Source organism: Deinococcus aestuarii (assembly GCF_018863415.1).
Classification (GTDB): Bacteria; Deinococcota; Deinococci; order Deinococcales; family Deinococcaceae; genus Deinococcus; species Deinococcus aestuarii.
Map to the genome: position 1 here is coordinate 112,563 of NZ_JAHKSN010000009.1, position 51,555 is coordinate 164,117.

Below are 51,555 nucleotides of genomic sequence, written 5' to 3' on the forward strand. Positions count from 1 at the left end.
GGGAGCTCGGCGGTGGCGGTCAGCCTGGCACCCGGCGGGACCCCAGGGCGGCGAGCACCTCCGCTGCGGCACGCTCGCCGCTCGCGCAGGCACCCTCCATGAAGCCCTGGAAGGCGCCGCCGGTGTGTTCCCCCGCGAAGTGGAGCCCGTCCACGGGCTCGGCCTCGGCGCCGCCGATGGTGGTCCACTGCCCCACCCGGTAGGCGGAGTACGAGCCCCGGCTCAGGGGATGGCTCGGCCAGTGCGCGCGGAGGGCCGGGGCGCGGTCCCGCGCGGCCCCGATGCCGGGGTAGATCGCCTCCATCTCGGTGAGCCAGGCGGCGGTGTGGGCCTCGGCGCTTCCGGTGCCGACCTCGAGCCCACGCCGCCCGCCCACGAAGTTCGTCAGGGCGCCCGTGGGGCCGCTGGCGGCCAGCGTGCGGCTGCTCTCCCAGGTCGTCTGGAAGGTCCGGTCGGAGTAGGTGTACCCGTTCGAGCGGTGACGGGTGCGCCACACGCGCTCGGAGAAGCCCGCGATGAGCTTGGCATTCGTGCCGTAGCCGATGGTCTCGATGGCGCGGCGCTTGACCTCGGGCAGCGGCAGGCGCAGGGCCACCCCCCGCAGGACGCTGAAGGGCAGCGCCAGGATGACGCGGGAGGCGCGCACCTCCTGCGAGCTGGCCCCGCGCGCGAAGGTCAGGGTGTAGCGCCCGTCGCTGCCCCGGCTCAGGGCTTCGAGGCGGGCGCCGAGGTCGAGGTCTTGCGCCAGGGCCTGTCCCAACCGCTGCGGGATGGCCCCGTTGCCCTCCTCGGCGGTGTAACGCATGTCGCTGGCCCCGAAGATCTCGAACCGCTCGGGGGACGTGCCGATGAGGTAGCTCAGGTTGAGACTCGACTGCTCGGTCGCCTCCAGGCCGTACTCGGTGACGTAGGCCACCTCGATCAGGTCGCGCAGGAAGGGAGGCACGTCGGGCCGGTCGAGGTAGTCGTGCAGGGAGGTCCGGTCGAGGCCCGCCGCGTTGCCGGGGGTGAGGTGACTCACGGACTCCACGTCCAGCGCGGCGAGGTCCGCGCCGATCCGCCGCGCCAGGGGGCGGAAGGCCTCCAGCACCTCGGCGTCGGTGTACACCCTCCCGCCGAAGTCGAAGACCTCGGGGATCAGGCGGTCGCGGGCGTCGTCCGCGAGGAGGTCACGGAGCGGCACTCCAAGTTCGCCCGCGAGGCGCCGGATGGACGTGTGGCCCGAGTCGATGAACTCGCCGCCCAGCTCCACGTGCCGCCCCCCGAAGACGCCGTGCCGGGTGGAAACGCGCCCGCCCACGCGCGGCCCCGCCTCGTACACGCGCACGGGCACCCCCGCTTGCCGCAGCCGGTACGCCGCCGTGAGGCCCGCGAGCCCCGCCCCCACGACGACCACGGGGTCGTCCCCGGTCACGCTGGCCCGCGCCGCCGGGGGAAGCGTCTGCGCCGAGACCCCGCGAGGCGCCAGGGTCAGCCCCGCCGCCCCGAGGGCCCCGGCCCGCAGCAGCGCCCGCCGCCGGGCGTCGTGGGTCCGTTCGAGCACCTCCTCGTCTCGCTGCCCACGCACCTCGGCGTGGTGGGCCAGCGCGAAGAACACCCGCAACCGGGCGAGCAGGGCGGACCGGCTCAAGCTGTTCCCCTCAGGTTGTTCATGGTCCCCCGACTCTAGCAACCTCTCCCGGCCCTGCTTGCCCAGAAGTTCACAAAGCTTCGCGCAGGGCGCCCCGGCGTCCTCCTGTCCTCTCCCCTGATTGAAAGCCGGAGCCCTGTGACTCAGCAGAACATGCAGGGGCGATTGTCCTTCCGCGGAGGGGGCCCTGCGCGTAGAACCCCGGCGGGAACGTCCTGCCGTCTATCCCACACATGGACAACCCCGCCCGAGTATTTATGCATTGTTCGTATCCTCTTGAGTCATAAGGATCAGGCCGCACGAGGCCGAGAGAGGAGTGCCTCATGAACCACGACGAACTGCACCCGCCCTCCCACCACGAGATCGAGGCACTCGGCGAGCACGGCCTGTACCGCGAGGGGCAGGAACACGACGCCTGCGGCGTTGGCTTCATCGCCCACATGCGGGGCGAGAAGGCCCACAGCATCGTCACGCAGGGGCTCAGGATTCTGGAAAACCTCGACCACCGGGGGGCCGTCGGCGCCGACGAGCTGATGGGCGACGGGGCCGGAATTCTTATTCAGATTCCCGACGAGTTCTACCGCGCCGAGATGGGCCAGCAGGGCGTCACCCTGCCCAGGCCCGGCGAGTACGGCGTGGGCATGATCTTCCTGCCCAAGGAGCACGCCTCGCGCCTCGCCTGCGAGCAGGAATTGGAGCGGGCGATCAAGGCGGAGGGGCAGGTGCTGCTGGGCTGGCGCGACGTGCCCGTGGACCGCGAGATGCCGATGTCGCCGACGGTGCGGACGAAGGAGCCCGTCATCCGGCAGGTCTTTATCGGTCACGGGACGGACACCCTCGTTCCTGACGCCCTGGAGCGCAAGCTGTACGTCATCCGCAAGCGGGCCTCGCTCGCCATCCTGCGGCTCAAGCTCACCCACGGGCGCGAGTATTACGTCCCCTCCATGTCCTGCCGCACGGTGATCTACAAGGGCCTGCTGCTCGCCGGGCAGGTCGGGCAGTATTACCTCGACCTGCAAGACGAGCGGGTGGTCTCGGCCCTCGCGCTCGTTCACCAGCGATTCTCCACGAATACCTTCCCGGAGTGGTATCTCGCGCACCCCTACCGGATGGTCGCGCACAACGGCGAGATCAATACGGTCAAGGGCAACTTCAACTGGATGCGGGCGCGGGAGGGCGTGATGAAGTCGCCGGTTCTCAACGGCGACCTCCCCAAGCTCTACCCCATCAGCCTGCGCGGGCAGTCGGACACGGCGACCTTCGACAACGCGCTCGAACTGCTGACGATGGCGGGCTATCCCCTCGCGCACGCGATGATGATGCTGATTCCGGAGGCGTGGGAGCAGCACACCGGCATGGACGAACGCCGCCGCGCCTTTTACGAGTACCACGCGGCGATGATGGAGCCCTGGGACGGCCCCGCCGCCATTGCGTTCACCGACGGGCGGCAGATCGGCGCGACCCTCGACCGCAACGGGTTGCGTCCGGCGCGCTATATCGTCACCAAGGACGACCTCGTGGTCCTGGCCTCCGAGGCGGGCGTGCTGCCCATCCCCGAGCACCGCATCGTGAAGAAGTGGCGCCTCCAGCCGGGGCGGATGTTCCTCCTCGACCTGGACGAGGGGCGGATCATCGAGGACGAGGAGCTCAAGTCCCGGTACGCCTCCGCCAAGCCCTACCGGCAGTGGATCGAGAACGTGCGGGTCAAGCTCGACGACATGGCGAGCCGGGTGGAGGCCCCGGTCCCCCGCGAGGCCCTGCTCGACCGGCAGCAGGCGTTCGGGTACACGCAAGAAGACCTGAAGTTCCTGCTCAACCCCCTCGCCGCCGCGGGTGAGGAGGGCGTCGGCTCGATGGGCAACGACTCGCCGCTCGCGGTGCTGTCCAGCCGGAACAAGCCGCTCTACAACTACTTCCGGCAGCTCTTCGCACAGGTGACGAACCCGCCCATCGACCCGATCCGCGAGGCCATCGTCATGTCGCTGGTGTCCTTCATCGGGCCTAAGCCCAACCTGCTCGACATCAACGCGGTGAACCCGCCGCTACGGCTGGAGGTCTCGCAGCCCGTCCTCGAAGTCGAGGACATGGCGCGGCTGCGGGGGATCGGGGAGCAGACGAACGGGAAGTTCAAACCGTACGAGCTGAACATCTGCTACCCGGCGCTGTGGGGCAACGAGGGTATCGAGGCCAAGCTCGCCTCCCTGCGGGCGGAGGCCGTGGACGCCCTGGAGAGCGGGCACAACATCCTGATCCTGACGGATAGAGGCATGGACCGCGACCACGTGGCGATTCCCGCCGCGCTCGCCCTCTCCGCCATCCACCAGCACCTCGTCAAGGAGGGCCTGCGGACGACCACCGGCCTCGTCGTGGAGACGGGCTCGGCGCGGGAGGTGCACCACTTCGCCGTTCTGGCCGGGTACGGGGCGGAGGCGATTCACCCCTACCTCGCGCTGGAAACGATCTCGGACCTGCATCCGGAGGCGCCGGAGAAGGCCGTCTCCAACTACGTCAAGGGCGTGGGCAAGGGGCTGTCCAAGGTCATGTCGAAGATGGGCATCAGCACCTACATGTCGTACTGCGGCGCCCAGATTTTCGAGGCGGTCGGGCTGAGCGAGGACCTCGTGCAGAAGTACTTCCGGGGCACCGCGACCCAGGTGGGCGGCATCGGCGTGTTCGAGGTGGCGGAGGAGGCGTTGCGGGTCCACCGCGCGGCGTTCGGCGAGGACCCCTTCCTGGCGAACATGCTCGACGTGGGCGGTGAGTACGCCTGGCGGGCGAAGGGCGAGGAGCACATGTGGACGCCCGACGCCATCGCCAAGCTCCAGCACGCGACGCGCTCGGGAAGATTTGAGACGTACCGCGAGTACGCCCGCATCATCAACGACCAGTCGCGGCGGCACATGACGTTGCGCGGCCTCTTCGAGCTGAAGGCGGACCCGGAGAAGGCGATTCCGCTCGACGAAGTAGAACCCGCCGCCGAGATCGTCAAGCGGTTCGCCACGGGGGCCATGTCGCTCGGCTCGATCAGCACCGAGGCGCACACCACCCTCGCCGTCGCCATGAACCGCATCGGCGGGAAGTCGAACACGGGCGAGGGCGGCGAGGACCCGGCACGCTACCGGGGCGAAATGGGGGGCGAGACGATCACGGCGGGCACCCGGCTCGCGGACATTCTCGGTGAGGGCCGCATCGAGGCTCAGGCCGACTACGAGCTTCAGGACGGCGACTCGCTGCGGTCGAAGATCAAGCAGGTCGCGTCGGGCCGCTTCGGGGTGACGACGGAATACCTCGTCTCCGCCGACCAGATTCAGATCAAGATGGCGCAGGGGGCCAAGCCGGGCGAGGGCGGACAGCTCCCCGGCGGCAAGGTCAGCGAGTACATCGGAATGCTGCGGCACTCCGTCCCCGGCGTGGGATTGATCTCCCCTCCCCCGCACCACGACATCTACTCCATCGAGGACCTCGCGCAGCTCATCCACGACCTCAAGAACGCGAACCCGCGCGCCGACGTGTCGGTGAAGCTGGTCTCCGAGGTCGGCGTCGGCACCATCGCGGCGGGCGTGGCGAAGGCGAAGGCCGACCACGTGGTGATCGCCGGGCACGACGGCGGGACGGGCGCTTCCCCCTGGTCCTCCATCAAGCACGCGGGCTCGCCGTGGGAACTGGGGCTGGCGGAGACGCAGCAGACGCTGGTGCTCAACCGCCTGCGGAGCCGCATCCGGGTTCAGGCCGACGGGCAGATGAAGACCGGGCGCGACGTGGTGATCGGCGCCTTGCTGGGCGCGGACGAGTTCGGCTTCGCCACCGCGCCGCTCGTCGCCGAGGGCTGCATCATGATGCGGAAGTGTCACCTCAACACCTGTCCGGTGGGGGTGGCGACGCAGGACCCGGTGCTGCGGCAGAAGTTCACAGGCAAGCCCGAGCACGTCATCAACTACTTCTTCTTCGTGGCAGAGGAGGTGCGCGAGCTGATGGCCTCCCTGGGTATTCGCAAGTTCGACGACCTGATCGGCCGCGCTGACCTGCTCGACACCCGCCAGGGCATCGCACACTGGAAGGCGCAGGGGCTCGACTTCAGCCGCCTCTTCCACGTGCCCGCCGTGCCCGGTGAGGTCGCCCGCCGCCATGTGGAGACGCAGGACCACGGCCTGGAGCGGGCGCTCGACGTGACGCTGATCGAGAAGTGCCGTCCGGCCCTCGAACGCGGCGAGAAGGTGCAGCTCCTCGAAGACGCGCGGAACGTGAACCGCACGGTCGGCGCGATGCTGTCGGGTGAGGTGATCCATCATCACCCGGACGGCCTGCCCGACATGACCATCTTCATCCAGATGGAGGGGCACGGCGGGCAGAGCTTCGGGGCGTTCCTGGCGCCCGGGGTGACGCTGTACCTGATCGGCGACGCGAACGACTACACCGGCAAGGGGCTGTCGGGCGGGCGGGTCGCGGTGCGTCCGAGCATCGACTTCCGGGGCGACGCGACGAAGAACATCATTGTCGGCAATACCGTCCTGTACGGCGCCACCTCGGGTGAGGCGTTCTTCCGGGGCGTGGCGGGCGAGCGGTTCGCGGTGCGGCTCTCGGGGGCGACGGCGGTCGTCGAGGGCACGGGCGACCACGGCTGCGAGTACATGACGGGCGGCACGGTGGTCGTGCTGGGCCGCACCGGGCGCAACTTCGCGGCGGGCATGTCGGGCGGCATCGCCTACGTGTACGACGAGGACGGCACCTTCGCCTCGCGCTGCAACACGGCGATGGTGAGCCTGGACCGGGTAGTTCCCGCAGGCGAGCAGGAGACGACCATCGAGCGCCGCTTCTGGCACCGGGGGCAGACGGACGAGGCGCAGCTCCGGCAGCTCCTCGAAGACCACCACTCGTGGACGGGCTCGCTGCGGGCGCGCGACCTGCTCGACAACTGGGAACGGGAGATGCCGAGGTTCGTCAAGGTCTTCCCGCGCGAGTACGAACGGGCGCTGGGCGAGTTGCACTCTGACGCGGGGCGCGGACCGGCGGAGGTCGGCCAGTCCACCGGCCAGGGCGTCCTGACGAAGTAAGCCATGCACCGGAGCGGCGAGGGCCAGTCTCCCGCCGCCTTCGCCTCAAGATCAAGGAGCAACGATGGGAAAAGTCACCGGCTTTCTGGAGTACCGGCGCGTCAAAGAGGCGTACGAGCCCATCGACGAGCGCCTGAAGAACTACAACGAGTTCGTCCACGAACTCAACGTCGAGCAGTCGCAGGTGCAGGCGGCCCGCTGTATGGACTGCGGCGTGCCCTTTTGCAACAACGGCTGCCCGGTCAACAACCTGATCCCCGATTGGAACGACCTCGTGTACGGGAACGACTGGCGCGCGGCCATCGACACGCTGCACGCGACGAACAACTTTCCCGAGTTCACGGGCCGCATCTGCCCCGCCCCCTGCGAGGCGGCCTGCACCCTCAACCTCACGTCGGACGAGCCGGTGGGCATCAAGTCCATCGAGCGCGCGATCATCGACCACGCGTGGCAGGAGGGGTGGGTTTCTCCCCAGCCGCCGCCCTACAAGACGGGCAAGCGGGTGGCGGTCGTCGGCTCGGGTCCGGCGGGGCTCGCGGCGGCACAACAACTGGCGCGCGCCGGGCACGACGTGACGGTCTTCGAGAAGAACGACCGCATCGGCGGTCTGCTCAGATACGGCATCCCCGACTTCAAGCTCGACAAGGGGCTGATCGACCGCCGGGTGGAGCAGATGGAGGCGGAGGGCGTGACCTTCCGCACGGGGGTCCTCGTCGGGACGATGCCGGAGGGCTCGACGGTCCCCAACCTCGCGCGGGAGACGGTCTCGCCCGAGGAGCTGACCCGCACCTTCGACGCCGTGCTGCTGGCGGGCGGGGCCGAGCAGCCGCGCGACCTGCCGGTGCCGGGGCGGGAGTTGCAGGGCGTCCACTTCGCCATGGAGTTCCTGCCCCAGCAGAACCGGGTGAACGCGGGCGACACCCTTCCCGGCCAGCTTCGCGCCGAGGGCAAGCACGTCGTCGTGATCGGCGGCGGCGACACGGGCTCCGACTGCATGGGCACCTCGCACCGGCAGGGGGCGGCGAGGGTCACCCAGTTCGAGCTGCTGCCCATGCCGCCCGAGCACGAGAACAAGCCGCTGACGTGGCCCTACTGGCCGCAGAAACTCCGCACCTCCTCCAGCCACGAGGAGGGCGGCGAGCGCGAGTTCGCCATCGCCACCAAGGAGTTCATCGGCGAGGGCGGGCGCGTCACGGCCCTCAAGACGGTGCGGCTGGAGTGGCAGGGCGGCAGGATGAGCGAGGTGCCCGGCAGCGAGGAGGTCATGCCCGCCGACCTCGTGCTGCTGGCGATGGGCTTCGTGAGCCCGGTGGGGAGCATCCTCGACGTGTTCGGGGTGAGGAAGGACCAGCGCGGCAACGCCCAGGCCACGACGGACGAGGTGGGCGGCTACGTCACGAACGTCCCCAGGGTCTTCGCGGCGGGCGACATGCGCCGGGGCCAGTCCCTCGTCGTATGGGCCATCCGCGAGGGGCGGCAGGCGGCGCGGTCGGTGGACGAGTTCCTGATGGGGACGAGCGAACTGCCACGCTGAGGGGGTCAGGAGGAACGGCGCCGCTCGGGGATGGGGGGCGCCGTTTTCTTTGGGTCGCAGGGAGAGGGGAGGGTCTTTCGGGTGAGCCCGGATGGGCCGCTTCCTTCCCCCCTCCCAGCCTCCCCACAGGGGGAGAGGCGTTTGAGAGACGCTGGCGTCAAGCTCCTTGCGGCCTCCCTCCAGCCCACTTCCTTCAACCTCATGAACTGGCCGCAACGAGACACCACCCGCAAGGGCCAGGCCCGGCTGGCCGTCGACCTCGCAGGGTGGTGAGGGCGGGCCACGAAAAGCCCCCGGCCCTCGCTCCCTCGCGCCAGGGGCGACCCTCCGACTTCACCCGGCCGGTCGTGATGGGTACGGGGTCAGGGTAAGGCGGGTTGAGGTGGCGCATACACCACCCGGAAAAAAGGCGATGAAGGGGAGTGTACAGTCGCCTCCCGTTTTGATGAAGGCGCCTACAGACCGGCCATATGCAGGACCTGTCCCCGGCGCCACCCGGCCCCGACGCTAGAATCCGCCCATGGACCTTCCCCAGGGGCGCGTGGAGAGCCGCCCGGCGCCCGCCTCCGCCCCCCACCCCTACGACGCGCTGCCGACCCCGGTGTGGACCTGCACGGCGGGGGGCGAGCTGACCTTCGTCAATTCGGCCTGGCAGGCGGTGACGGGCCAGAGCGCGGCCCAGGCGCTGGGCTCGTCCTTCGCGGAGGTCCTTCACCCCGAAGAGCGCGGCCGGGCCCTGGAGGGCTGGCGCGCGGCGCGGGCGCGGGGAGAGGTGTTCGGGGGCGAATACCGCCTGCGCGGGCCGGGCGGGGACCGTCCTTTTCTCCTGCGGGCTCAGCCTGCCGGGGACGACCCGGACGGACCGTGGGTGGGGGTGGCGAGCGGGCCGGACGGCGGCGAAGAGGCGCCCCGGAGGAGGGCACCGTCGCGCCGGGACGACGAACTCATCGCGGCGCTGGCGGAGACGCTGCAACGGGCGGCGACCCCCGAGGAGGTGTCGCGGTTCGCGCTCGACCTGATCGGCCCGGCGCTGGAGGCGCAGAGTCTGCTGGTCGTGCGGCTGGGCGGCGACCAGATTCGCCTGCCGACGATCTGGGGCGACCCGCCCGAACCTGTCGCCGGGTACATGACCCGCCCGGAGCTGAGGCTGGACGATACCCCGCTGCTGCGGCAGGTCGCGCGGGAGGGGCGCGGCGTGTACGTGGACGACTACCGGGCGGCGCCGGGGGCCATCCCCTCCTTCCCGGCGCTGGCCTGCGCAGTCGAGCCCGTCCGCACACCGGACGGCACGCTGGAGGGCTTTCTGGTGGTGTGGCGGCCGGTGGGCCCGGGGGCGTGGCAAGACGGGCAGCGGCGGCTCCTGAGACGGGCGGCGCAGACCCTGGGGCTCGCGCTGGAGCGGGCGGCGGCGGCCCAGCGGCTGGCGGAGTCGGTGGCGGCGCTCGACGCCTTCGTGGCGTTCACCGAGGCGGTGGGGAGCGAGACGGACGTGTTCGCCCTCGCGCGGCGGGCGGGCGAGGTGCTGCGCGCCAACCTCGGGGACGTGAGCGTGGCGTACTACAAGCCGGGCGGCGGGCTGTGGCGGGCGCGGGTGTGGACCGAGGACCTCGCCCCCGAGGTGGCCGCCACCATCGCGGCGGGCGTGAGCATGGAGTCGCCGAGCTTCAAACGGGCGGTCGAGGAGCACCGGCCGCTGTTCGTGTCGGGCTGGAACCCCGAGCGCGAGGAGGTGGCGCACACCGAGGCGTACGGGGCGGTCGCCTTTTACCCGTATTTCAAAGGTGGACAGCCGCGCAGCGTGCTCGTGGCGGGCACCCAGGACGCCCGCACGTGGTCCGAGCGCGAGCGGGCGGTGTTCCAGGCGGTCGGGCGCAGCCTGGGCCTCGCGCTGGAGCGCGCCGACGCGGCGGCGTGGCAGGCGGTCCAGAACCGTGAGCTCGAAGCCCGCACGGCGGCGCTGGAGGGTTTTGCCGACCTCACCCGCGACCTGAGCCTGCGCGCCGATCCCCACGCGCTCGTGCGGCGGGCGCAGGAGGTCGTGCTCTCGCTCCTCACGTCCGGCTACGCGCTGTACTACGAGCGGGAGGGGGAGCGCTGGCGCAACCGGGTCCAGACCGGGGAGGTCGGACACCCGGACCTCCAGGCCTTTATCGACGCGGGGCCGCCCGTGGGCGAGACGCCCAGCGTGGACGTGCCCTGGACCACCCGGCGGCCCCTGTACCAGGACAGCTACGCCCGGGGCAGCGACACCCCGGCGGAGCTGGTCCAGCACGTGAGCACGGCGGCCTCGCTGCCCGTCTTGCGGCACGGGGAGGTCGTCGGGGTCTTGATCGCGGTGCTGTTCGAGGGGCGGGCCTGGACCGGGACCGACCGGGTGGTGCTGGAGACGGTGGTGCGCAGCCTCGGGATCGCCCTGGAGCGCGCCCAGGAGGTGGCCGACCTCGCGCGGCGCACCCAGGAAGTGACCGAGTGGCGCGAACGCTACGAGGTCGCCGTGCAGGGCTCGGGGCACGTCCTGTACGACTGGAACGCCGCGACCGGCCGGATCGTGTACGGCGGCCCGGTCGAGGCGGTGACCGGCTACACCCCGGGGGAGCTGAGCGGGGGGCCGGTCCCCTGGACCGAGCGCCTGATCCACCCCGACGACCGCCCCGCCTTCCGCGCGGAGGTCGCGCAGGTCGTCCGGGAGGGCGGCACCCTCCACGTGGGTTTCCGGGTGATCCGCAAGGACGGCAGCGTGCGCGAGGTCGAGACCGACGGGCACTTCATGTGGGGTCCGGGGGGAGTTACCCGGCTCGTCGGCCTGATCAAGGACGTGACCGAGCGCCGCGAGGCGGAGGAGCGGCTGCGCAGATCGAACGAGGAACTGCGCAGGTCGAACGCCGAGCTCGAACAGTTCGCCTACGTCGCCTCTCACGACCTCCAGGCCCCGCTGCGCGCGGTCACGAGCTTTTCCGAACTCATCTTGCGCCGCTACGGGGAGGCGCTCGACGAGCGTGGGCGCCTCTACCTGGGGCAGATCGTGGAGAACGGCCAGCATATGAAGCGGCTGGTAGACGACCTCCTCGGCTTCTCGCGCCTGAACACCCGCCCCCGCCGCGAGGAGGTCTCGGACGCCGCCGCCATCTTCGACGCGGTGGCCGGGCGCTTCGCCGGGGAGGTCGCGGCGCTGGGCGGGGCGCTCACCCGTGACCCCCTGCCCCAGGTGCGCGCCGACGCGGGGCAACTCGACCAACTGCTGCAAAACCTGATCTCGAACGCCCTCAAGTACCGCCGCGACGGCGAGCCGCCCCGGGTCCACGTCTCGGCCGGGCGGGACGGGGAGATGTGGCGCTTCACGGTCGCCGACAACGGCATCGGCATCGAGGGGCAGTATTTCGAGCGCATCTTCGTGATCTTCCAGAGATTGCACGGCCGCGAGCAGTTCGAGGGCACCGGCATCGGCCTCGCCGTGTGCAAGAAGATCGTCGAGGCCCACGGCGGGCGGCTGTGGTTGGAGTCGCGCCCCGGCCAGGGCACGATCTTCTTCTTCACTCTCCCGGCGGCGTGAATTCTGCCGGACCGGCCCCCGGCGTCTCCTGAAATGAGGCGGCGATGAACGCCTCTTCACCGCCCTCTGGCAAGACGGTCAGATTTGGGGAAGCGCGGCTTTAGCAACCTCAGCAGGGCGGCACGTTCCCACCTCCGAGAATCGGGCAGCGGTCGGGGCGACGAGTCCCTTTCAAGGAGGCACGAGGATGACGAGAACGGGTGGAACGAGCAGCACGGCAAGACGCGGCTTCGCGGCGATGGAGCCGGGGCGTCAGCGTGAGATCGCCAGCCTGGGCGGGCGGGCGGCGCACCAGAGCGGCAACGCGCACCGCTTCACCTCGGAGGAGGCGCGCGAGGCCGGGCGCAAGGGCGGTCAGGCCTCCCGGGGAAGCAAGGCCCCCGGGCGGAAGATGTCCGGCGACTGACGCGCGGGCACGTGCCCCCTTCACCGACACACCGGATTCATCTCTGGGCGGCTCCTCAACGGGCCGCTTTTTTCGTGGCGACCGCCGACAGGCCCGCGTCAGCGAACGGGCGCAGGGTCCTCTGCCCGGCGGAGAAGACCTGTCACCCTGACCTGTAAAGAGGCAAAGGGGAGCGGAGCGAAGGGCCCGGCACGACACTGTTCTTTCGTCAACGGCTCTAGGCTTCCTCACGGTCCTTGGGCGGGTCGGGTTGGGTGAGCTGGAGGCCGGGTTTCAGGCGTCCGGCCTCGCGCACACTCTGGGTGAGGAGGTACTCGATCTGGGCGTTCACGCTGCGGAGTTCGTCGGCGGCCCAGCGTTCCAGGGCGGCGTAGAGTTCCGGGCTGATGCGCAGGGGGTAGTTTTTGCGGGGCATGGCACACTCACCTGCCCGGTTGCGGGGCGCTCAATACAGGCTCCCGGCGTTGACGACGGGCTGGGTGCCGCGCTCGCTCGTGAGGACCACGAGGAGGTTGCTCACCATCTGCGCCTTGCGTTCCTCGTCGAGGTGGACGATGCCCTGCCCTTCGAGTTCGCGCAGGGCCATCTCGACCATGCCGACCGCCCCCTGCACGATCTGCTGCCGGGCGGCGATGATGGCACTCGCCTGCTGGCGCTGGAGCATCGCCCCGGCGATCTCGGGCGAGTAGGCGAGGTGGGAAAGCCGGGCTTCGAGCACCTCCACCCCCGCGTGGCGCAGCCGGGTCGCCAGCTCGCGGCCCAGGGCCTCGGCCACCTCGTCGGGGTTGCCGCGCAGGGAGAAGGCCAGCCCGTCGTGGTCGTCGTAGGGGTACTGGGCGGCGAGGTGACGCAGCGCCGTTTCCGACTGGATCGCCACGAAGGCGGTGTAGTCCTCCACGTCGAACACGGCCCGCGCGGTGTCCACCACCCGCCACACGATCACCGCCGCGATCTCGATGGGGTTGCCGATCTGGTCGTTGACCTTGAGCCGCTCGGAGTTGAAGTTGCGGATGCGCAGCGACACCCGCTTGCGTGCCGTGAAGGGGTTCGTCCAGTAAAAGCCGTTGCGCCGCTCGCTGCCGACGTACCGCCCGAAGAGGGTCAGCACGCTCGCCTGGTTGGGTTGCACGATGAAAAACCCGAAGAGTGCGACCACCGCCAGCAGCGCGACGACGGCGGCGGCGACCGTCAGGCCCCACCAGAAGAGCGCGGCGGCCACCCCCGCCAGGCCCAGCCACAGAAGAACGGCGGGCACGCCCGGCAGCCCAAACGCGCGCCGCTCCACGCTCGCCACCCCCGGCTCGGGCGAGACGCCCCCCTGCGGACCCGTGGTGACCGGAAGCTGTTGCAATTTATCCATGTCTTCCTCCTATCAAAGTGATATCACATTGAGGGCAGGACTTCCAGGGGCGGCGCGCAGGCTCTTCTCTTGACCGAGTGCCGTTCGTCCGTTGCCCCTAGGTGAGCGGTTTCGTAGGTCACACGCCCCCTCACCCGTTGCTTCGCAACGCCCTCTCCCGCAGGGGGAGAGGGTCAAAAGCCTCAGCCAGCGGCAACCTCTACCTTCCTTTGCTGACCCGATATGTTGAATCTGGTCAGCATAAAAGCCAGGGGTTAAGAGGCCGGAGGCGTATCCTGCGGGACACCCAAGGAGGCAGGCATGACGACTTCCCCCCCGTATTCCACGCATCCGCCCGTGGCCTCGGCTCCCTGGCGCGCGACGCCCGCGCAAAACCTCGTCACGCTGGTCACGGGCTTCTGGCTGATGACGGGCATCTTCGTGGACGGCTGGGCGCACAACCACCTCGGGGAGGCGCTGGAGACCTTCTTCACCCCCTGGCACGGGGTCTTCTACAGCGGCTTCCTGGCGACCGCGCTGTGGATCGGGTGGCTGGGGCGGCGCGGGCTCGCGCAGGGGCGGCGGGGGCTGGCGGCCTTTCCGGTCGGGTACGGGCTCGGCGCACTCGGCATCCTGACCTTCGCGCTCGGCGGGCTGGGGGACATGACGTGGCACACCCTCTTCGGGATCGAGGTCGGGCTCGACGCCCTGCTCTCGCCCACCCACCTCCTGCTCTTTCTGGGGGCCGAATTGATCGTCCTCTCGCCCCTCGTGGCGACGTGGAGGGAACCGACCGGGCGGCGGTCTCCGGCGGGGGTGGTGTGGCCGGGCGTGCTGGCAATGACGGCGGCGCTATGTTTCGCCTCCTTCATGCACATGTACGCCTGGGTGCTCGCGGCGGACGGTCTGGGGGACGGGCTGAGCTACTCCGGCGCGCGCACCCTCTTGACCTCGACCCTGCTCACGGCGCTGATGCTCGTCGCGCCCGTCTTGCTGTTGCTGCGGCGCTGGCACCTGCCCTTCGGCGCGGTGACGGTGATGTACCTCCTCAACACCCTGCTGATGCGGGCGATGACGGGTGGGCTGGACCAGTTCCCGGTGGTCCTCGCGCTCGGGGGGGTGGCGGGGCTCGCTGCGGACGGGCTGATCCAGTGGTTGCGGCCTTCCCCCGCCCGGCCCTGGGCCTACCGCGCCTTCGCCGTGGCGCTGCCCCTGCTCGTCTGGGTGCCCTTCTTCGCGGGGGCGGCGGGGCTCGGGCAATTGAATGCCAGCCTCGAACTGTGGACGGGCGTGTGCGTGATGGCGGCGCTGGGCGGGCTGGCGCTGAGTGCGCTGATCGTGCCACCCGCCGTGCCGCCGGAGGCGGAGGCATCCTAGCCCGACCTCACCACAGCGCCTGGACCTGGGGGCGGATCAGCTCGTCGTAGACGGCCCGGACGCCCTGCATCTGTTCGGGGGTCAGGGGCGGGAGGTCCGCCGCCGCCGCATTGCCCTCCACCTGGGCGGGGTTGCGGGCGCCGGGAATCGCGCAGCTCACCTCGGGGAACATCAGAATCCAGCGCAGGGCAAATTGGGCGAGCGTCATGCCTTCCGGCACGAGGGGGCGCAGGCGCTCCACCGCCGCCAGCCCGGTCTCGTAGTCCACGCCGGAGAAGGTCTCGCCCCGGTCGAACGCCTCGCCGTGGCGGTTGAAGTTACGGTGGTCGTCCTCGGCAAATTGACTGTCGCGGCGCAGCTTGCCCGTCAGCAGGCCGCTCGCCAGGGGCACGCGGGCCAGAATGCCCACGTCCCGCTCCCGCGCCGCCGCGAAGAACTCCTCGGCGGGCTTGAGGCGAAAGGCGTTGAAGATGATCTGGATGGTGGCGACGCCCTCGTGCTCGGTCGCCTTCAGCGCCTCCCCCACCGTCTCGACGCTGACGCCGTAGGCCCGCAGCAACCCTTCCCGTTTGAATTCGTCGAGGATGCCGAATACCTCGCCCCGCTCGATCACCTCGGGCGGCGGGCAGTGGAGTTGGAGGAGATCGAGGGCGTCCTGTTCCAGATTCCGCAGGCTGCGTTCGACGAAGCCCCGCAGGTTCTCGCGGGTGTACCCGCTTGCCACGTGGGGATTCAGCCGCCGCCCCGCCTTGGTGGCGACGTAGAAGGGCTCGTTCCGCTCGCGGCGCAATCGGGCGATCAGCCGCTCGCTGTGGCCGTCGCCGTACACGTCGGCGGTGTCGAAGAAATTGATGCCGAGATCGAGGGCGCGGTGCAGGGCGGCGAGGCTCTCCTCGTCGTCCACCGCCCCCCAGGTGCCGCCGATGGCCCAGGCGCCGAAACTGATGGCGGATACGTCGTATCCGGTCTTGCCGAGTCTGCGGTCGTGCATGGGGTGTTCCTCCGGGCCCCACTGTACGGGGCGGGAGGCGAGCGCCGGGGAGAGGGAACCTTTACCCCCCCGCCCCGATCCGCTCCCGCGTCCGCCGCAGCACCTCGTCCGCCCGCGCCCCGCCCTCCGCTTCGAGGTCATCCCGCTCGGCCTGAAGCCCCGGCCTTTCCCCCTCCGGCCAGCCCGGCACGTTGATGTCCACGGTGAGGAGGCTGGCCTGGAGGGCGCCCCGCAGCAGGGCGGCTCCCGCGCCCACGTCGCTCACGACCTCCTTGTGGACGAGTTCGGCGGCGCGGGTGGCGAGGTCAAGGGCGACCATGACGACCCGGGCGATTTCGAGAGGAGCGGCGGTGGCCGCACGGGTGGCCTCCCGCAGGGCGTCTTTCCGCTGACGGCGTTCCTCCTCAGTGCCTTTCGGTAGGGCGAGCGCGGCCATGTACCCGCCGAACGCCGCCATGTCCTCGTCGGCGAGGGCTTGCAGGCGCTCGCGGTGGCGGGTGAGGCTGGCGAGAAGGTCACGTATGGCCCGCTCCTCAGCCTCATCGGGCTGCTTGCCGAGGCTGATTTCGAGCGCCATAGCGACGAGGGCGGCGCCGAACGCTCCGCTCAACGCGGCGACGGAACCGCCTCCGGGGGTGGGGGCGGGGCTGGCGGTCTCTTGCAGAACCTGACGGGCCGGAAGGTCCCAGAGAGAAGACATGGCGCCTACTCTGCCACGCCCACCTCTCCCCCGTTCAGTCCCAGGAGCGACCGGGCCTGACCTCGATCTGCCCCTCCCGCACCCGCGTGACGAAGCAGGGCTGCGCGTGGGCCGAGGGGCTCTCCAACACGTACCCGTCCGAGAGGCGGAAGAGGCTGCCGTGCCACGGGCAGCGGATCGCGTCCCCCTCGATCCGGCCCTCGCTGAGCGGGCCGCCCAGGTGCGAGCACGTCTCGGCGAGGGCGTAGATGTTCCCCCCCTGCCGCACGAGGACGACGGCCACCTCGCCCGCCTTGGCGCGGGTGGGCGTGTTCTCGGGGAGGTCGGCGTCGGCCAGCACGGGCACGAAGCCGTCCGGGGGCCGCAGGTCGGCCGTATGGGAGACGCCCAGGCCCTCCTTGTAGACGAGGGTGCCGCCGAGGTGTGCGCTCAGGCCGGAGATCATGTAGGCGAGCCAGCCGATCCCGCGCGCCGTGGCCCGCGCCTTCCCGCCCCGCAACAGGTACGAGCCCGCGTACAGCAGGAAGGCAGTCTCGTTGAGGCCGCCGTGGACGAAGCCCACCCGCCGCTTGACGGGCGAGTCGCCGCTGCGTGCCCAGTCGGTCCAGCCGGTGGCGATGGCGGCCACCCCGCCCACCAGGCCGACGGCCACGGCGAGGTCCGACCCGGCCCGCACGTCCTTCCGGCCCCGCAACTCCAGGAAGTCCAGCACGGCGGCCACCGACCACGCGCCGATGGGAATGGTGACGAGGATGGGGTGCAGCGGCGTGCCGACATACTTGCCGTGCAGGAAGTCCTCGATGCGGCGGGTGACCTTGCCGCCGCCCTCGTAGAAGCGGACGATGGCCTCCTGCATGGGCACGGCGGCTCGGTCGAGCCACGCCTGCGAGGCGATGGCCTGTTCGCTGGGGTCCACGGTGCGGTCGTAGCGTGGAGTCTGTTCTGGCGCTCGCGTCATGCGGCCCTCCCTGGGTGGTGCGTGTCCCCCAAGGTACGTGCGGGGGACGTGAGGACGGGTAGGCGGGGCTTCACTCTTGGTTGGGGAGGGGCGCCGTCACGTCCCCGCCTCGGCGGGCAGCGTCTCCCCGCAGCGCCGACAGTAGCGGGCGTCGGCCTCGTGGCGCTCCAGCCCGCAGCGGGGGCAGGGCCGCGTGGAGCGCCGTCCCGCCTGGGCCTGGGCGATGCCGACGGTCACGATGCCGGTGGGCACGGCGATGATGCCGTACCCCAGGATCATGGCGAGCGACGCGAGGCCCTTGCCCCAGGGCGTCTTCGGGGCGATGTCCCCGTACCCCACGGTCGTGAGGGTGACGATGGCCCAGTAGATGCTCGTCGGGATGCTCGTGAAGCCGTAGCGCGGTCCCTCGATCACGTACATCAGGGTGCCGATGATCGTGACGAGGGTGAGGACCACCGCGATGAAGACGATGATCTTGGCGACGCTGGCCCGCAGCGCCTGGGTGAGGACGCTCGCCTCCGAGAGGTAGCGCACGAGCTTGAGGATGCGGAAAATCCTCAGCAGCCGCAGCACCCGCACGATCAGGAGGTACTGCGCCCCCGGAATGAGCAGCGCCAGATACGCCGGGAGGATGGAGAGCAGGTCCACGGTCCCGAAAAAGGAGCGCACGTAGTTCCAGGGGTGCCGCGCGGCGATCAGCCGCAGCACGTACTCCAGGGTAAAGAGCAGGGTCAGCGCCCACTCCACCACGTCGAGCTGCGCCTCGAAGCGGGCGTGGAACCCCGACACGCTGTCAAACATCACCACGAGCACGCTGACGACGATCAGGAAGATCAGCAGCAGGTCGAAGGTCCGGCCCGCCCGGGTGTCGTTGTTGTAGATGACGTTGCCCAACGTCACCCGCCACGCCGCCCGACGGTCGCTCACGCCCGGAGTCTACCGGCTGTACAGTCCACCCGGAGAATTCGCCAACAGACGACAAGTCCGGACGCCCCCGACGCCGTTGACGGGGCCAGCTCAGGGTGGGCACGGGCCACGCCGGGAGAGGACGGCATCCGCCCCACCCTCGTTCCCCGCCCGTGCGGAGGTGTTGACGCTGCTCCGGGGACCGCACGGGGAGGGCCGTTTCCTCCCGGGGTAAGGTGGGCGGGTGCCCAGGCAGGAGCCCGCCCCGACCCCCTTCCCCCTCCCGGCGCTGCCCGCCGCCTTCTCCATCCTCGACCCGGAGGCCCTGGCGGCCTTCCTCGGCGAACGCTACGCCCTGCCAGGTCCCGTGACCTGCGACCTGCTCTCGGGGGGCGTGAACGACAGCTACCTCGTCCACACGGCGCAGGGCCCCCTCGTCTACCGCCTGTACCGGCCGGGCTGGCGCACGGCAGCCGAGGTGGCGTGGGAGGTCGCCCTCCTCGGCCACCTCGCACGGCGGGGGGCGGACGCCAGCGTGACCGTGCCCGACCGGGAGGGGGCCCACCACCATCAGGTCCGGGCACCGGAGGGGCCGCGCCCCGGAGCGCTGTTCACCTTCGCGGCGGGGGAGGCCCCGGGCTGGAAGGAACCCGGGAACGGCCGCCGCTTCGGCGAGTCGGTGGCGGCGCTCCACGACGCGCTGGACACGTTCGCGGACCCGGGGGGACGCTTCGCGCTCGACCTCGGGCACCTGATCGACGCGCCGCTCGCCGCCGTGCGGCCGTTGCTGGCGAACCGCCCGGAGGACGCGGCCTTCCTCTCGGACCTGGGGGCCCGGACGCGGGAGCGGCTGGCGGACCTCGCCCCGCGCGGGCTGACCGTGGGCGTCTGCCACGGCGACCTGCACGGCGGGAACGTGCATGTGGCGGGTGGGGTGTGGACGCACTTCGACTTCGACTGCGGCGGCCCCGGGTGGCGCGCGTACGACCTCGCGGTGTTCTGGTGGAGCCTGAGCCTGGGGAAGCAGGACGCGGACGTGTGGGAGGCGTTTCTCGAAGGCTACGGGCGGAACCGGCTCTCGGACGCCGACCGCGAGGCCCTGCCCTGGTTCGTGGTGGCGCGGACGATCTGGCTGCTCGGCCTGCACGCGGGGTTGCGTCCCCGTCTCGGCTCGGCCTTCCTGTCGGGGGCGGGGTACTGGCGCGAGTTCCTGGACTTCCTGCGGGGCTGGGAGGGGGAACGGCTCGGGCCGCCCGGCGTCCTTCCCCTTTCTTGAGACCGGCCCCACCTTTTCCCCACCGTTCGGGTGGGCAGGCCGCGCGGGCGATTGCGCGCCCTCTTCTGTGAATGTTTCCACTACCATGAGCGGGCATGTACCGGCTGATCGGGATCGACAACGAGGGGGAGGTGGACTACCGGACGGCCCGGGGGCGCAACCTCTCGGTGTACCGAGCGCTGTCGGCCCACGCGCAGATCGTGGGCCGCTTCACGCCGGGCATGGAGGGCTCGCCGAGGTATCTCAACTACGCGGCGAGCTTCCACCCCAACCCCTGGGTCTGGAAGAACGCGGCCAGCCTCAACCCGCGCACGTTCCGCCGCCGCTCGGAAGAAGCGTTGCGGCGCCTGGACACCGAGTACGGCAAGGGGAGCTTCGACGTGGCCTTGCAGATTTTCGGGATGTTCTCGGTCGCCGGGCAGGGCTTTCCGGTCGCGCTGTACCTCGACAACACGATGGCGCTGACCGTGAGGCACTACCCGCAGTGGAACCCGATGCCCCCGCACGAGCGCCGCGAGTGGCTGGCCCTGGAGCGTGAGGCCTACCAGCGGGCGGACGTGATCTTCACCATGTCGGAGGCCGTGCGCCGCTCGGTGATCCACGACTACGGCTGCCCGGAGGCCAGGGTCATCACGACCGGGGCGGGCACGAACTTCACGCTGGAGCCGCAGCTCAAGGAGGACTACGGCCAGCGCACCGCCCTGTTCGTCGCGTACGAGTTCGAGCGCAACGGGGGGCCCACGCTGCTGGAGGCGTGGCGCCGGGTGCGCCGCGAGCTGCCCGACGCGCGGCTGTGGATCGTGGGGCCGCGCCGCACCGCCCGGCCCGCCGGGGAGCGGGAGCGGGGCGTCGAGTGGTTCGGGCCGGTGTCCGACCGCGAGCAGTTGCGCTCCCTGTTCCGGCAGGCGACCCTCTTCACGCTGCCCAGCCTCTTCAACCCCTTTCCCCACGTCCTGCGCGAGGCGATGGCGCTCGGGCTCCCCTGCGTGAGCACCCACCACGCCGCGATTCCCGAGATCGTCGGGGACGGGGTGAGCGGCACGCTCGTCCCGGTCGGGGACGCGCAGGCGCTCGCCCGCGCCCTCACCGAGCTGCTCGCGGACCCGGCGCTGGCCCGGCGTTACGGGGCGGCGGGGCGGCGGGCCGTGGAGAGCGGCATGTCCTGGGAGGGGGTCGGCGAGCGCATGTCGGTCCACCTCGCCGCGCTGGCGGCCCGCCCGCGTGCCCCGCAGGGAACCCCGGAAGTGGGCCGGACCTCTTGAGCCCGGACCTCCCGGGCATCGCCGCCGGGTCACGGGGGGGCGGGAAGGAGGGACGGCGCGTGCGGGTGCTGTTTCTCCTCCTGAGCCTGGAGGGCCGTGGGGCCGAGCGTGTCTCGCTGAGCCTGGCCTCCCACCTCGACCGCCGCCGGTTCGAGCCCGTGCTGTGGGTTCTTCAGCCCACGAACGACCTGCAAGGTGAGGTGCCTCCCGACGTGGCCGTCCACATCGCCCTCGCGCCGGGCGAGCGCATCCGGCACCGGCTCCCGCGGGTCTGGGGCACCCTGCTGCGGGAGGCGCGGCGGGCGGACGTGCTTCTCGCAACGGTGGAATTCACGCCCACCCACCTCGCCTACTTTGCGGGGCTGCTCACCCGCCGCCCGGTGATCGGCTGGGTGCGCAACGACCTCAGCCGCGTCCTCGCGGAGTTCCCGGCGTGGGACAACGGCCTGCCGCGCTGGGTGTACCGCCACCTGCGGCAGATCGTGTGCGTGTCACGCGGCATCGGGGTCACCCTGCGGGAGCGCTACGGCCTGCGGGAGGAGCGGCTGCGGGTCATCTACAACCCCCTGGACCTCTCCCGCGTCGAGCGGTTGCGGGACGAGCCCCTGCCCGGGTGGGCCGCCTTCATGCGGGAGCGCCCCACCGTGCTCGGCGTGGGGCGGGTGGGCTACCAGAAGGGCTTCGACCTCCTGATCGAGGCGCACGCGCGGGTCCGCGCCCGGGGGGTGGAACACGACCTGCTGATCCTGGGCAGGGGGGACGACCTGGAGAGCCTGCGCGCGCTGGCCCGCCGCCTGGGCGTCGAGGAGAGCGTGCATCTCCCGGGCTACGTGCCCAACCCGTACCCCTTCATGGCGCACGCGACCGTCTTCGCCCTGTCCTCGCGCTACGAGGGCTTTGCCAACGCGGTCACCGAGGCCCTGGCGTGCGGGGCGCCGGTCGTCGCCTTCGACTGCCCCTCGGGTCCGGGCGAGATTCTGGAGGGCGGGAGGTACGGCGTGCTCGTGCCGCCGGAGGACGTCCCCGCGCTCGCGGCCGCCCTGGGCGCCCTGCTCACCGACCCCGCGCGGCGCGAACGGCTGCGCGGGGAGGGCTACGGACGTGCCCGGGACTTCGCGCCGGGGCGCATCGTGCCGCAGTGGGAGCGGGTGCTGCTGGACACGGCGGGGGGGCGGTGACCGGGGGGGCAGAACAACGGTCGCTCATTGCCGCGGTGCCTTTATCCTGCGGGTCCCCACCCGTTACGTGAAGGGCCCCATCAGGTCAAGCTGCACCGAACCACCCTGGCCTGTCCCCGGAGGACAAGATGAGCAACAAGACGCGATGGCAAGGCACCGCCCTCCTGCTCGCCCTCAGCCTGGCGTTGGGGGCCTGCTCGGACCCCGGGCCGGGGGTCACACCGCCCGGCCCCGGCCCGGGAAACGCCCTGCCCGCCGCCCCCACCGGCCTGAGCGCCGCCACCACGCCGGAGGCCGTCACCCTGAGCTGGCAGGCCAACACCGAGGGTGACCTGGCCGGGTACCGGGTCTCGCGGGGGACCTCGGCGGGCGGGCCGTTCACGCTCCTGACCCCACAACCCATCACCGGGACGACCTTCAGGGACACGGGCGTCTCTCCGGGCGCGACGTACGTCTACCAGGTCGTCGCCGTGAACAGGGCGGGCGGCGCCTCCCCGGCCGCGACCGTCAGCGCCACCGTCGGCCAGGCGAACACGGCGAGCCTTCAGCTCCAGAACCTCGACGCGGTGCCGGGGAGCGACCGGCTGGTGTTCAGCCGCATCGGCCCGCTCGCCAACCCGCCCGGCAACCGCGTCCACGATGGGGTCACCCTGCGGCTCAACAACCCCGGGGACCGGGACGTCCGGGTCACCGGCCTGCCAGTCACCGGGCCCTGGACCGTGACCCCCGCGCCCACGGGTTCGGCCCCCCTCACGGTGCCTGCGGGCGGCTCGCTCGACCTCACCGTCCGCTTCACGGCGGAGGGCCCGGGCAACGTCACGAACCACCTGCACGAGGGCAAGTTGACGGTCGTGTGGGACGGCGGCAGCGCGGCGGTGACGCTCGCGGGCCTGTGGCAGAGCCTCTCCGAGAGCGGGGTGGAGCCCAACGTCGACGAGATCCGGCGGGCCTTCGGCTACACCTTCAACTTCGTGGACCCCGGGACCCCGGTGGGCGACTCGCAGGTGATCCCGGCCCTCGACCGCTACGGTGAGGTCGCCCCGAACGGCGATGAGGTCATCGCGCCCTACTGGCAGCGGGCGGACGCGGCGCGGCCCGTCACCGTCACGCAGCTCGCCGCGTACCACACCCAGGGGAACCGGGCCACCCTCGCCTGGTACGCCAAGGGGGGCAGAAGCGCCCAGAACGTCGTCACGTCCGACGGCGCCTCGGCCCAGTCGGTGCTGCCGAACGGGCAGGGCGGGGCGGGGCTGGCGGCGGGGTCCTTTGCGCCCCCCGGCACCTTCGGCCTCGTGGTGGACAACCAGGAGTGGAGCGATCCCACCTACAACGCCCACGGCCCCGACCTCCGGGCAGGCTGCAAGGGGCCCTGCGGCCAGCACCTGCGCTTCTGGCCGGTGAGGGACAGCGCCGGGCAGCCGGTCCCGAACACGTACTTCATGGTCATGGATTACGCGGGGATCAACTACGACTACAACGACAACCTGTACCTGATCTCCAACCTCAGGCCCGCGCCCGTCTTGATGAACGTGGGGGGGCCGACCTTCACCGCCCCCAGCGGGGAGGTCTGGACGGCGGACAACTACGCTTACACCGACCAGAGCGGGACGTACACCTACTACTCGCCGGGCAACGCCATCCCGCAGCCCAACTCGCCCACCTCGGTCGCCATCGCGGGCACGGACAACCCCGAGCTGTACCGCACCTACCGCCACAACACGCTCGACACGCCCCTCGACCGGCGGGTGATGACCTACGACATTCCCCTGAACGACGGCACCTATCAGGTCAAGCTGCACTTCGCCGAGCTGTTCTGGGATTCGGCGGGCAAGCGCGTCTTCGACGTGAACGTGGAGGGCGTGTCCATCCGCCAGAACTTCGACATCTTCGCGCAGGCGGGCGGCAAGAACCGGGCGCTCGTGCTGCCCGTGAACGATGTCAAGGTGCAGGGCGGCAAGCTCACGGTGGTGCTCAGGACGGTCGTGGACCACACGAACATCTCGGGCATCGAGGTCAGCCGCTAGGGCGGGCCTGTGCCCGGTGAGGACCTCTCTCTCAGAACCTCCGGAGAGCCGGATCGGCACCCGTCGGGCGAAGCGTCCACCGCGCCCGCCCCCACCTCTCTGAACCAGGCCGGTCGGGGGGCGGCTCCTCCCGCTGCCCGGCCCGCCAAAGGAGACCTATGCCCGAACGTCGGTTGACCCACCGTTCACCCTCCCGCGTCGGTCTGGCGCTCACGCTGGCCGTCGCCCTCGCGGCCTGCTCCTCCCCGCCTTCCGCGCCGAACCCGAAGGGCGAGGTGCCCGGCCTGCCCGCGGGCGGCGCCCTGATCAACTTCCAGCCCGCCGGGGTCACCCCGCCCACGGGTTACACCGCCGATACTGGCGCCCCCTACGACCCGGCCCGGGGCCACGGCTGGATCACCGAGGCCAGCGCGGGGAGCGGCTCGCCCGTGCCGCTCGACGTGACGCCCAACACGCGCGACCGGGCGCTCCCCGGGGTGGACGCGCGGCTGAACACCTTCATCCACATGCAGTTTCCCGCCGACGTGTCCAATTCCACGGCGGTGAGGACGCCCGCCGCCTGGGAGTACGCGCTGCCCAACGGCACCTACAGCGTGACCGTGGCGGTCGGCGACGCGGGCGCCACCTCCGACGGCACCGACCAGATCAACGTCGAGGGGCAACCCGCCGTCGTGGCCTTCCGGCCCGGCGAGACGCAGAAGTTCGCGACCACCACCCTGCGCGCCACGGTGCGAGACGGGCGGCTCACGGTGGACGCGCGCGGCGGCACGAACACCAAGATCGACTACGTGCTGATCCGGCCCGGCGACCGCCCGAGCGTGCGCGACACCCACCCGCAGGACGGCCAGACGGCGGTGGCGACCACCACGCCCGTCACGGTTGACCTCAACCTGCCGAACAGCGGCGTGGACCTCGGCAGCCTCACGCCCTCGGCGGTGCGGCTGCTCGACCCCTCGGGCAACCGGGTGCCCGCCGCGCTGAACACCTCGGGTGGGGGCGACGCGGTGGTGTTGCAACCGAACGCGCCGCTCCAGGCCAATGCCCGCTACACCTTCGAGATCACCGCCGACCTGAAGGACACGGACGGCCGGGCCTTTTTGCCCACGAGCCTGAGCTTCGTGACGGGGGCGAGCGCTCCTCCGAGCGCCCTGGCCTTCGAGCAGGTGGAGTTGCCGAACGCTCCGGCGCGGCCCTACACCTCGGTGGAGATGGGCCCCGACGGCAGGCTCTACGCGGCGACGCTGACCGGCGAGATCCTGCGCTTCGGCGTGCAGCCCGACGGGACCCTGGGCGCGCCGCAGGTCATCACCTCGGTGCAGGCGGCGAACGGCGGGCCGCGCACGATCATCGGGATGAGGTTCGACCCCGCCGCCACCGCCGACAACCCGGTGTTGTGGATCAGCAACAACCACTTCTGGGACGGTCGCAGCGAGGCGCCCGACTGGAGCGGCAAGATCACGCGCCTGAGCGGGCCCAATCTGGAGACCGTGCAGGACTACGTGGTGGGGCTGCCGCGCTCGATCCGCGACCACGAGACGAATGCCGTCTCGTTCCGTCCCGGGGAGAGGGACGCGCTGTACATCCTGCAAGGCAGCAACACCGCGATGGGCGCCCCCGACACGGCCTGGGGCGACCGCCCCGAGCACCTGCTGAACGCGGCGCTGCTGCGGCTGGACCTCTCGAAGCTCTCCGCCTCCTCGCTGCCCCTGGACGTCCGGACGGAAGACGGCGGAACGTACAACCCCTCCGCCCCGGGCGCGCCGCTCACCCTCTACGCGAGCGGCATCCGCAACGCCTACGACATGGTGTGGCACACCAACGGGCAGCTCTACGTCCCCACGAACGGCTCGGCGGCGGGCGGCAACACGCCCGGCACCCCGGCCAGCCTGCCCGCCGCCTGCCAGAACCGCCCCGACGGCCCCTACTCCGGCCCCGGCGTGCCCGCGCTGACGAACGTGGGCGTGCAGCACGACTTCCTCTTCCGCATCACCCCGGGCGGGTACTACGGCCATCCCAACCCCCAGCGCTGCGAGTGGGTCATGAACGGCGGCAACCCCACGGCGGGCGCGGACCCGGCCGAGGTGGGCGAGTACCCGGCGGGCACCCTGCCCGACCGCAACTGGCGCGGCTTCGCGTACGACTTCGGGGAGCACGCCTCGCCCAACGGCGTGATCGAGGAATACACCGGGACCCCGGGCTCGCCGCTGCGCCACAAGCTGCTCGTGGTGCGCTACAGCGCGGGCAAGGACATCATCGTCCTGACTCCGGGCGCGAACGGCGACATCGCCTCGTCGCAGACCCTGGTGACCGGCCTCACCAACTTCAGCCCCAGCCCCCTCGACCTCACCGAGGACCGCGCGAGCGGCCGCCTCTACGTGGCCCAGCTCGACGAGCAGACGGGCAGCGGCAAGCTCACCCTGGTGCGCCTCAAGTAAGCCTTTGGGGACAAGGTGGGAGGAGGGGACACCGCCCCGCCCGGCCCCGGCGGCGCGGGTTTCTCCCCGCGGGAGGTCGCCATGAACATCAGACGGACGCTCCTCGTGCTGGCCTGCGCCCTGGTCCCGGGCGGGGCGGGCGCGGGAACCCCCCCGTCGGTCCCGCCCACGGCACCGATGCAGGACATGGCGCGCACGCTGGTCGTCAGCCGCGTGTTCGCGGGCGCGGTGGCCTACCAGCCCGGTGGCATCCTGCTCGCCACCGGGGGCGGGGAGGGCGAGGTCCGGTTGTGGTCAGCGGACACCGCCCGACCGGCGCGCACGTTGCACCAGCCCGGCGCGGTGACCGCCCTCGCCTTCAGCCCGGACGGGCGCCTGCTCGCCTCGGCGGGGGCCGACGGCCGGGTGCGGCTGTGGCACGTGGGCACGGGCACGCTGCGGCGGGTGCTCGTGCTCGGCACCCCCTCCGTCACGTCGGTCGCCTTCAGCCCGGACGCCACCCTGCTCGCCACCGGGAGCGGCGACAACTCCGCCCTCTCCGGCCCGGCCAACAGCGCCCGGCTCTGGGACGTGGCGAGCGGGCGGCTCCTGGCCTCGCTGCTGGGCCACACGGACGGGGTAAGCGCCGTGGCCTTCAGCCCGGACGGCCGTCTGCTGGCCTCGGCCAGCCGGGACCACACCGCCCGGCTGTGGGACGTGGCCGGGCGCCGGGAGGTGCGGGTTCTACGCGGCCACGGGGACTACGTGAACACCCTCGCCTTCAGCCCGGACGGCTCGCGGCTCGCCACCGGCAGCGCGGACGCCCGCGTGCGGGTGTGGTCGGTGCCGGACGGCGCGGCCCTGCTGACCCTGCGCGGGCACGCGGGACCCGTGGCCGCACTCGCCTACTCCCCGGGCGGCTTCCTCGCCTCGGGCGGCGAGGACCGGCAGGTGATCGTCTGGAATGGCGGCACCGGCCAGGAGACGCGCCGCCTGCGCGGGCACACGGCGACGGTCACGAGCGTCGCCTTCAGCCCCCGTGGCGACCGGCTGGCCGCCGCCGGTGGCCTGGACCGCACCGTGACCCTCTGGAACTGGCCCTAGAGCATTGGGCGGAAAAAGATCCCTCACCCCCTGGTAGAGGGATCAGGACTCGGCACATCTTTTCGTCCAATGCTCCAGCCATGCGGCAGGTCGCGGGAACGATCCACCCCGGGTCGTTCCCGTCCGCTTTTCTACGTCTGGAGGATGGCCCAGCGGGTTCGGGCAATTTCCGCGCCCCTCGCGCCACCCCCGCTCGCCGGGACGGTCTGTGCGGCCTTCGCCGACGATCCACGCGGCGTGACCCGCCCCCGCCCCCGCGCCCCCTGCCGGTCACGCCCGGGACACGCGGGCCTGCCTAAGCTCGCCCGGTAAGGAGGAACACGGGCATGACCGACCGGGAGAGGGTGTTGGAGACGGCGCGCCGGGTGGCGGGCGGCGGAGTGATCGCCAGCCTGAGCGCCGACACGCGCACGCAGCCGCTGCTGTGCGCCCAGTTCGTGCGGCAGGTGGTGGAGGGCGCCCTGGGCCTCGGGGAGGGAGGCTGGCCGGTCGCCACGCGGGCGAGAAGCGTCGCGGACCGGGCGGGGCGCTCCACCCGGCGCTCGCTGGACTACGAGCAGGCGGCGCGGGAACTCGGCCTGACCCACACGGGAGCCCCCCGCCCCGGCGACGTGCTGTACTGGCCCTTCGGCGAGTTCGGCCACACCGCCCTGCACGTCGGGGAGGTCGGCGGCGTGACGTGCATCCTCGAGAACACCAACGCGAACCGGGGCACGCCCGTCTGGCCCGGCAGCCCGGTGCGCCTCACGCCGCTCGACCGGACGCCGCCGCCCAGGGCGGTCGCGGCGGTGTCGGCGAAGGCGCTGGAGGACGCGCCCGCCCCGGCGACTCCCGCCAGCCCCGAAAATCCCTACGCCCGCGCCCTGTACGACCACCTGCCGCGCCCCCGGCGCCAGCAGTTCCGCCGCCTGCTCGGCCTGGGAGACAACGACGGCAGGCTCGCGCAGACGGTCTGGATGCTCGGGCGGTTCTGCGAGCGCGGCGCCTTGCCGCTCACGGACGCGGGGGTATCGGCCTTCAAGCGGGGCCGGGGGCTGGGGGGTCCCGAGCAGGGACCGCAGGCCGTCGACGGGGCCACCGCGCAGGCGTACTGGGGGGCGCTGACGCTGCTCAAGCTGCTCCTGATCACGGGGGCCTTCGAGGGCGAGCACGGCTTCACGAACGTGGCGGGGAGCTTCGACGGGCAGGGGGTGTCCTTCGGGGTGCTGCAATGGAATTTCGGGCAGGGCACCCTCGCGCCCCTGTTGTCGGAGATGGAAGCGCGCGACCCGCAGACGTTCGCGGACATCTTCGGGGCGGACACGGCGCAGGTGCGCGCGGCGCTGGCCGGCCCCCCGGCGGCGCAGGCGGCCTTCGCGGCGGGCCTCCAGGGGGCGGACGGGCAGCTTCAGCCGCGCTGGAAAGGCCGCTTCGTGCGGCTGGGGCTGCACGCCCCCTTCCAGGACGTGCAACTGGAGGCGGCGGGCACCCGGCTGGAGGCGGCCAAGGGGCTCGCCCGCGAGTACGGCCTGGGCACCGAGCGCGGCCTGGCGCTGATGTTCGACATCATCACCCAGAACGGCGGGATCGCCGCCCGCACGCGGGGAGCGATCAAGGAGGCCGAGGCGGCCGAGCGGGCCCGGCTCGGCAGGCCGCTGGGGGAGGTCGAGCGCCTGGACATCATCGCCCGTCAGCGGGCCGCCGCCGCCTCTCCACGCTGGCGGGGGGACGTGCTGGCGCGCAAGCTCACCATCGTGCAGGGCCGGGGCACGGTCCACGGCACCCGCTGGGACCTCGGCTCGCAGTTCGGCCTGGGGGACGCGGCGTGGGCGTGAGGATGGGGGGGCCGCGCTCTCCTCCCCGCCGCGTGTCACTCTGGGAGCACTCCGGCCGCGCCGGACCCTCTCGGCCGCCCTCCACCCCTTTCCCTCTCTCCACACGACAGGAGCAAAGACCATGCCGGGAAACGAGAACATGACGTTGGCGGAGCTGATTCGTGCGGGCCTCGCGCTGGAGAGCGGCCAGGAGCGGCGCTTCACCGCCACGCTCGACGAGGGCGAGGTCTACGAGGTTCGCCTCTTCGCGCAGGGACAGCCTGGCGGGGATGGGGACCGTGGGGTGACCTCCATAGACCACCGTGGCACAGGGAACGAGTCTGATGGCGTGACTTCTATCGACCGTCCAACGCCCGCTGCCGGAGGTGGCATAGGAAACGAGTCTGACGGCGTGACCTCCATCGACCGTCGAAGGCCCGCCGCCAGAGACGGAGGCGGACAGCGCCCGGACAGGACCTTCCAACTGGAGTTGACGAGGCGCCCGTAACCGCAAGCTCCTTTCCGGGGCCGGGGAGCCGGGGTCGCCTGGCCGACTCCACCGCTGATTGTTCCGGGAATCCGGCTCAGTGCAGGAAAGCTCCTCGTTCCTCTGGCCGGGAGATGATCTCCTGCACGGCCGTCAGGAGTTGCTTTTCCACGTTGTCCTCCTCGGTGCCCGCTTGCGCCTCCGGCACGGACGTGACGAGTTGTGCCAGGGCCTCCCTCGCCTGGGTGGCGAGCCACCCGCTGGCGGCGGGATGCCGGATGACGAGGCGCAGGAGGAAGATCGCCTGGGCCTCCTCGTGCTGACGGGCACTCACCTCGGCCATCCCCTCGAGGTCATGCAGCATAACGGGCCACTCCCGGGCGGGCCACGCGGCGCTCAGGCTCCGCACGAAAAGAGCGTGCGCCTCAGCAAGCTGTCCCTGCCCGAGCTTGATGCGGCCCAGCGTTTCGAGAACATCCGCCTCCAGGGGCCTGCGGTCCGTACTCCGGGCCAGCGCCAGCGCCTCCCCCGCGTAATCTTCGGCCGGGCGGTAGTGCCCGAGGCGGCCAGCCACGAAGGCCAGGTTGTTCAGAAAGTGGGTGATCTCCAGCGGGGACACGAGTTCGCGGGCGGTCTCCAGGCCCTGCTCCAACACTGCCCGGGCCTCTTCCAGACGGCCACAGAAGATCAGCAGCCCCCCCAGGTTGTTGAGCACCCGCGCCGTCTCCGTCAGGTGGCCGCGCTCGCGGCTGAGGTGCAGGGCCCTTTCGTAGCAGTGCTCCGCCTCCTTGTGGTGACCCAGCCACTGCTCGGCTATTCCCCGCAGGTTCCAGAGGTGGGCCGCTGCCGGGTCGTGCGCCGCCTCGGCGAGTTCAAGCGCCCGTTCCCAGTACCCCCTGGCCTCGGCGTACCGCCCGCGCCGCCGCTCGATCACGCCGAGGGCACGCAACCCCGCCACCGTAGCCCAGCCCGAGGCGTCCCCGACGAGGTGCAGGCCGCGCTCGACCAGGGTTCCCGCCTCGGGGAGGGCCCCCAGGCTCAGGGCCAGCTCGGCCTGGTGGATCAGCAGTTCGCCCAGCGTCACCGGGTCCGCCGCCGGGTCGGCGCCCAGGTGCGCGGCGGTCTGGCCCAGGAACTCGATGCCCTCGCGGTAGCGGCCCGTGCGGGCGAAGAAGACTTGCAGCACGCGGGCGGCCCCTCGCAGGGCAGTGAACTCGCCCCCGGCGGCGGCCCAGTCCCAGGCAGCGCGCAGGTTCTCGAAGTCGGCTTCCAGGTCACGCAGGGCCGCGCGCTGCCCCGGCCCGGCGAGGGTTCCCTCCGACCCGGCGAGCAGCCGCAGGAAATAGCGGGCGTGCGCCTCCTGCACCTCGGCCTGCTCGGCAGGTCGTTCCGCGAGCTTCTCGGCGGTGTAGTCGTACAGCAGGGGGTGGCGCCCGTAGCGGCCCCCGGGGACGGCGAGCAGCAGCGACTTGTCCATCAGCGCGGCGAGGAGAGGCAGCGAGGCCCCGGCGACCTCGGCGGCGGCCTCGCGCCGGAAGGGGCTGCGGAAGACCGAGAGCCGCGCGAGCACCCCCTGTTCGCGTTCACCGAGCAGCCGCCACGAGTGCTCGAACACCGCCCGCAGGCTGGCGTGCCGCGCCGGGCCGCGCCCCCCCACGTCCACCAGAAAGTCGAGGCTGCGCCGCAGTTCGGCCAGCACCTCCCCCACCGGCAGCACCCGCGTCCAGGTGGCGGCGAGCTCGATGGCGAGGGGCGAGCCGTGGACGAGGCGGCACAGCTCCAGCACGTCGGGCAGGGTCTGTGGCGTCAGGGTGAAACGCAGGCCGCCGCGCCGCGCCCGCACGGTGAAGAGCTGCACCCCGGGGTGGTCCTCACCGGGCGCGGGGCGGCCCGTGGGACAGAGCCCTTCCAGCGGCAGCACCCATTCCTCCTGCACGTTGAGCCGCTCGCGCGACGTGACGAGGAGCTTGAGGTGCGGGCAGGCTTCGAGCAGCGTCACGAGCCCCCCGGTCATCCCGACGAGATGCTCGAAGTTGTCGAGCACGAGCAGCAGCCGCAGCGGGGCGAGTAGCCGCGCCACCTGCCGGAAGGGCTCCTCGGGGCCTTGCAGGGAGAGCCCCAGCGCCTCCGCGACGGCGGAGATCAGGTTGGCGGGGTTCGTCACCGGAGCGAGGTTCACGCAGATCACCCCGCCCGGGAAGGCGCCGCTCTCGCGCAGGGTGCCCGCCGCCTGCACCGCGAGGCGCGTCTTGCCCATGCCGCCCAGGCCCACCACCGTCAGGAGGCGGCACGCGGGGTCAAGCATCAGGCGCTCTATCTCGCGCACCTCGTCCTCGCGGCCCACGAAGGAGGTGCCGAAGGTCGGAAGCTGGGAGCGAACGGGGGGCAGCGCGGGAAGGGGGGAGGGGACCGTCTCCGGCCGGGGGACCGCCCGCCTCGCCTCCTCGGGCTGGGGAAGGGCGACCCCGTAGCGCTCGGCCTCGCGCCGCACCTCCGCCGCGTAGGGGCTGTGACCGGGCCGCAGCAGCAGGTACAGCCGCCGCAGCTCCTCGGCCTCCGGCTCGGGGGCGCCGGGCAGCAGGTAGGCGGTCTCGGCGTGGCGCACGGCGAGGCCCCCCTGCCCGCGTGAGGCGGCCGCCTCCCCCAGCGCGAGGAGGGCGACCCGCACCCGCGCGGCGAGAACCTCGCGGGTGCGGTAGACCCACTCCTCCAGCTCGGCACTGGGGTCCTCGAGGTCGAGGCCCTCCAGGAAGCGGCCCCGGTACAGCTCGACCACCCGCTCGGGCTGCCCCGCCTCGGAGGCCGCGAGCAGCTCGTGGGCGTCGGTGGGCACGCAGGCGGCGACCCGCGCCCCCTGGGCCGTGAAGGTGTCCGGCGCCCCCGCCCGCAGGCGCCTGAGGGCCACCCGCAGGCTGTTGGCGGCGTCGGCGGCGTTGGGCCAGAAGAGGTGGTGGAGGTGCGCCCGCTCCTTGGGGCCTTCGAGGGACAGGTAGGCCAGCAACAGCAGGAGTTTGGGCTGTTGCCGGGGGCTGTCTTGCAGCCTGAGTCCTCCCAGGGTGCACAACATGCCCCATCGTAGCCCTTTGTAGCCGATGTGACATCCGCCAATGTGACAGCCGCCGACGTGACAGCCCAGGTCACGCCCGGGACACGGGGAGGCGGGCAACGTGGGCGCACGGTTGTTCGCCCCCAGGGAGGCGCGGCTCGGGGTGATCGCCGCGCCCCGCCCCCCGTGCCGTGCCCGCCCCCCGCCCCCGGAGGAGACCCCATGACCGCCCTGACCCGGTTCAAGCTGGCCCAGCTCGACACCACCCTCTCTGTCTCCGCGCTGCTGGGGCAGGTCGCCGACCTCACCCCCCGCCCCACGTCCACCCGGGGTCGGCCCCGCGCCGGGCTGCCCGTCCCCGTGACGCCGGGGCCGGACGTGGTGGATACCGTGCTCTTCGAGGACCCGGTGAACCCGGCGGCGCGCTTCTGGCTGCCCCGCTACGCGCTGGCGACCGAGGAGACCTCGGGGGGGCCGCACTACCAGGCGCGGCTGGCGGCGCAGGGCGGCGGGTGGCGGCTCGACCTCACGCTGCGGCGGTACGCGGCCCCCGAGCTGGGCGCCCTCCCGGCGGACGCCCGGGTACTTGACCACACCGTCCTGGCGGGGCTGCGCTGGGAGCGGGGCGGTGTGCTGCGCGAGCGGCCCTTCACCGAGCGGGGCGAGAACCCCGACGGCACGCTGGGCCTCGCCCTCACCGTGGGCACCCTGCCCGAGCGCGACGAGCTGTACACGGCGCTGACGACGCCCGAGGGCAAGGCCACCTTGATCGTCACGCGCGGGGTGCGGGTGGCCGTGCGGGTGCCCGACGAACCCGCGCCCGTGGTCCGCCCGCGCAAGTGGAAGGGGGGCGCCTTCGACGAGGACCCGGGCCCGCGCTTCCCCTCGCGCCGGTGGAGGGGGGGACTCTTCGCCGAGGAACCGGGCCCCCGCCTCCCCCCGCGCAGGTGGAGGGGAGGGGCCCTCGACGAGGACTCGGCCACGCGCGACCACCTCCCGGTCCCGGTGGTCGCGCGGCTCGCGGGGCGTGGGGTCGGCCCCGGCCTGGCCCGAGCACGGGCGGTCACCGGATTGACCCCGCTCCAGCCTCTCCATGTGCGGCCCAGGCCCGACCTCTCCGACCTTCTCGTGCGGCCCGACCGCATCCCACCCCTGATCGTGAACTCCGTGCTGGCGACGCCGCAGCTCACGGTGGGCGAGCCCGAGGTCTTCGACCAGGGGGGCGAACCCTGGGCCCGCTACCCCCTGCGGGTGACGAACGCCGCCGAGTACGGGGACGACCTCTTCGCGCCCGCACCCGACCTGCCGCCCTGCGGGGCGAACGCCAACTCGGCGCGGACCTGGGTGGACATCTTCGACGCGGGCAACACGCGGCTCTACGGCTTCTGCGCGCTGGGGCGGGCGCGGGACCTGGAGGGGCTGTGGGTGGCCGTGCGCGCGGGGGGGCGGCCCGCCGGGGTCAGCGTCGAACTCGTGGACCGCCGCGCCGGTCTCTCGGCCCGCTCGGCCACGGTGGCGCTGCCGCCCCTCGACCTCTTCGAGGTGGTGGAGCGCGCGCTCACGGGCGAGGAGGCGCTGCTCTTCCACCCCGGCCTGCACGCCTACGTCTTTCCCGGGCTGGGCACGCCGACCGGGGGCGGGGGCAGCCTGATTCCCCGGACCGTCCCCTTCGGCGGCGCCTCCCACCGCTACTACCAGGACGAGGTGCGCCACGAGGTGTTCTACGCCCTGCCCGACAGCTTCAAGCTCGCGCGGGAGGCCGACCCGCCCCGGCGGCCCCGGCTCACCCTCGAATGCCTCGCCCCGGACCGCTACCGCCTGACCTTCGCGGCGCGGCCTACGTTCGATCTCGACCGGCTGGAAGGCGCCCGTGTGGGGCTCGCGCGACACCTCCCGGCGGGACATCCGGGGCCGGTGCGGCTGGAGCCCTTCCACACCTCCCAGGTGAGCTTCGTGCCTGTCGACGCGGGGCTGTACACGAAAGGCGGCGTCCAGACCACCAACCTCGGCGAACTGCGGGGAACGGTGGAGCTGGAGGGCGCGGCGTTCGCGCGGGTCTGGGACGAGCTGACGGGCGCCCTCCCGGTCAGCCTGGGCGGCAAGCTGCGCGCGGAGGTCGGCGGCCTCCCCGCCGAGGAGGTGCCCGTCGCCTTGCGCCTGGACGACACCGTGGGCGAGTGCGTCGTGGTGACGGCGGAACCCGACCCCGATTCGGGCGGCTACCGGGTGCGGCTGATCAACGCCCTTGAAAGCCCGCTGCGCCTGGGGCAGCCCACCCCCTTCGTCGCGTCGCTGAAGGCCCCGGAGGAGGGCCTGCGCCCGGCACGCTGGGAGAAGTTCGTCGCCCTCGCGGACCTCCTCGCGCCCGGGGACGAGGCGCGGGGGCTGCTCAAGCCCGTCGCCGACGTGCCGCTGGCGGACTACGTGCCCGTGGTCGACACCGACCGGGTGCGCGCGGTGCCCGACCTGGAGCGGATCACCCAGGGCATGCTCGTCGGCGTCGTGCGGACCTTCGGGCGCACGGTCACCGCCGAGGTCCCGGCCGACGTGTTCGCCGCGCCGCCCGACCCCGCGCACCCCGGGCGGCGGCTCCTCGCCGTCCACGTCCACTTCGAGGGCGGGGACACGGCGGAGCTGCTGCGCCCCGCCGACCCCGGCGTGCTCCTCGTGCGGGGCGAGGCGACCGTGATGTACCCCCTGCTCGACCTGCTGCTGGGCCGCCCCCCGGGCGAGTACCGCTACCGGGTGCTCCCCGTCTACACCGACGGCCCCGGCCAGCCCGGCGAGTGGAAGGCGGCCTCCACCGACCTCCTGAGCGTCGGGCTCGGCTGAGGACGGATGACGATGCGGCCCGACTTCCAGTTCGAGACCCAGGGGGAGGGGTGCCTCGTGTACCCCACCCACGGCGGCGCGGGGCCGCACTGGGTCACCCCGCGCGGCGTGGCCTTCGCCCCCGGCGAGGGCGGTCTGCCCGACTTCCGGCTGGCCCTGCTGCGCGCCCCCGGCCCGTTCGCCCGCACCTCGGCCCGGCTCGACCTGCGGCTGGAGGCGACGTACGACCTCGCGGGCGCGGGGGAGCGACTGGGCGTCCCGGTGTCCCTCCTCGCGCCGCTCCTGCCGTCGTCCGGGTACCTGCGGCTCTCCCTGCCTCTTTCCGGGGCGGGGTTGAGCGAGACGCTGAGTGTGCCCCTCGCCTGGAACGGCCTGGGGCGGGCGCGGGTGACGTGGCGACTGAGCGCGGAGGCGGGCGCGGTGCTGCGCGGGGCGCTCACGGGGGGCACCCTGGCCCTCGCAGCGAACGTCGTGCTGGCGCTGCGGGGGGTGGCGGCGCGGGGTCCCGGACAGGTCACCTTCGATCCCCAGGCCCTCGTGCGGGCCCTCTCCGGCGTGCGCGACGAGCGGGGCCGCACCACCTACGAGGCCCTGCAAGCCTTCATCCGCGAACCCTGGGACGGTCGGCCGTGGCGCTGGCGTTCCCAGGGAGCAGGCGACCCTGCGCCCTGGGCCGCCCTCCTCGACCGCTGCCTCGCGCGCTTCGCCCGGCTGGCCCTGCCGGAAGGCGGCGACCTCTCCCCCGCCCTGACCTTCGACGAGCCCCCACCCGGCGAGATGACCTGGCGTCTCGACGACGTGACGGAGACGTGGCGGCCCGTGGCGCTGGAGTGGCGGCCCCTCGACGTGCTGCGGGCCGGGGGACTGGACCCGGATCGGCTCGTCACCCTGACGACGGCGCCGCCCGTGCCGCTGGGCTTCGTGGGACTGGAGGCGGTCGGCAACCTGCCGGGGGGGCGGGTGAATGTGCCGCAGGTCGGCGTCCACATCATGGTGCCGCCCCGGCCCCCCGCGAGGCCGCAACCCGTCCAGACGACGCTGGTGCTGGAGCCGCCCCGCGACACGGCAGGAACGACCCTGCGCCTCGCACCCGGTGAGCCCCTGACCTACACGGCCCGCCCCTACCTCCTGCTGTCGAGCCTCGCCGGGTCCAGGCCAACGACCCGCGTGCTGACGGGCCCGCCCCTCACCGGGACGGGCGAGACCCTCGAACTCGGCGTGGCGGAGTTGCCCGCGCAGTTCTACCCCCTCGCCGCCGAGCCCGCACTCCTCGAACGGGCGGTGTTGACGGGCACCGTGGTCTGGACGGAGGGCGATGGGGAACACCACGTCCCCGTCCGGCTGGAGCGTGCCCGACCGGAGGTGTGCGTGGCCGTGCCGGTAGCGGCGGAGCCCTCTTTGAGGTTGAGGGCCGAGTCGCCGACGGGTGGCGCCCCCCTCGACCTCCCCGCACTCGACGTGGGCGAGCGGCTCGTCACCCTCTGGCACCTGCCGGGGTTCGGGGCGCAGACGGTGCGTTTCGTCTGGGTGCCGACGGGCGATGCGCCGGGCCTGGACGTGGAAGTCGAGCCCGAGGCGGGAGGCCCGCCCACCCACCTGCATCTGCGCCGCGACCGACCCGAGGCCGAGTGGTCCTACGTCGTGGACGACCCCTTCCGCCCCCGTTACCGCTCCCGGGTGCTCCCGGACGGCGCGTGGTCGCCGTTCCTCTCGCCCCTGGACACGCGCGAGGTGACGCTCGCCCTTCCCTATCCCGACCCCACCGAGGAGGTCTCCGCATGATCCGAGCCGACCCGACCGAAGCCACCGTCTCCCCCGATCCGAACGACCCGCAGCGCTTCTTCTACGTGCCCGGCGAGCCCGTGCCCGAACTCGGCCCGAACGGCGCCCCGGCCCTCACGCTGCTGCTCGCGGACACGGCCTCCCGCCTGCAACTCGGCGCGCGGTGGACGGTGGACGGGGCGACGCTCGACCGGCTGCGCCGCCGGGTGGCCGCCGAGCACCCGGAAGTGGACCCAGCGAGCATCGACCTTCAGCCCGCCCCCGCCCGCGTCCGCGACGTGACGCTCCTGATTCGGGACGCGGGGGGCACCCGGCGCGACCTCGCCCACGCGACCTCCTCCGGCTTCACCCCGCACACGGCCCTCTTCGCCGTGCCGCTCGCCGCCGAGGAGGAGCGGGTCGCCGCCCTGCGCGCCGTCCACGGCACCGAAGGGGAGCTGGGCGTGCGCTACACGGCGGACGTGCTGGGCGAGGACGGCCGCTGGCAGACCGTCACGCGTGAGGCGGACGTGGGGCGCTGGTTCCGGGGTCAGTCTGCCGAGGGGCATCTGCTCTTCGCCCCCGGAGTGAGTCCGACGAAACCCGTCTCCCCCGCCCCGGACCTGCCTACCGCCGTGACTTTCCAAGTCCAGGCGCGGGCCCGCGACATGCCGGTCGCCTTCGTGACGGTCACCTGGGGCGCGGAGACGACCACCCTGCGCCCGCCCGACTTCGTGCCCGCGTCCCTCGGCACCTCGAAGGGTCCGGTGGAGGTCACCACCCGCTACACGGTGGGCGGCAGGCCGTACACCACCCACCTCACGCCGGACGGCGACACCTGCGACCTGGGCCCCGCCGACCTCGGCCTGTGCGAGGTGGTGCTCGACGCAGAGGGCTTCCCCTCCCAGGGCGTGCGCGAGGTACGGGCCCAGGTGACCTACCGACCCGACGAGGACGGCACGGATGACGAACGCACCGTGTACCTGCGCGGCGGGACGTGGACCGAGCGTTGGTGGCTCGTGACCCGCGCGCCGGACCTCGCCGGAACGCTGGAGGTGAAACTCAAGATCACGCGCACAGACGGCACGGCCCTCGACCTCCCCCGCTTCAGCCGGGGAGACCCCCACCTCGCCCTCTCGCTTCCCGACGACGGGAAAGACCCGGAGGACAACCATGATTCGGATTGACCAGCAGATCATGCTCAAGGAAGTGCCCGACGTGACGATCTGGCGCGACGACGCCCTCGAACACGTCTACTACGTGCTGCCGACCACGCCGCGCTTCCGGCTCCAGGGCGGCAAGCCCGTCTTCAAGTTCATCAAGTACCGGATGCCCAAGGACCGGCCCGACGGCAAGAAGGGCGGCGGCTTCGTCTTCTTCGACACCGAGATCGCGGTGCCCGACGACCAGCTTGCCAAGCTCACCGAACTCCTCCAGGCCGATCTCGACAAGAAGCACAAGGAGGAACACCGCCCCGGCCAGGCCCCCAAGGTCCAGTTCGGCACGCTGACCTACACGCGCGGCACCGTGCGGCTGCTGCTGGAGGAGAACGGCGTCCTCGTCGAGAAGGTGCGCGGGGCGGGCAAGCCTTCCCTGTACGGCAACAACGTGGCCGCCTTCATGGTCGAACTCTCGCCCGAGGGCGCCACCGTGATCGAGGCGGCGATGCAGGGGCAGGGCGCCTCCGCCGTGCAGGTGGTGTACGACCTCCACTTCTGGGTGAAGCTGCCGCCTATCCTCGCCGTGGTGGACTTCGACTCGTCCAAGTTCTACGACTACGTGAAGTCGGTGGACTTAGAGGTCAGCATGTGGACGGAAGACCACTACCGCGAGGAACTGCGCGAGGTCCTCAAGGAGAGCCAGTCGGGCACCGCCCGCGTGGAGGCCAACTTCGCCCTCAACGACCCGGAGGCCGACCGCAAGCTCAAGGACAAGCTGCGCGAGTGGGCCCAGCGGATGCTCGAAGACACCCTGACGCGGGTGGCCCAGCAGGCGGCGGCCCCGGCGGGACCCGGCGGCCCCATCGACTCGCAGAAGCTCTTCGACAAGACCCTCGAAGACCTCGGCGGCGACGACCTCGACAACTTCGATCAGACGATCAAGCAGCGCAAGTTCCAGAACTTCCACTACGAGTTCCGCGAGGATTCCGCGACCGAGTGGAACCTCGCCCCGCAGGGCACGCTGCCCACGCTCACCACCCTCAAGGACGACCGGGGCCAGCCCATCAAGTGGGCCGACTACTCGCTGCTGATCGACGCCGACGACCCCTTCTTCAAGCAGCTCAACATCAACGCGCAGGTCAACGCCGACTTCACGGGCCTGCCGCTGCACAGCGTCGAGCTGCACGTCGAGTACCCCAAGGCGAACGGCGGCAAGGAAATCTACGACTACCGCTTCACCACGCCGAACGAGACCGCCAAGTTCAACCCCTTCCTGGAGGGCAACTCCCAGAAGTTCACCTACGACTACGAGGTGAACTACAAGGGCCAGAGCCGGACCTTTCGCTCCAAGCCCGTGACCACCGAGGACCAGTACCTCACCATCAACCTCGACGACACCGGCATCTTCAACCTCGACACGGTGAGCGGCGACCTCGACTACGAGCAGGTGAAGTTCGCCCAGGTGGACCTCCGTTACCCCGCCGGGGCCGCCACGCCGCTGGTGCAGGAGAAGTTCACCCTCGACAAGACGACCCGCACCCACCGCACCCAGAAGGTGATCTTCGAGACGGTGGACAAGCCCTACGAGTACCGCGTGAAGTACGTGCTGGAGGGCGGCAAGGAGATCGAGACGGGCCCGGTGACGGACGCGGCGCGGCCCTTTGTGCTCAACGACCCCTTCGTGGAGACGCGCTCGGTGACGGTGCGGGCGACGGGCAACCTCAAGGAGAAGGTGCAGACCATCTTCGTGGACCTCGTGTACGAGGACACGGCGAACAGGTACCGCCAGGCCAAGTCCATCGCGCTCGACACGAACACGCCCGCCGAGGAGTGGCTCATCCCGATTCTCGCCGGGTCCACGGGCACCCTGAAGTACACGGGCACCATCCGCTACTTCGACGGCACCGAGGAGCCCATCCCCGAGACGATGGACACCCGCCCGACGATCCTGGTGGGCCCCAGCGTGCGTGACCGCCTCGCCGTGACCGTGATGCCCGACTTCATGTTCGACAGCGCCGACGTGCGGCTGGTGAAGGTGGCCCTGAGCTACGACGACGGGAACGGTGTCAAGGAGCGCAAGGATTTCACCTTCCGCCCCGGCGACCACGACCCGATGGAGTGGACGGTGGACCTCAAGGACCAGACGAAGACCGAGTACGACTGGGAGGCGATGTTCTTCCTCAAGCCCAGCGGCCAGAAAAAGGCGAGCGGGCGGACGAGCGAGCTGACGTTGATTCCGGAGTTGCCTGCTTGAGGGGGAGGGGGGCGTTGGGGTCGCGGGTGGGCCCCCTCACCCCGGCCCTCTACCACGAGGGGAGAGGGAGGAAAGGGGCTTAGGCGAGTGCTTTCTGCTCCTTCGCAACCTGACCGCAGGGTCAACGGCTGGAGCACAGCTTAGGCGACAGCGCCCCTTTTGAGCACCCGACCCCTACCCAATCCCCACCAGCAGCCCAGTGTTGTTCTCCCTCTCCCCTCGCGGGAGAGGGCCGGGGTGAGGGGGCGTGTGACCACCCCTAACGCTCTCCCCACCCCCAACCTCGTCCCCCTCCCCCGGAGGTCCCCATGCTCTACCTCAAACCCCCCTACTACCTCATTAATGGCGTCACCGTCTTCCGCGACCACGAGGACCCCCGCCAGTTCTACTTCCTGCCCGCCGCGCCGCGCCTGACGATGTTGACGGAAGAGGGCGGCCAGCGCATCCCGCAGTTCCAGCTCATCAAGTTCCGGGGGCGGGCCGGGAACGGCGGCTTCCTGAACTTCGACGTGAACCTCGGCGTGCCGGGGGAGACGCTGGAGGAGGTGCGGCGCGAGTTGCGGAGCCAGGAGCACCTGACCGAAGACCCGCGCCTCTCGCCCGTCCTGCTCGAAGACGGCAGCGTGAAGATGATGCTGTTCGGCAAGCAGTCGCCCGCGCCGACGCCGCCGAATCCCACTCCCGGCCCGACCCCGAATCCGGCCACGCCGACCGGCCCCCAGTTCGTCCTCAAGATCGACCACCATGCCAAGCCCTCGCTGTACGGGGACAACCAGGCGGCCTTCTCGGTGCAGCTCGACCAGGAGGGCGTGACGGTCCTCGAACAGGCGATGAAGGGCGAGATGTCGCCCATCGGGGTCGTGTACTGGCTCGACTACCTCGCGCTGCGGCCCGCCTACAACGTGCGGCTCTCGGTGGACTGGGAGCGGACCCAGCACCACTTCGAGGAACACTTCGGGGTGGACGCCCTCTTCTTCCAGGCCGACATCGACAAGGTGGTGGACGAGCTGATCGACAAGCGGGTGATCGTGCTGGAGGCCGACACCTTCATCCCCGAGGGCGACGAGGACGGCGTGTCGGGCCGCCGCGACCAGGCGCTCGACCAGGTGCGGGACATGATCACCGACGCCTTCTTCACGCCGTCCCTCAACCCCTACGAGGAGAAGCGCGACGGCTGGGACCGGGCGTCGGACTTCCTCGACCGCCTCTCGCAGGGACCGGCGGGTGGGGCCGATGCGCTGTTCAGCTACAGCCGCCTCGACTACACGCGCATCGACCGCAAGTCCCTGAACATCTCCATCAGCGAGCGCACCACCGTCAAGCGTTCGATCTATCCGCAGGGGCACCTCAGCGGCATCTTCCGCACCCTCACCCGCGAGGGGCTGGACCCGGAGAAGTTCATCCTCGGGGTGGACCTCGACGACCCGTGGTTCGAGCGGCGGCGCGTGAAGATCGTGGGGAGGACGGACTTCGCGGCGGACGGGATCAACTCGGTCAACGTGCGGCTGCGCTACGGCGGCCAGCTCAAGAACGTGCTGCTGGACGCCAGCAAGCCGACCGCCGAACTCGACTGGGCGAGCGTCGTGCGTCGGGACGGCTCCATGATCCGCGAGGTGGAGGCCGAGTACACGGTCAACTTCAAGTCCACGGACGGCGGCGAACGCCCGGCCCAGTTGACCTCCAAGCTCTTCACCTTCGAGGGTGACAACCTGGAGATCGACCCCCGCGCGGACGGCCTCTACACCCTGGGCAGCGTGCCCATCGTCGCGCTGAACTTCCCGTGGGAGCGCTACCCGGTGGTCGAGGTCCACTTGCGCTACACGGACGCGCCGAACGGCATCCGCCAGTCCGACACCTTCCTGCTGCGCGAGGACAAGACGGAGGACCGCTGGCAGCGCTTCATCCGCGACCCGGAGAGGGCGGGTTTCCTCTCCCAGATCATCTGCCGGGCGGCGGACGGGCGCGACGAGATCGGCGAGTGGACCTCCTCCACCGACGACCAGATCATCATCCGCGATCCCAACCCGCGCAAACACGTCCTCGCCGTCGTGCCCAACTTCCGCTGGTCGGAGGTGGACCGCGCCTTCGTGGACCTGCTGTACGAGGACCGGGCGAACGGCGTGCAGCAGGCCGAAGCCTTCGAGTTCTCCGAGTCGCAGGCGGCCACCCGCTCCTTCGTGGTGGACCTGGAAAACCCCGAGCTGCGCGAGGTGAGCTACACGGTCACGGTCCTGTTCAAGGACGGACGGACGCTGGAGATTCCGCGCTCGGTGACGCGCGCCCCCCGCGTGATCGTCTCGTCGCAGATGCGCGGCCACCGCGTGATCCAGGTGAGCCCGCCCGCCTCCGCCGCCTTTGGGCAAAAGCGCCTGAAGTCCGTTCTCGTCTCCCTGCGCTACAGCGACGCCGACCACCGCCTGAGCTACCGCGACGAGTTCACCTTCACGCCGAACACGCTCGAGCCCCAGTTCTTCGAGTTCGACTACGTGGACCCGCAGCGGCAACGCTACGCCTTCGACCTCAAGTACACCTTCGTCAACAACCTCAACCGCACCGTGCCCGACCAGATGAGTGGAGACGGGCTGTTGCAGGTGCCGGTGCCCGCCTGAGCGACGTTTTTTAACTCCTCCCCCTTGAGGGGGGAGGCCGGGAGGGGGTGACCGCAAACGACCTGCGGCGCGGCCCGTGTGGGAGGCAAGGCGTCTCGCCAGCGTTGACGCTCGCTCCGTCGCCCCCCCTCCCCGGCCCTCCCCCACGAGGGGGGAGGGAGAAAAATCACACCCTCTCCCCTCCCCAGAGGTTTCCTATGCTCCTGCTCAACAGTCCGCGTTCCATCGTCGTTGACGGCTTGACTGTCTTTCCTGACCACGCCGACGAGAACCAATTCTGGGTGCTGCCCGGCCCGGTGCAACTCGGTCGCAGGCGGGCCGACGGGCGGGCCTCGTTCACCTTCATCAAGTTCAAGCCTGCCGCCGTGCAGGCGGGCGTGAAGGGCGGCGGCTTCCTGATGTTCGAGGTGGGGATGCCGCTCGACGACCGGGCTCAGCGGCGCATCCTCTCGCGGCTGCGGTCGCTCGCGCCGGACCCCCGCCTCAGCCTCGTGCAGTTCGACAAGGGGACGGTGCGCTGCATCTCGCTCGACCTGGAGGGCCCTGGGGGGACGACGGCGCCGAACACCCCGGCGGGCACCTTCCGCGCGACCGAGCAGATTCTGGGGGCGACCACACCGTCCCTCCAGGGCGACAACACCGCCGCCTTCAGCCTGACGCTGAGCCAGGAGGGGGCGATCATCCTCGAACAGGCGTTCCACAAGGGGACGACCCCGGTGGGCGTGCTGTACGACCTCACCTTCACGGGGATGCGCCCGGCGCTCGACGTGGAGATCACCGCCGACCTGGAGCGGGTCTACCGCCAGTTCAGCGCGGACCTCAGCGCGCAGGTGTATTGGTTCAAGGCGAGCATCGAGGCGGGCTTCGAGAAGCTGGTACAGGATCAGGCCATCGTGATCAAGGTGATCAACGCCACGACCGACAGCGACCGCGAGCAGAAGGAGAAGTGGGCGCTCGACTTCTTCAAGGATCACCTGTTGACCCAGTGGTTCACGCCGACGCTGACGCCGGGCACGCTGGCGGGGAGCACGCCGGGGCCGAATCCGCCGGGGGGCACGACCCAGCCTGGAACGGGCGGGACGACCCCGCCTACGGGGGGAGGCACGACGAATCCGCCGACCACCAATCCACCGACGACCAACCCTCCCACCACGAACCCCCCCGGCTCAGGCACGACGACCCCGACCCCGCCGACGGGCCCGGCCAACCCGCCCTCCACCGGGACGACCAGCCCGGCGAGCGCCACCGCAACCGCCGTGCGCCAGACCGCCACCCTCACCATGACGGGCTCGGACCCCTCCCCCGCGCCCGACGGGTTCCGCATCGAACACACGCCGTCGACGAGCGGCAACCTGGAGACGCTGCGGCTCGTCGGCGGAGACCCGAATTTTGCGCCGACGCTGAAGGTGGACGGCACGGAGGTGTCCGTCGCCGCCGACCGGACGGCGGGCGTGGAGGTCGCGGCGGGGGCGAGCCGTGAGCTGGAGGTCACGCACGCGCCCGTCAGCGCCATCGAGTGGCTGCGCTTCAAGTACGACGAGCCCGTGGAGCCCGGCTGGAGCGCCGCCGACCCGCCGACGGGAGCGTTTGCCCGCTACGTCGAGGGCACGCCGTCCGACCCCCAGGACCCCTGCTTCACAGGGTCGAAGGCCGACTTCCTCGCCTTCCTGGGCCGCCTCGCCGAGCCGAAGACGGTGCGGCTGGAGGGGCAGGCGAGTTACGAGGTGCGCTCGCGCACGGCCTCGCAGGAGACGGCGTACACGGCGCTCAACCAGCGGCTCTCGCAGCGGCGGCTCGACGTGGGGCTCGCGCTCGCCCGCAAGCGGGGGGTGCAGATCGACCCGAGTTCGCGCGCCTCGGGCCACTCCAACTCGGAGGCGCTGTTCAAGGACGGCGACCCCGGCAACGACCCGGGCACCAACCGCGACGAGTGCAACGACTTCCGTACGGTGATGGCGAGCGGCACGACCCAGCGCCGCACGGTCTTGCGCGCCACCCTCGCCCGCGCGGCGGACGCGGTGGACCCCGGCCCGGGACCGCAGCCGAATCCCAACCCCAATCCGAATCCGAACCCCAATCCTCAGCCCAACCCGAACCCGACGCCCGACCCCCAGCCGAACCCGAATCCCTCGCCGGACGGGGGCACGGGCAACTTCGCGGTCGCGCTCAAGCTCAAGTTCATCTCGCAGACGGAGCGGCGGACGATCAAGTTCAAGTACACCCGCTCGGACGCGGTGCAGCGGACGTACGCGCCGCAGGGTTTCATCGGGCTCATGCTCGACGGGCTCGCGGACAAGCACACCTACTTCCTGGAGGTGGACCTCGACGACCCCTTCTTCCGCGTGTTCACGGTGACGGTGGAGGCGCCGCTCGACTTCGAGCGGATCGGGCTGAAGTCCGCCCAGGTCGCGCTCGACTACGGCGACCCCGCCGACCCCACGAACCACCGCCACGCCGACCTCGTGTTCGACCGCGAGCACGGGGGCGCGCAGACGTTCCAGGTCTTCATGAACCGCACGCGCGACACGGCCTACCGCTACTCGGTGCAGTACCACTTCGACCCGCAGAGCGCGTGGGCCGGGCAGCGTTTCAGCTACGACCTGCCCGCGCGGCGCACGGAGGACCGGACCCTCTTCCTCAACCCGTACGAGGACCTGGGCTTTCTGGAGGTGGACGTGGTGCCGGGCCGCATCGACTGGGGCGTGGTGAGGAGCGTGGACGTGGGGCTCCAGTACGCGGACCCGGGGCAGGGCTTCACCCACGAGACGCATCTGGTGTTCACCCAGGCCACGCCCGCGCAGAAATGGGCGCTGCGGCTGAGCGATCCCAACCAACGCGAGATCACCTCGCAGTTCACCTTCCACCTGGAGGACGGCACCACGCGCACGCTGCCGCCGCAGACGACGAAGGCCACCGCCGTGCCCATCGACGATCCCTTCGAGGGGGCGCTCGACCTGCTGTTCTTCCCCGCCTTCGACCCGGCGACCACCCGCGCCGCCTTCGTGGACGTGGTGTACGACGACCCGGCCAGCGGCTACCACCGCGAGGAACGCCTGCGGCTGGAGGGCGAGGACCGCAAGGAGGCCACCCTGCGCCTGGCCCTGCTCGATCCCAAGAAACGCGCCTACAGCTACCGCCTGACCCTCGTCGGAACGGACGGCAGCGTGAACCAGGGCCCCCTCCAGACGACCGAGGCGAGCATCGTGTCGGTGGGGTGAAGATCAGGGGCGGCGCCGAGGACGCTTGCAGGAGGCCGCCCCACCCATTTCGAGAGGTCGCATCGACCGAAGGAGGAACGGCGTGATCATCTACCAGATCGAGTTGCCGCAGGACCAGGACGCCGAGGCGTTCGTGACCTTCATGCGCGAGGAATATCTCCCGGCCATCCACCTGGGCCCCACCCGCATCGGTCAGGTGCTCGGACTCACGCTATATCAGGAGGACACCGAGTCGCAGACGGAGGCTCGCCGCTTCCTGCTCCAGGTCGAGTGGAGCGGTCTGGGTGGCAACCATGCCCGGCTGCGGCTGGACGACGAGACGGTGGAGGGCAGGCTCGCGACCTTCGGGGCCCACCTCGAGCGCCTCGGCTTCTACCGGGAAATCATCTCCAGGCGTGAGGAAGAAGGGGAGCCGACCGGGTAAGGGCCGCTCAACCTATGCCCGACGCGGGCGGAGGCGTCCCGGCTGGGGGCCTCCGCCCGTCAGTACGCGTCGATCTCGCCCGTCACCGTGGTCTGCACCGGGTAGCCCTCGATCTGGGCGGGCACGCGGCCCCGCGCCGAGGCGTCGCGCAGGTACACGACGATGGCGTCGTCGCCGATGGGGGAGCGGCCCAGCGCCACACCCGTCACACCGGGGAGGGCGAGCAGGGCGGCCTCGTGGCGCCGCCGCACGCCCTCGGCCGCCGAGGAGCCGGGGCCCCCCGCGTCCGGGTCGTAGGGCATGGCGGCCTCCTCGTGCAGGTCGGCGAAGGGGGACTTCTTGGAATCGGACATCGTGATCCTCTCTCCTTCCGGACTCATTCCGGGGACAAGGCTGCCGGGGGGAATGAGCAGCGCCGCTCCCACCAGGAGCACCAACGGCTTTGGAGAACGCGGCATGTCCACTCTCCACCCCGCCTGGAAGCGTTGCCCGGATTATTGGCCCGGCTTCTGCCCGACAACGTGAGCCGCCCGCACCGGGAAGGCGGGGCCGCCCCCACGAGAGAGGCGGCCCCGCCGGAACGTGAGGTCAGGTGTAGAGGTTGATGTCGAGCGCCGCGATCACCCGCGTCATGCGGTTGGCGAAGGTGACGTTACCGCCGCCCGCGAAGAGCAGGCCGACCGGGCTGCGCTGGGCGTTCCAGGTCCAGATGGACGAGCCCGAGTCGCCGCCCGCGCTGAAGAGGCCGCCCGTGCCCTGAATAGCGATCTGGTCGCGGAACTGGGCGATTCGCCCGCCACCGTAGTTGACGTTGATGGTGGCGCCCAGGCCGGTGATGCGCCCCTGGGTGAGCTGGGTGGTCCGCCCCGACTTGCCGACGAGCATCCCCAGGGCGGGGAGCACGGGCGCGCTGCCGATGCGGAAGAAGGCGGGGCTGCCGCCGCTGAGGTACACGAGTTCGCGGCGCACGCGGTCGGGCCAGGCCCAGCCCGTCGCGCAGTCCACGTAGTTGATGCCGCCCGAGAAGTTGATCGGGACGAAGCGCTCCAGAATGGCGATCTGGTCCTGGGGGCAGCGTCCGCCGTCGGCGGGGCCGGGCTGGCAGATGCAGTCGCCGAACACGGCGCCGTTGCTGTTGGCGAGCACGTGGTTGTTGCTCAGGACCATCAGCCGGGCGTTGCGCGGGGCGCTGCGGCCCACCGCGAGGCAGCCGATGGTGCCCGCCGTGACCCGGAAGTGTGCGACCGACACGCCCCCCGGCGTGGGCCGCAGGCGGAAGCGGTGGGGCTGGGCGTCGATGATCCCGGTGACGACCACCTGCACGGGCACCCGGTCGCTCGATACGGCGCGAATCCCCATCGAGTCCACCAGCGCCGCCTTGATCCCGTCCACCGAGGTCGGCTCGGCCACGTAGACCGTGAGGGCGGGCAGGCCGGGTTCGGCGGAGGACACGTCGGCAGAGTCGCCCCCCGCGCCAATCGCCACCCCCTGAATGTTGCCCGCCGCGCTGAAGGCCTCGACCGACCGCGTTCCCGCCGTCTGGGTCAGGGTCTGCAACATCCCGTCCTCGACGGCGCGCTTGATGTCCAGCAGCTCCATGCCGACCGAGGCGAGCGCGTCCGGCGAGTCGCTCAGCGCGGCGGCCTCGGCGTTGCGGTCGAGGGCGTCGGGGGCCGCGAACTGGTCCACCGCCTCCTCGTTGCCGCTGGCGTTGCCGCCGGGCGAGGTGTCGCCGCCCTGCCCTGCGCCCGTGGGTGGGTCCTGAAAGTCCCTGCCGTCGTTGTCGTTCATGTGCCTTCTCCCTGGCCTTGCCGAGAGTGAGCCCGTTTCCGCCGCGTCCGTCCGCACGTGATGACTCCCTGCCTTCCAGCAGGGCCCTCCCCCCTTTCCCGGACCCCGGGCCACCGTGGGCGGCTCAGGGGTGATGGGTGGATGGTGCGCCTCCCCCCGTGTCCCCCCCGTGACCGGCCCGTGACCGTGGGCGCGCGCGGCAAAAGGACACTGAGCCTTGGCTTAGGACTTCTCTCATTCGTCCCTGGGCCCCCCGGGATAGACCGTGGGCACTACCGGGAACACGGCTCACGGGGCGTGCCGGGAAGGAGAGGGTATGAACGACGATCAGGCGACCCGCAACGAGCACGGCACGGCCGCAGAGGACATCGGCGGCACCACCGACCCCCACATGGGCCAGGGTGAGGGCGGGCAGACGCTGACCACCCGCCAGGGGCACCCGGTCCGCAACAATCAGCAGCAGCGCACGGTGGGCAGCCGCGGCCCCGCCACGCTGGAGAACTACCACTTTCTGGAGAAGATCAGCCACTTCGACCGCGAGCGCATCCCCGAGCGGGTCGTCCACGCCCGCGGCGCCGGGGCGCACGGCGTCTTCGAGGCGTACGGCACGGTCGGCGACGAGCCGGTGAGCAAGTTCACGCGGGCCAAACTCTTCCAGGAGAAGGGCAAGCAGACGCCCGTGTTCGTCCGCTTCTCCACGGTGATCCACTCCAGCCACTCGCCGGAGACGATGCGTGACCCACGCGGCTTCGCGGTCAAGTTCTACACGGAAGATGGCAACTGGGACCTCGTGGGCAACAACCTCAAGGTCTTTTTCATCCGCGACGCGATCAAGTTCCCGGACGTGATCCACTCGCTCAAGCCCGACCCGGTGACGAACCGGCAGGACGGCGGGCGCATCTTCGACTTCATGAGCAACACGCCCGAGGCGATGCACATGCTGACGCTGCTCTTCTCGCCGCACGGCATCCCGGCGAACTACCGCCAGATGCAGGGCTCGGGCGTGAACACCTACAAGTGGGTGAACGACCGGGGCGAGGCCGTCCTCGTCAAGTATCACTGGGAGCCGGTGCAGGGCATCAAGAACCTCACCCAGCCCGAGGCCGAGCAGATTCAGGGCAAGAACATCAACCACGCCACCCAGGACCTGTACGAGGCCATCGAGCGCGGCGACTTCCCGCAGTGGGAGCTCCTCGTCCAGATCATGTCGGACGACGACCACCCGGAGCTCGACTTCGATCCGCTCGACGATACCAAGACCTGGCCGCGCGACCAGTTCCCGTGGCTGCCGGTCGGGAGGATGACCCTGAACCGCAACCCCAAGAACTACTTCGCGGAGGTCGAGCAGGCCGCCTTCGGCACGGGCGTGCTGGTGGACGGGCTGGACTTCAGTGACGACAAGATGCTGGTGGGCCGCACCTTCTCGTACTCGGACACGCAGCGCTACCGGGTGGGCACCAACTACCTCCAGCTCCCGATCAACGCGCCGAAAAAGCACGTGGCGACCAACCAGCGCGACGGGCAGATGGCCTACCGGGTGGACACCGTGCCGGGACAGAACCCGCACGTCAACTACGAGCCCAACTCCACGAACGGGCTGACGGAGGCGCCGCGCGACGTGGCCGAGTACACCCCCTGGGTCGAGGGCCACCTCGTGCGCGAGAGCATCGACCGCACGAACAACTTCGCGCAGGCGGGTGAGCAGTACCGCGCCTTCGAGGACTGGGAACGCGACGACCTGATCAATAACCTCGTGGAGAACATCTCGGCGGCCACGCCCGAGGTGCAGGCCCGCATGGTCGAACTCTTCACCCAATGCGACGAGGACTACGGGCGCCGGGTGGCCGAGGGGCTGGAGCAGGTGCGCCAGAGCCGCCAGGACCGTGAGCACGAGGCTGTCGTTCAGGCGCAGGAACGGGCCAAGGAGGCGCAGCCTTTCTGAAGTTCGGTTTGACGGTGTGAACGAAGCGTCCGGCCCTGGGAGTGGGGCCGGATGCTTTTTGGAGAGAGTTATGGAGTTGATTTTTGGGGGTGGCCTGGGTCGGTCATCCCCCTCCCAGCCTCCCCCACGAGGGGGGAGGAGCAACAACGCTGGAGCCTGAGCTTTTTTCTCCCTCCCTCCTTGTGGGGGAGGGGGGGGCACGACGCCAAGCCGCAACCTCCCCCAGCCCCCCTCACTTCTTCCGCGTCGCGCTCCACACGGCCGCTGCCACCCCGGCTCCGAGCAGGGCCAGCCCGATGTTCCGCGACTGCATCGAGCCTTCCGTGTACGCGCTCGTCTGGCGGACCATGCCGGGGTAGTCGCCGCGCTCGGCGAGCTGGCCGGAGGGCCGGTACATGATGTCGGCCTCGGGCGGGAGGGGCGGGCGGTCGCTCTGGGTGCCGGGGATGACGGCGGCCTCCATCGCCTTGTCGGTGGCGCGGGGGGCGATCTCACCGAGGGCGGCGATGCCCCGGCCCCCCCCGCCGACGAAGAGGTC

32 protein-coding genes and 1 pseudogene are annotated in these 51,555 nt (G+C 71.3%); 22 read left to right on the plus strand and 11 right to left on the minus strand.

From position 1 onward, the window contains the following. Positions 1-19: 19 nt before the first annotated feature. Positions 20-1,630 carry an NAD(P)/FAD-dependent oxidoreductase gene (locus IC605_RS12710; protein WP_246580780.1) on the minus strand — a complete coding sequence of 537 codons (1,611 nt, stop codon included), beginning with the start codon at positions 1,628-1,630 and terminating at the stop codon, positions 20-22. Positions 1,631-1,953: 323 nt separating this feature from the next. On the opposite strand from IC605_RS12710, the gene IC605_RS12715 reads away from it, so the two are divergent. The 5 genes from IC605_RS12715 to IC605_RS12730 all read left to right on the plus strand — a co-directional run bounded on the left by IC605_RS12715 (position 1,954) and on the right by IC605_RS12730 (position 12,171). Next, positions 1,954-6,681: a glutamate synthase-related protein gene (locus IC605_RS12715; RefSeq protein WP_216324455.1), complete on the plus strand. Its 4,728-nt coding sequence runs from the start codon at positions 1,954-1,956 to the stop codon at positions 6,679-6,681. Between the two features lie 64 nt (positions 6,682-6,745). Further along, positions 6,746-8,215, plus strand: a complete 1,470-nt coding sequence (locus IC605_RS12720) for a glutamate synthase subunit beta (RefSeq protein WP_216324458.1) — start codon at positions 6,746-6,748, stop codon at positions 8,213-8,215. A 141-nt stretch (positions 8,216-8,356) separates the two neighbouring features. Then, positions 8,357-8,488: a hypothetical protein gene (locus IC605_RS25125; protein WP_281416274.1), complete on the plus strand. Its 132-nt coding sequence runs from the start codon at positions 8,357-8,359 to the stop codon at positions 8,486-8,488. Between the two features lie 247 nt (positions 8,489-8,735). After that, positions 8,736-11,765, plus strand: a complete 3,030-nt coding sequence (locus tag IC605_RS25130) for an ATP-binding protein (protein WP_216324461.1) — start codon at positions 8,736-8,738, stop codon at positions 11,763-11,765. Positions 11,766-11,952: 187 nt separating this feature from the next. Continuing rightward, positions 11,953-12,171 carry a KGG domain-containing protein gene (locus tag IC605_RS12730; protein WP_216324464.1) on the plus strand — a complete coding sequence of 73 codons (219 nt, stop codon included), beginning with the start codon at positions 11,953-11,955 and terminating at the stop codon, positions 12,169-12,171. Between the two features lie 217 nt (positions 12,172-12,388). On the opposite strand, the gene IC605_RS12735 is transcribed toward IC605_RS12730, so the two are convergent. Next, positions 12,389-12,586, minus strand: a complete 198-nt coding sequence (locus tag IC605_RS12735; RefSeq protein WP_216324467.1) for a type II toxin-antitoxin system antitoxin — start codon at positions 12,584-12,586, stop codon at positions 12,389-12,391. A gap of 30 nt (positions 12,587-12,616) precedes the next feature. Next, positions 12,617-13,531: an SPFH domain-containing protein gene (locus tag IC605_RS12740; RefSeq protein WP_216324470.1), complete on the minus strand. Its 915-nt coding sequence runs from the start codon at positions 13,529-13,531 to the stop codon at positions 12,617-12,619. A gap of 300 nt (positions 13,532-13,831) precedes the next feature. Here IC605_RS12740 and IC605_RS12745 point away from each other — a divergent pair, with 300 nt between their 5' ends. Beyond that, positions 13,832-14,887, plus strand: a complete 1,056-nt coding sequence (locus IC605_RS12745) for a hypothetical protein (RefSeq protein ID WP_216324473.1) — start codon at positions 13,832-13,834, stop codon at positions 14,885-14,887. A 7-nt stretch (positions 14,888-14,894) separates the two neighbouring features. On the opposite strand, the gene IC605_RS12750 is transcribed toward IC605_RS12745, so the two are convergent. The 4 genes from IC605_RS12750 to IC605_RS12765 form a co-directional block, all read right to left on the minus strand. Continuing rightward, on the minus strand, positions 14,895-15,878 hold the full coding sequence (locus IC605_RS12750) for an aldo/keto reductase (protein WP_216324476.1): 984 nt from the start codon (positions 15,876-15,878) through the stop codon (positions 14,895-14,897). A 61-nt stretch (positions 15,879-15,939) separates the two neighbouring features. Continuing rightward, positions 15,940-16,578 (minus strand): cyclodeaminase/cyclohydrolase family protein, encoded by a 639-nt coding sequence (locus IC605_RS12755; RefSeq protein WP_216324479.1) that lies wholly within the window; start codon positions 16,576-16,578, stop codon positions 15,940-15,942. A 34-nt stretch (positions 16,579-16,612) separates the two neighbouring features. Then, positions 16,613-17,536, minus strand: a complete 924-nt coding sequence (locus IC605_RS12760) for a Rieske (2Fe-2S) protein (protein WP_216324483.1) — start codon at positions 17,534-17,536, stop codon at positions 16,613-16,615. 96 nt (positions 17,537-17,632) lie between these two features. Next, positions 17,633-18,463, minus strand: a complete 831-nt coding sequence (locus tag IC605_RS12765; RefSeq protein WP_216324485.1) for an ion transporter — start codon at positions 18,461-18,463, stop codon at positions 17,633-17,635. 223 nt (positions 18,464-18,686) lie between these two features. Here IC605_RS12765 and IC605_RS12770 point away from each other — a divergent pair, with 223 nt between their 5' ends. From IC605_RS12770 to IC605_RS12805, 8 genes are all read left to right on the plus strand, one after another. After that, positions 18,687-19,718, plus strand: a complete 1,032-nt coding sequence (locus IC605_RS12770) for a phosphotransferase enzyme family protein (RefSeq protein ID WP_216324487.1) — start codon at positions 18,687-18,689, stop codon at positions 19,716-19,718. A 95-nt stretch (positions 19,719-19,813) separates the two neighbouring features. After that, positions 19,814-20,980 carry a glycosyltransferase family 4 protein gene (locus tag IC605_RS12775; protein WP_216324489.1) on the plus strand — a complete coding sequence of 389 codons (1,167 nt, stop codon included), beginning with the start codon at positions 19,814-19,816 and terminating at the stop codon, positions 20,978-20,980. 59 nt (positions 20,981-21,039) lie between these two features. Next, complete coding sequence (locus IC605_RS12780; protein ID WP_343216606.1) at positions 21,040-22,158, plus strand: glycosyltransferase; 1,119 nt, start codon at positions 21,040-21,042, stop codon at positions 22,156-22,158. A 128-nt stretch (positions 22,159-22,286) separates the two neighbouring features. Next, positions 22,287-24,182 (plus strand): malectin domain-containing carbohydrate-binding protein, encoded by a 1,896-nt coding sequence (locus tag IC605_RS12785; RefSeq protein ID WP_216324491.1) that lies wholly within the window; start codon positions 22,287-22,289, stop codon positions 24,180-24,182. A gap of 158 nt (positions 24,183-24,340) precedes the next feature. Further along, positions 24,341-26,617 (plus strand): PQQ-dependent sugar dehydrogenase, encoded by a 2,277-nt coding sequence (locus IC605_RS12790; protein ID WP_216324493.1) that lies wholly within the window; start codon positions 24,341-24,343, stop codon positions 26,615-26,617. 81 nt (positions 26,618-26,698) lie between these two features. Then, positions 26,699-27,700: a WD40 repeat domain-containing protein gene (locus IC605_RS12795; RefSeq protein ID WP_216324495.1), complete on the plus strand. Its 1,002-nt coding sequence runs from the start codon at positions 26,699-26,701 to the stop codon at positions 27,698-27,700. A gap of 326 nt (positions 27,701-28,026) precedes the next feature. Further along, positions 28,027-29,514, plus strand: coding sequence for a hypothetical protein (locus IC605_RS12800; protein WP_216324498.1), 1,488 nt, complete (start codon positions 28,027-28,029; stop codon positions 29,512-29,514). Positions 29,515-29,635: 121 nt separating this feature from the next. Continuing rightward, on the plus strand, positions 29,636-30,001 hold the full coding sequence (locus tag IC605_RS12805; RefSeq protein ID WP_216324500.1) for a hypothetical protein: 366 nt from the start codon (positions 29,636-29,638) through the stop codon (positions 29,999-30,001). A 76-nt stretch (positions 30,002-30,077) separates the two neighbouring features. On the opposite strand, the gene IC605_RS12810 is transcribed toward IC605_RS12805, so the two are convergent. Then, positions 30,078-33,047, minus strand: coding sequence for an ATP-binding protein (locus IC605_RS12810; protein ID WP_216324503.1), 2,970 nt, complete (start codon positions 33,045-33,047; stop codon positions 30,078-30,080). 201 nt (positions 33,048-33,248) lie between these two features. Here IC605_RS12810 and IC605_RS12815 point away from each other — a divergent pair, with 201 nt between their 5' ends. From IC605_RS12815 to IC605_RS12845, 7 genes are all read left to right on the plus strand, one after another. Further along, the gene (locus IC605_RS12815) at positions 33,249-35,858 is read left to right on the plus strand and encodes a hypothetical protein (RefSeq protein WP_216324506.1); all 2,610 of its coding nucleotides are present in this window, start codon (positions 33,249-33,251) and stop codon (positions 35,856-35,858) included. 6 nt (positions 35,859-35,864) lie between these two features. Next, the gene (locus tag IC605_RS12820; protein WP_216324509.1) at positions 35,865-37,640 is read left to right on the plus strand and encodes a hypothetical protein; all 1,776 of its coding nucleotides are present in this window, start codon (positions 35,865-35,867) and stop codon (positions 37,638-37,640) included. Further along, on the plus strand, positions 37,637-38,806 hold the full coding sequence (locus IC605_RS12825; RefSeq protein ID WP_216324512.1) for a hypothetical protein: 1,170 nt from the start codon (positions 37,637-37,639) through the stop codon (positions 38,804-38,806). Before IC605_RS12820 ends, IC605_RS12825 begins: the two co-directional genes overlap by 4 nt. Further along, complete coding sequence (locus tag IC605_RS12830; protein ID WP_216324515.1) at positions 38,793-41,033, plus strand: hypothetical protein; 2,241 nt, start codon at positions 38,793-38,795, stop codon at positions 41,031-41,033. The genes IC605_RS12825 and IC605_RS12830 overlap by 14 nt, the downstream gene beginning before the upstream one ends. Positions 41,034-41,341: 308 nt before the next feature. Beyond that, positions 41,342-43,642: a hypothetical protein gene (locus tag IC605_RS12835; protein WP_216324517.1), complete on the plus strand. Its 2,301-nt coding sequence runs from the start codon at positions 41,342-41,344 to the stop codon at positions 43,640-43,642. Positions 43,643-43,839: 197 nt separating this feature from the next. Then, complete coding sequence (locus IC605_RS12840; RefSeq protein WP_216324519.1) at positions 43,840-46,860, plus strand: hypothetical protein; 3,021 nt, start codon at positions 43,840-43,842, stop codon at positions 46,858-46,860. An 82-nt stretch (positions 46,861-46,942) separates the two neighbouring features. Next, positions 46,943-47,284: a hypothetical protein gene (locus IC605_RS12845; RefSeq protein WP_216324521.1), complete on the plus strand. Its 342-nt coding sequence runs from the start codon at positions 46,943-46,945 to the stop codon at positions 47,282-47,284. Between the two features lie 59 nt (positions 47,285-47,343). Here IC605_RS12845 and IC605_RS12850 read toward each other — a convergent pair whose 3' ends face one another. Then, on the minus strand, positions 47,344-47,637 hold the full coding sequence (locus IC605_RS12850; protein ID WP_216324524.1) for a hypothetical protein: 294 nt from the start codon (positions 47,635-47,637) through the stop codon (positions 47,344-47,346). A 235-nt stretch (positions 47,638-47,872) separates the two neighbouring features. Further along, positions 47,873-49,075: a chymotrypsin family serine protease gene (locus IC605_RS12855; RefSeq protein WP_216324527.1), complete on the minus strand. Its 1,203-nt coding sequence runs from the start codon at positions 49,073-49,075 to the stop codon at positions 47,873-47,875. A gap of 391 nt (positions 49,076-49,466) precedes the next feature. Between IC605_RS12855 and IC605_RS12860 the strand changes: the two genes are divergently transcribed. After that, entirely contained in the window at positions 49,467-51,017 is a 1,551-nt protein-coding gene (locus tag IC605_RS12860; RefSeq protein ID WP_246580800.1) for a catalase, read from the plus strand. Positions 51,018-51,249: 232 nt separating this feature from the next. On the opposite strand, the pseudogene IC605_RS12865 reads toward IC605_RS12860, so the two are convergent. Then, positions 51,250-51,555: pseudogene (locus tag IC605_RS12865) on the minus strand (SDR family oxidoreductase); the annotation flags it as partial.

Coding starts and splice junctions, on each gene's coding strand:
- IC605_RS12785 (WP_216324491.1), top strand. CDS start 22,287: ATGAGCAACAAGACGCGATGGCAAGGCACCGCCCTCCTGCTCGCCCTC.
- IC605_RS12755 (WP_216324479.1), bottom strand. CDS start 16,578: ATGTCTTCTCTCTGGGACCTTCCGGCCCGTCAGGTTCTGCAAGAGACC.
- IC605_RS12835 (WP_216324517.1), top strand. CDS start 41,342: ATGCTCTACCTCAAACCCCCCTACTACCTCATTAATGGCGTCACCGTC.
- IC605_RS12855 (WP_216324527.1), bottom strand. CDS start 49,075: ATGAACGACAACGACGGCAGGGACTTTCAGGACCCACCCACGGGCGCA.
- IC605_RS12795 (WP_216324495.1), top strand. CDS start 26,699: ATGAACATCAGACGGACGCTCCTCGTGCTGGCCTGCGCCCTGGTCCCG.
- IC605_RS12850 (WP_216324524.1), bottom strand. CDS start 47,637: ATGTCCGATTCCAAGAAGTCCCCCTTCGCCGACCTGCACGAGGAGGCC.
- IC605_RS12800 (WP_216324498.1), top strand. CDS start 28,027: ATGACCGACCGGGAGAGGGTGTTGGAGACGGCGCGCCGGGTGGCGGGC.
- IC605_RS12775 (WP_216324489.1), top strand. CDS start 19,814: ATGTACCGGCTGATCGGGATCGACAACGAGGGGGAGGTGGACTACCGG.
- IC605_RS12820 (WP_216324509.1), top strand. CDS start 35,865: ATGACGATGCGGCCCGACTTCCAGTTCGAGACCCAGGGGGAGGGGTGC.
- IC605_RS12745 (WP_216324473.1), top strand. CDS start 13,832: ATGACGACTTCCCCCCCGTATTCCACGCATCCGCCCGTGGCCTCGGCT.
- IC605_RS12760 (WP_216324483.1), bottom strand. CDS start 17,536: ATGACGCGAGCGCCAGAACAGACTCCACGCTACGACCGCACCGTGGAC.
- IC605_RS12715 (WP_216324455.1), top strand. CDS start 1,954: ATGAACCACGACGAACTGCACCCGCCCTCCCACCACGAGATCGAGGCA.
- IC605_RS12720 (WP_216324458.1), top strand. CDS start 6,746: ATGGGAAAAGTCACCGGCTTTCTGGAGTACCGGCGCGTCAAAGAGGCG.
- IC605_RS12790 (WP_216324493.1), top strand. CDS start 24,341: ATGCCCGAACGTCGGTTGACCCACCGTTCACCCTCCCGCGTCGGTCTG.
- IC605_RS12825 (WP_216324512.1), top strand. CDS start 37,637: ATGATCCGAGCCGACCCGACCGAAGCCACCGTCTCCCCCGATCCGAAC.
- IC605_RS12735 (WP_216324467.1), bottom strand. CDS start 12,586: ATGCCCCGCAAAAACTACCCCCTGCGCATCAGCCCGGAACTCTACGCC.
- IC605_RS12805 (WP_216324500.1), top strand. CDS start 29,636: ATGCCGGGAAACGAGAACATGACGTTGGCGGAGCTGATTCGTGCGGGC.
- IC605_RS12860 (WP_246580800.1), top strand. CDS start 49,467: ATGGGCCAGGGTGAGGGCGGGCAGACGCTGACCACCCGCCAGGGGCAC.
- IC605_RS12810 (WP_216324503.1), bottom strand. CDS start 33,047: ATGTTGTGCACCCTGGGAGGACTCAGGCTGCAAGACAGCCCCCGGCAA.
- IC605_RS25130 (WP_216324461.1), top strand. CDS start 8,736: ATGGACCTTCCCCAGGGGCGCGTGGAGAGCCGCCCGGCGCCCGCCTCC.
- IC605_RS12840 (WP_216324519.1), top strand. CDS start 43,840: ATGCTCCTGCTCAACAGTCCGCGTTCCATCGTCGTTGACGGCTTGACT.
- IC605_RS12815 (WP_216324506.1), top strand. CDS start 33,249: ATGACCGCCCTGACCCGGTTCAAGCTGGCCCAGCTCGACACCACCCTC.
- IC605_RS12740 (WP_216324470.1), bottom strand. CDS start 13,531: ATGGATAAATTGCAACAGCTTCCGGTCACCACGGGTCCGCAGGGGGGC.
- IC605_RS12730 (WP_216324464.1), top strand. CDS start 11,953: ATGACGAGAACGGGTGGAACGAGCAGCACGGCAAGACGCGGCTTCGCG.
- IC605_RS12750 (WP_216324476.1), bottom strand. CDS start 15,878: ATGCACGACCGCAGACTCGGCAAGACCGGATACGACGTATCCGCCATC.
- IC605_RS12830 (WP_216324515.1), top strand. CDS start 38,793: ATGATTCGGATTGACCAGCAGATCATGCTCAAGGAAGTGCCCGACGTG.